This is a genomic window from Jeongeupia sp. HS-3, assembly GCF_015140455.1.
In the GTDB taxonomy this organism is placed as follows: Bacteria; Pseudomonadota; Gammaproteobacteria; order Burkholderiales; family Chitinibacteraceae; genus Jeongeupia.
Window position 1 is genome coordinate 2,272,108 of sequence record NZ_AP024094.1, and the last position, 57,671, is coordinate 2,329,778.

At 62.1% G+C, this 57,671-nt stretch carries 47 protein-coding genes (1 of these 47 running past the window's edge); 26 read left to right on the plus strand and 21 right to left on the minus strand.

Annotated elements, in window-relative coordinates; all coding sequences use genetic code 11:
- Positions 1 to 4: 4 nt before the first annotated feature.
- Together lptG and lptF are read right to left on the minus strand one after the other, a co-directional pair.
- Positions 5 to 1,087 (minus strand): LPS export ABC transporter permease LptG, encoded by a 1,083-nt coding sequence (gene lptG / locus JLC71_RS10895; protein WP_200915440.1) that lies wholly within the window; start codon positions 1,085 to 1,087, stop codon positions 5 to 7.
- Entirely contained in the window at positions 1,084 to 2,145 is a 1,062-nt protein-coding gene (gene lptF, locus JLC71_RS10900; protein ID WP_374757597.1) for an LPS export ABC transporter permease LptF, read from the minus strand. The genes lptG and lptF overlap by 4 nt, the downstream gene beginning before the upstream one ends.
- 188 nt (positions 2,146 to 2,333) lie before the next feature.
- On the opposite strand from lptF, the gene JLC71_RS10905 reads away from it, so the two are divergent.
- Genes JLC71_RS10905 through JLC71_RS10915 form a run of 3 tightly spaced genes read left to right on the plus strand, consistent with a single transcriptional unit; the run spans position 2,334 to position 5,865 of the window.
- The gene (locus JLC71_RS10905; protein ID WP_200915442.1) at positions 2,334 to 3,827 is read left to right on the plus strand and encodes a leucyl aminopeptidase; all 1,494 of its coding nucleotides are present in this window, start codon (positions 2,334 to 2,336) and stop codon (positions 3,825 to 3,827) included.
- Between the two features lie 2 nt (positions 3,828 to 3,829).
- A complete protein-coding gene (locus JLC71_RS10910) occupies positions 3,830 to 4,273 on the plus strand; it encodes a DNA polymerase III subunit chi (RefSeq protein WP_200915443.1) in 444 nt (147 codons plus the stop codon).
- Positions 4,270 to 5,865, plus strand: coding sequence for a hypothetical protein (locus tag JLC71_RS10915; RefSeq protein WP_200915444.1), 1,596 nt, complete (start codon positions 4,270 to 4,272; stop codon positions 5,863 to 5,865). Before JLC71_RS10910 ends, JLC71_RS10915 begins: the two co-directional genes overlap by 4 nt.
- Before the next feature lie 6 nt (positions 5,866 to 5,871).
- Here the strand turns inward: JLC71_RS10915 and JLC71_RS10920 are convergent, their stop codons facing one another.
- The 5 genes from JLC71_RS10920 to tkt all read right to left on the minus strand — a co-directional run bounded on the left by JLC71_RS10920 (position 5,872) and on the right by tkt (position 12,949).
- The gene (locus JLC71_RS10920; protein ID WP_236250870.1) at positions 5,872 to 6,576 is read right to left on the minus strand and encodes an energy transducer TonB; all 705 of its coding nucleotides are present in this window, start codon (positions 6,574 to 6,576) and stop codon (positions 5,872 to 5,874) included.
- A 2-nt stretch (positions 6,577 to 6,578) separates the two neighbouring features.
- Positions 6,579 to 8,087, minus strand: coding sequence for a PepSY domain-containing protein (locus tag JLC71_RS16490; protein WP_236250871.1), 1,509 nt, complete (start codon positions 8,085 to 8,087; stop codon positions 6,579 to 6,581).
- A complete protein-coding gene (locus JLC71_RS10925; protein WP_200915446.1) occupies positions 8,084 to 10,171 on the minus strand; it encodes a TonB-dependent receptor in 2,088 nt (695 codons plus the stop codon). The genes JLC71_RS16490 and JLC71_RS10925 overlap by 4 nt, the downstream gene beginning before the upstream one ends.
- Positions 10,172 to 10,261: 90 nt before the next feature.
- Positions 10,262 to 10,693 carry a DUF2946 family protein gene (locus JLC71_RS10930; protein ID WP_200915447.1) on the minus strand — a complete coding sequence of 144 codons (432 nt, stop codon included), beginning with the start codon at positions 10,691 to 10,693 and terminating at the stop codon, positions 10,262 to 10,264.
- Positions 10,694 to 10,948: 255 nt separating this feature from the next.
- Entirely contained in the window at positions 10,949 to 12,949 is a 2,001-nt protein-coding gene (gene tkt / locus JLC71_RS10935; RefSeq protein WP_200915448.1) for a transketolase, read from the minus strand.
- Between the two features lie 248 nt (positions 12,950 to 13,197).
- On the opposite strand from tkt, the gene JLC71_RS10940 reads away from it, so the two are divergent.
- On the plus strand, positions 13,198 to 13,350 hold the full coding sequence (locus tag JLC71_RS10940; RefSeq protein ID WP_200915449.1) for a hypothetical protein: 153 nt from the start codon (positions 13,198 to 13,200) through the stop codon (positions 13,348 to 13,350).
- Between the two features lie 17 nt (positions 13,351 to 13,367).
- Complete coding sequence (gpmA, locus tag JLC71_RS10945) at positions 13,368 to 14,054, plus strand: 2,3-diphosphoglycerate-dependent phosphoglycerate mutase (protein WP_200915450.1); 687 nt, start codon at positions 13,368 to 13,370, stop codon at positions 14,052 to 14,054.
- Between the two features lie 2 nt (positions 14,055 to 14,056).
- On the opposite strand, the gene JLC71_RS10950 is transcribed toward gpmA, so the two are convergent.
- From JLC71_RS10950 to JLC71_RS10960, 3 genes are all read right to left on the minus strand, one after another.
- Positions 14,057 to 15,769, minus strand: a complete 1,713-nt coding sequence (locus JLC71_RS10950; RefSeq protein WP_200915451.1) for a PHA/PHB synthase family protein — start codon at positions 15,767 to 15,769, stop codon at positions 14,057 to 14,059.
- Positions 15,770 to 15,839: 70 nt separating this feature from the next.
- Positions 15,840 to 16,544, minus strand: coding sequence for an N-acetylmuramate alpha-1-phosphate uridylyltransferase MurU (gene murU, locus JLC71_RS10955; protein WP_200915452.1), 705 nt, complete (start codon positions 16,542 to 16,544; stop codon positions 15,840 to 15,842).
- A gap of 12 nt (positions 16,545 to 16,556) precedes the next feature.
- Positions 16,557 to 17,552, minus strand: coding sequence for an aminoglycoside phosphotransferase family protein (locus JLC71_RS10960; protein ID WP_200915453.1), 996 nt, complete (start codon positions 17,550 to 17,552; stop codon positions 16,557 to 16,559).
- Positions 17,553 to 17,611: 59 nt separating this feature from the next.
- Between JLC71_RS10960 and JLC71_RS10965 the strand changes: the two genes are divergently transcribed.
- The 10 genes from JLC71_RS10965 (at position 17,612) to JLC71_RS11010 (ending at position 27,418) form a co-directional block, all read left to right on the plus strand.
- Positions 17,612 to 19,822, plus strand: a complete 2,211-nt coding sequence (locus JLC71_RS10965; RefSeq protein WP_200915454.1) for an LPS-assembly protein LptD — start codon at positions 17,612 to 17,614, stop codon at positions 19,820 to 19,822.
- A gap of 8 nt (positions 19,823 to 19,830) precedes the next feature.
- Positions 19,831 to 21,123 carry a peptidylprolyl isomerase gene (locus tag JLC71_RS10970; RefSeq protein WP_200915455.1) on the plus strand — a complete coding sequence of 431 codons (1,293 nt, stop codon included), beginning with the start codon at positions 19,831 to 19,833 and terminating at the stop codon, positions 21,121 to 21,123.
- Positions 21,123 to 22,103: a 4-hydroxythreonine-4-phosphate dehydrogenase PdxA gene (pdxA, locus tag JLC71_RS10975; protein WP_200915456.1), complete on the plus strand. Its 981-nt coding sequence runs from the start codon at positions 21,123 to 21,125 to the stop codon at positions 22,101 to 22,103. Before JLC71_RS10970 ends, pdxA begins: the two co-directional genes overlap by 1 nt.
- A 24-nt stretch (positions 22,104 to 22,127) precedes the next feature.
- Positions 22,128 to 22,916, plus strand: a complete 789-nt coding sequence (gene rsmA / locus JLC71_RS10980; protein ID WP_200915457.1) for a 16S rRNA (adenine(1518)-N(6)/adenine(1519)-N(6))-dimethyltransferase RsmA — start codon at positions 22,128 to 22,130, stop codon at positions 22,914 to 22,916.
- 86 nt (positions 22,917 to 23,002) lie between these two features.
- Positions 23,003 to 23,743: an amino acid ABC transporter ATP-binding protein gene (locus JLC71_RS10985; protein WP_200918340.1), complete on the plus strand. Its 741-nt coding sequence runs from the start codon at positions 23,003 to 23,005 to the stop codon at positions 23,741 to 23,743.
- Positions 23,744 to 23,895: 152 nt separating this feature from the next.
- Positions 23,896 to 24,795, plus strand: coding sequence for a glutamate/aspartate ABC transporter substrate-binding protein (locus tag JLC71_RS10990; protein ID WP_200915458.1), 900 nt, complete (start codon positions 23,896 to 23,898; stop codon positions 24,793 to 24,795).
- A 109-nt stretch (positions 24,796 to 24,904) separates the two neighbouring features.
- Positions 24,905 to 25,651 carry an amino acid ABC transporter permease gene (locus JLC71_RS10995; protein WP_200915459.1) on the plus strand — a complete coding sequence of 249 codons (747 nt, stop codon included), beginning with the start codon at positions 24,905 to 24,907 and terminating at the stop codon, positions 25,649 to 25,651.
- A 1-nt stretch (position 25,652) separates the two neighbouring features.
- Positions 25,653 to 26,318, plus strand: a complete 666-nt coding sequence (locus JLC71_RS11000; RefSeq protein ID WP_200915460.1) for an amino acid ABC transporter permease — start codon at positions 25,653 to 25,655, stop codon at positions 26,316 to 26,318.
- On the plus strand, positions 26,315 to 27,043 hold the full coding sequence (locus JLC71_RS11005) for an amino acid ABC transporter ATP-binding protein (protein WP_200915461.1): 729 nt from the start codon (positions 26,315 to 26,317) through the stop codon (positions 27,041 to 27,043). Before JLC71_RS11000 ends, JLC71_RS11005 begins: the two co-directional genes overlap by 4 nt.
- Before the next feature lie 162 nt (positions 27,044 to 27,205).
- The gene (locus tag JLC71_RS11010) at positions 27,206 to 27,418 is read left to right on the plus strand and encodes a hypothetical protein (RefSeq protein ID WP_200915462.1); all 213 of its coding nucleotides are present in this window, start codon (positions 27,206 to 27,208) and stop codon (positions 27,416 to 27,418) included.
- A 41-nt stretch (positions 27,419 to 27,459) separates the two neighbouring features.
- Here JLC71_RS11010 and JLC71_RS11015 read toward each other — a convergent pair whose 3' ends face one another.
- The 5 genes from JLC71_RS11015 to JLC71_RS11035 form a co-directional block, all read right to left on the minus strand.
- Positions 27,460 to 30,045: an EAL domain-containing protein gene (locus tag JLC71_RS11015; RefSeq protein ID WP_200915463.1), complete on the minus strand. Its 2,586-nt coding sequence runs from the start codon at positions 30,043 to 30,045 to the stop codon at positions 27,460 to 27,462.
- A gap of 54 nt (positions 30,046 to 30,099) precedes the next feature.
- Positions 30,100 to 32,385, minus strand: a complete 2,286-nt coding sequence (gene topA / locus JLC71_RS11020) for a type I DNA topoisomerase (protein WP_200915464.1) — start codon at positions 32,383 to 32,385, stop codon at positions 30,100 to 30,102.
- A 62-nt stretch (positions 32,386 to 32,447) separates the two neighbouring features.
- Positions 32,448 to 32,900, minus strand: coding sequence for a Smg family protein (locus tag JLC71_RS11025; RefSeq protein WP_200915465.1), 453 nt, complete (start codon positions 32,898 to 32,900; stop codon positions 32,448 to 32,450).
- Positions 32,901 to 32,930: 30 nt separating this feature from the next.
- Positions 32,931 to 34,031, minus strand: a complete 1,101-nt coding sequence (dprA, locus tag JLC71_RS11030; RefSeq protein ID WP_200915466.1) for a DNA-processing protein DprA — start codon at positions 34,029 to 34,031, stop codon at positions 32,931 to 32,933.
- A gap of 61 nt (positions 34,032 to 34,092) precedes the next feature.
- Positions 34,093 to 35,151: a LysM peptidoglycan-binding domain-containing protein gene (locus tag JLC71_RS11035; RefSeq protein ID WP_200915467.1), complete on the minus strand. Its 1,059-nt coding sequence runs from the start codon at positions 35,149 to 35,151 to the stop codon at positions 34,093 to 34,095.
- Positions 35,152 to 35,289: 138 nt separating this feature from the next.
- On the opposite strand from JLC71_RS11035, the gene def reads away from it, so the two are divergent.
- The 9 genes from def to JLC71_RS11080 all read left to right on the plus strand — a co-directional run bounded on the left by def (position 35,290) and on the right by JLC71_RS11080 (position 45,954).
- Positions 35,290 to 35,793 (plus strand): peptide deformylase, encoded by a 504-nt coding sequence (gene def / locus JLC71_RS11040; protein ID WP_200915468.1) that lies wholly within the window; start codon positions 35,290 to 35,292, stop codon positions 35,791 to 35,793.
- Positions 35,794 to 35,803: 10 nt separating this feature from the next.
- On the plus strand, positions 35,804 to 36,730 hold the full coding sequence (gene fmt, locus JLC71_RS11045) for a methionyl-tRNA formyltransferase (protein WP_200915469.1): 927 nt from the start codon (positions 35,804 to 35,806) through the stop codon (positions 36,728 to 36,730).
- Between the two features lie 98 nt (positions 36,731 to 36,828).
- Positions 36,829 to 37,686: a zinc metalloprotease HtpX gene (gene htpX, locus JLC71_RS11050; RefSeq protein WP_200915470.1), complete on the plus strand. Its 858-nt coding sequence runs from the start codon at positions 36,829 to 36,831 to the stop codon at positions 37,684 to 37,686.
- A gap of 28 nt (positions 37,687 to 37,714) precedes the next feature.
- Positions 37,715 to 38,989, plus strand: a complete 1,275-nt coding sequence (gene rsmB / locus JLC71_RS11055) for a 16S rRNA (cytosine(967)-C(5))-methyltransferase RsmB (protein ID WP_200915471.1) — start codon at positions 37,715 to 37,717, stop codon at positions 38,987 to 38,989.
- Positions 38,952 to 39,563, plus strand: a complete 612-nt coding sequence (locus tag JLC71_RS11060) for a DUF4390 domain-containing protein (RefSeq protein WP_200915472.1) — start codon at positions 38,952 to 38,954, stop codon at positions 39,561 to 39,563. The genes rsmB and JLC71_RS11060 overlap by 38 nt, the downstream gene beginning before the upstream one ends.
- Positions 39,560 to 41,677 carry a sensor histidine kinase gene (locus tag JLC71_RS11065; RefSeq protein WP_200915473.1) on the plus strand — a complete coding sequence of 706 codons (2,118 nt, stop codon included), beginning with the start codon at positions 39,560 to 39,562 and terminating at the stop codon, positions 41,675 to 41,677. Before JLC71_RS11060 ends, JLC71_RS11065 begins: the two co-directional genes overlap by 4 nt.
- Complete coding sequence (locus JLC71_RS11070) at positions 41,670 to 42,971, plus strand: sigma-54-dependent transcriptional regulator (RefSeq protein ID WP_200915474.1); 1,302 nt, start codon at positions 41,670 to 41,672, stop codon at positions 42,969 to 42,971. Before JLC71_RS11065 ends, JLC71_RS11070 begins: the two co-directional genes overlap by 8 nt.
- 89 nt (positions 42,972 to 43,060) lie before the next feature.
- Complete coding sequence (gene trkA, locus JLC71_RS11075) at positions 43,061 to 44,437, plus strand: Trk system potassium transporter TrkA (RefSeq protein ID WP_200915475.1); 1,377 nt, start codon at positions 43,061 to 43,063, stop codon at positions 44,435 to 44,437.
- A 29-nt stretch (positions 44,438 to 44,466) separates the two neighbouring features.
- Positions 44,467 to 45,954 carry a TrkH family potassium uptake protein gene (locus JLC71_RS11080; RefSeq protein ID WP_200918341.1) on the plus strand — a complete coding sequence of 496 codons (1,488 nt, stop codon included), beginning with the start codon at positions 44,467 to 44,469 and terminating at the stop codon, positions 45,952 to 45,954.
- Positions 45,955 to 46,139: 185 nt separating this feature from the next.
- Here the strand turns inward: JLC71_RS11080 and JLC71_RS11085 are convergent, their stop codons facing one another.
- Positions 46,140 to 47,114, minus strand: a complete 975-nt coding sequence (locus JLC71_RS11085; RefSeq protein WP_200915476.1) for a GGDEF domain-containing protein — start codon at positions 47,112 to 47,114, stop codon at positions 46,140 to 46,142.
- Between the two features lie 93 nt (positions 47,115 to 47,207).
- Here JLC71_RS11085 and mpl point away from each other — a divergent pair, with 93 nt between their 5' ends.
- On the plus strand, positions 47,208 to 48,584 hold the full coding sequence (mpl, locus tag JLC71_RS11090) for a UDP-N-acetylmuramate:L-alanyl-gamma-D-glutamyl-meso-diaminopimelate ligase (protein WP_200915477.1): 1,377 nt from the start codon (positions 47,208 to 47,210) through the stop codon (positions 48,582 to 48,584).
- 70 nt (positions 48,585 to 48,654) lie between these two features.
- Positions 48,655 to 49,362: a hypothetical protein gene (locus tag JLC71_RS11095; protein ID WP_200915478.1), complete on the plus strand. Its 708-nt coding sequence runs from the start codon at positions 48,655 to 48,657 to the stop codon at positions 49,360 to 49,362.
- A gap of 115 nt (positions 49,363 to 49,477) precedes the next feature.
- On the opposite strand, the gene murB is transcribed toward JLC71_RS11095, so the two are convergent.
- From murB to ppc, 5 genes are all read right to left on the minus strand, one after another.
- Complete coding sequence (gene murB / locus JLC71_RS11100; RefSeq protein ID WP_200915479.1) at positions 49,478 to 50,488, minus strand: UDP-N-acetylmuramate dehydrogenase; 1,011 nt, start codon at positions 50,486 to 50,488, stop codon at positions 49,478 to 49,480.
- 129 nt (positions 50,489 to 50,617) lie between these two features.
- Positions 50,618 to 52,303, minus strand: a complete 1,686-nt coding sequence (locus JLC71_RS11105; protein WP_200915480.1) for a chitinase — start codon at positions 52,301 to 52,303, stop codon at positions 50,618 to 50,620.
- Between the two features lie 124 nt (positions 52,304 to 52,427).
- A complete protein-coding gene (locus JLC71_RS11110) occupies positions 52,428 to 54,368 on the minus strand; it encodes a glycosyl hydrolase family 18 protein (RefSeq protein ID WP_200915481.1) in 1,941 nt (646 codons plus the stop codon).
- A 640-nt stretch (positions 54,369 to 55,008) separates the two neighbouring features.
- On the minus strand, positions 55,009 to 55,497 hold the full coding sequence (locus tag JLC71_RS11115) for a hypothetical protein (protein WP_200915482.1): 489 nt from the start codon (positions 55,495 to 55,497) through the stop codon (positions 55,009 to 55,011).
- Positions 55,498 to 55,523: 26 nt separating this feature from the next.
- On the minus strand, positions 55,524 to 57,671 hold the 3' portion of the coding sequence (gene ppc, locus JLC71_RS11120; RefSeq protein ID WP_200915483.1) for a phosphoenolpyruvate carboxylase. Its footprint extends 615 nt past the window's final position; the window shows 2,148 of its 2,763 coding nt (coding positions 616-2,763); its start codon lies off the right edge, out of view — the gene reads right to left on this strand; it ends in the stop codon at positions 55,524 to 55,526.

The window sequence follows — 57,671 nt, forward strand, 5'->3', positions numbered from 1 at the left end:
GGGCTTAACGTTTTTCCTGGCGCCACAGCAACCACAGCGCCGCGCCCATAAAGGTCAGCGTGGGAATGGATACCACGGCCGGCGCCGGCCAGTTCTGCAGCTCGCCCAGATACACCACGAGGCGGTTGAAGAAGTGGAAAGTGACGCCGGTGAGAATACCGATGAAAAGTTTCACGCCGACATTGGCGCTACGCCGCTGCGTTTGCGAGAACGGCAAGGCAATCACCACCATCGACAGACAGGCGAGCGGATAGAAGAGCTTGCCCCACAACGCCAACTGGTAACGCTGGGTTTTCTGGCCGTTGACTTCAAGGTGATCGATATAACGCATCAGCGCGCGCGCCGACATCTGCGCGGGTTCAACCAGCAGCACCGCAAGCATCTCGGGGGTGATCTGCGTAGCCCAGTCGAAGAGCGCCTCGTTCTTGAGTACAACTCCGCCCGATGCCGGCAGAAAGCTTGTTTGCAGCGCAGGCGCCAGCGTCCATACGCCATTGCCTTTGTAGCGCCCCTGCACGCCATCGACGATGCGGTCCAGCGTGCGCTGCTCGCTGAACTCGTAGATGCGCACGCGCTGCACCGAGAGATCCGGCAGCATTTCGGCGATATTGACGATCTGCCGGCCATCCTTGACCCAGACACCCGAGTGAAAATCCCCGGCGATCATCTGTTTGGTCGCCGCCAGCCGGTATTGGCTGGCCATGCGCATGGTCACCGGCGCAACGTACTCACCGAGCACCACGGTAAACGCGCTATACGCCACACCAATACCGACCAGCCACAGCAGCAATCGCTGCACCGATACACCGGCGGCGCGCATCACCGTCAGCTCGGAATTGCCGTTGAGATTGGAGAGCGCAAAGATGCTGCCGATCAGCACCGCGATCGGCATCAATTCATACGCATTGCCGGGAATTTGCAGCGCGACGTAAATCAGCGCATCGATCACCCGGTAACCGCCCTTGCCAAGCTGCGAGAACTGCGCGATCACGTCGAAAAACATGTACAGCGCCAGCAGACCGACCAGCGTGAACAGCACGAACAGCGTCAGTTCTTTCAGCAGGTAACGCGACAGCAACTTCATCATCGCGCATGCCCTCGCCAACGATAGAGCAGAAACATCATCGCCAGCGCCGCGCCATGAATCGGCCACATGCCGACCATGACGGGAATCTTGCCGTCGGCAATCCATGCCTGACCGATATTGATGAAGTTGTAATACAGGAAATACACGAACACCGCCCCGAGCAGGTTCAGCGCCCGGCCGCCGCGCGGATTGAAAAACGCGAACGGAATCGCGCACATCGCCATGATCAGCGCCGAGATCGGCAGCGCAATCCGCCAGGCCAGTTCGCCCTGCTCCTCGGGACTACTGCTGCCAAGAAGCTCCATGGTGCTTTTGGCCTGCGTGCTCGGGCTGGATACCGGTTTATCGTGCGTTTCGACCTTGAGCTGCGCACGCTCGAACTCGGTGGTTTCGTACGCAGCCGTTCCCGGCACGCCGGTATAGGCATGGCCCTTGCCGAGCCACAGCCAACGCTCGCCGTGCTGATCGAGAAACAGCCCGCCCTCGTTGGCAACAACAACCGTGAGCTTGCCGTTCTTGCCGCGCAGCTGCGCGAACACGTTCTTGCCCCGCCCGGTGTCGGCAACGAAATGTTCGACGAAATAGATCCGGTCCGCCGCGGCCGATTCACGGAATACCCCGGGTGCAACTTGCGAGACTTCCTGGCGCTGGGCCGATTTCTCGCGAAAATCACGGCTTTCGCGCTGTGCCCACGGCCAGGCAAACAACGACAGCGCGGCAATCAGCAACACGATGGGGATGGCGAACTCGAGTACCGGCCGGATGAAACTCTTGATCGAGCGACCGCTGGCGAACCAGATCACCATCTCGTTGTCTTTCCATAGTCGTGTCATGGTCGAGAGAATGGCGATGAACAACATCAGCGACATCAACATCGGCAGATAACGCAACGAGGTAAAGCCCATCAGCACCCAGACCGCGCCGCTACCGAGCACGCCAAGCGTCGCCTGGCCGAGCAGCTTGACGACCTGCGTGGTCATGACGACAAGCAGCAACACCGAAAAAACGGCGATCGCTACCCAGGACATTTCGTGAATCAGGCTTCGTCTGAACAGCATCCGCGTTTTTGACTTATAAGGGGGGCTGGGAAATAATCGGGCGATCTTGCCGGCGCCGCTAGTGTTTTAGTTCACTTGCGCGCCGCCCACTTGGTCCGATGCTGTTCGAGCGGGCAAGCTACCTTGCCCCGACACGCTCAGACTGCCACTGCGGCAGCCCCATACCGCGACACCAATGGAGATCTGCCATGGAGTTTAGCATCAATCTTACCGCCCCCGAAAAAGCCGCCGCCGACTGCCTGGTGCTGCCGCTTTCCGGGATCAAACTCCCAGCAGCCCTTGCCAAGCTCGATGAGCGCGCCAGTGGCTGGCTGTCCACGCTCATCGCGGGCGCAGACTTCAGCGACAAGGCTGGCACGGTACTGAGCGGCTATCTGCCGATCGATGGCGCACCACAAAAGGTGGTGTTGCTACAGCTTGGCAAGGACGTGAGCCCGGCATCGCTGCGCAAGGCATTTGACGCACTCGCGCGCACGCTGATCGCCGGCAAATCGGCCAGCGTCACGATCGCGCTGCCGCCGCTGAAAGGGATTGATGCAGAGGACGCCGTCGCCGCGATCACGCAGGCGATCATCCTGGAATCCTATCGCTTCACCCAGTTCAAGTCCGAGCCGGAACCCGCGCCAGCGCTGATCAGCATCACGCTGCTGCTGACGAAAAAAGGCGAACTGAAGGCCGCCGAGGAAGGCCTGGCCCGCGGCCTCGCCGTCGGCCATGGCATGAATCTGACCCGTGATCTGGGCAACCTGCCCGGCAATATCTGCACACCGACGCGGCTGGCCGAAGAGGCCGCGCATCTGGCCGAGCGTTTCGCGCTGAAGCTGACCGTGCTGGAAGAGGCCGATATGGCCGCGCTCGGCATGGGCTCGCTGCTGTCGGTCGCCAAGGGCTCGACCCAGCCGCCGAAGCTGATCGTGCTCGAATACCACGGCGCTGGCGACGGCAAGAAAGCCGCCAAGCCGGCGGTGCTGGTCGGCAAGGGCATCACCTTCGATTCGGGCGGCATTTCGCTCAAGCCCGGCGAGGGCATGGATGAAATGAAGTACGACATGTGCGGCGCCGCCACCGTGCTCGGCACGCTGCGCGCGGTGTGCGAGCTGGCGCTGCCGGTCAACGTGATCGGGGTGATCCCGACCTGCGAAAACATGCCGGCCGGCAACGCGGTCAAGCCTGGCGACATCGTCCGTTCGATGTCGGGCCAGACGATCGAAGTACTGAACACCGACGCCGAAGGCCGGCTGATCCTGTGCGACGCGCTGTCCTACGTCGCCAAGTTCGACCCGGATGTCGTCGTCGACATCGCCACGCTGACCGGTGCCTGCATCATCGCGCTCGGCCACGTCACCACCGGGCTGTTTGCCAATGACGACGACCTCGCCGACGCGCTGTACGCCGCTGGCCAGCAGACCGGCGACAAGGCCTGGCGCCTGCCGGTGTGGGATGAATACCAGGATCAGCTGAAGTCCAATTTTGCCGACATGGCCAATATCGGCGGTCGCCCGGCCGGCTCGATCACCGCCGCAGCCTTTCTGTCGCGCTTTACCAAGGACTACCGCTGGGCTCACCTCGATATCGCCGGCACGGCATGGAAATCCGGCGCAGCCAAGGGTGCAACCGGACGACCGGTGCCGCTGCTGGTCGAGTTCCTGCGCCAACGCGTCGAGAAAAAAGGTAAGAACTAAGCATGGCGCCCGTGGCGCAGGTCACGTTCTACTTCAATGTCAAAAGCCGCGAGCAGGCGCTGTGCCAGCTCGTCGGCAAGGCGATGACGCAAAAACTGACGATCAATGTGCTCGCGGAGAGTGAATCGGCCGCGTATGCGCTCGACCGGCTGTTGTGGGAGCTGCCGCAAACCGGCTTCATACCGCATTGCGCCGCCGACCATCCCGATGCCGCACGCACCCCGGTGATCGTCGATTACCGCGTCGAGAAAATGCCGGTGCGCGACGCGCTGTTCAACTGGACCGACGGCGTGCCCGCCGGGCTCGACCGCTATGCCCGGGTGATCGAGATCGTCGATCAGTCCGACGAAGCCCGTGCCGCGGCGCGCACGCGCTGGCGTGCTTATCAGGCACACGGCATCACGCCCGACTCCATCGACCTTCTCGAATTGGCCGCCCGCCCATGAGCAATCCCGATAGCATCAGCCCGCTGCTCGACAAGATGGATGCACTGCTGGCCCGTCACCGCGGCGAACCGCTGCGCGGCGATGATATTCCGGTACTGACCACCGAGATCGACGATATTCCGGTGCTCACCGACGAAGCCACTGATCCGGCGCTGATGTTTCATCCGGATGAGTTCCTGATGCCGCCGCCGACACCCAGCGCGCCGCCGGCAGTGGCCCCTTTACCCAGCCCGGCCAGCCCGGCGCCGGGTGAATTCCTCGATCTGCCGCTGCTTGATCTGGATGCGCTGATCTCGCCTTATCCGGAAACGGTGGACGAGAACTGGTTGCCGCCGCTCCCCGAAGGCAGTGACGACCCCATCAACATCACCACCCCGATCACGCTCGACTGGGACATTGCCGAAGCAAGCCACGAAGTCGCTGAAGTCGCTGAAGTCGCTGAAGTCGCTGAAGTCGCTGAAGTCGCTGAAGTCGCTGAAGTCGCTGAAGTCGCTGAAGTCGCTGAAGTCGCTGAAGTCGCTGAAGTCGCTGAAGTCGCTGAAGTCGCTGAAGTCGCTGAAGTCGCTGAAGTCGCTGAAGTCGCTGAAGTCGCTGAAGTCGCTGAAGTCGCTGAAGTCGCTGAAGTCGCTGAAGTCGCTGAAGTCGCTGAAGTCGCTGAAGTCGCTGAAGTCGCTGAAGTCGCTGAAGTCGCTGAAGTCGCTGAAGTCGCTGAAGTCGCTGAAGTCGCTGAAGTCGCTGAAGTCGCTGAAGTCGCTGAAGTCGCTGAAGTCGCTGAAGTCGCTGAAGTCGCTGAAGTCGCTGAAGTCGCTGAAGTCGCTGAAGTCGCTGAAGTCGCTGAAGTCGCCAAGTCTGATGCGATCGAAGTGGCCGAAGCAATCGAATTTGATGCGGCAACGATGGATGTGTTTGCTGATGCCGATCCACTCAAGATCGAACAGGAAGCCGAAGCCGGGGTTGTCGCGGGTGATGCTGCTGCAAATACAAGCACCGGCATACAGTCCCCGGCACGACACACCCTGGTCTGGCACGGCAGTGATGAAGCGCTCGATGCCCAGCCGGATGAGGTGCCGGCCGAGATCGTCGAGGCAAGCGCAATCACGCCAGTGCTTGCCGCCATCACCACGCCGCCCGATGAGATCGGTGTCGCACCGCTGACCGCGATCAGCCATGCAAGCTGGCGCCCCAACACGCTGTCCAGCCCGGCTGACGAGGTCGACGACATCTGGATTATCGATCTGGATGCGCTCGACGCTGGCGACGTATCCGCCGTCGAAATGCCGAAGCTCGAATCGGCGGCGGCGCCAGCTGCGGAAGCATTCGTTGATGCCCCGCAGCCATCAGCGCCCCTGCAGATCGACGCCGGCGCCATCTCCGAAATCACCGCCGCCGTCGGTGCCCATCTGGCGATCGATATCGCACTGGAAGTCGAACAGCGGGTCAAGCAGCAGATGGCGACGGTGATGAACACCGTCTACACCGACCTGCTGCACAAACTCGGCAGCGACATCGCGAACGAACTGGAAGCACAGCTGGCGCCGCGGATCAGCGAGCTCGTCAACGACGAGCTGCGCCGTAAGCGCCTGCTCGACTGAATCCGGCTAGTCTTTCAGCCGGAACACGATCGGCACATGCACGTCGGCCTCGACCGGCGTATCGCCGCGCCTGGCGGCGATGAAATGCCAGCGCTCGGCCACGGTCTTGCGTGCGGCCTCGTCGAGCCGGCCAAAGCCGCTGCTGCGCTGCACCTCGACCGCCAGCGGCTTGCCATCGCGCCCGACCCTGACCTTGAGCACGACCTTGCCCACTTCGCCGCGCTGGCGCGACGCCAGCGGCATTTCCGGCTCGGGATTGGCCAGATAGCCGGGCCAGCTTGGCGGTGCACTCGGCGCCTCGCCGCCGCCCTCCGCAACGTGTGCGCGTGCGCCGTCTGGCTTGACCACTGCCGGCGGTGCGGTATCCGCGACCACAGGCTCGACCGGCTTGGTTTCAGCCGGAACAGTCGGTGCGGGCCGCGATACTGACGGTGCCAGCGCCAAGACCGGCTGGCGCTGCGGCGCTGGCAAGCTGGCCTTCGGTGCCGCCGCCGGCTTGCCCTGTTTCGGAGCCGCGCTAAGCCGCACCGCCACTGCTGCGGCCGGTGCCTCCAGTGCAGGCACCGCCGCCGGCGCAGCGAGCAGCACCACTGTCAGCGGCATTGCCGGCGAAGGCTGCGGCGGTACCGAATGCGCCAGCCAGCCGGAACCGAACGCCACGACACCGGCGTGCGCGGCGAACGAAACCAGCATGGCATAGCGCAGTTGCACGGCTAGCGCCTGCGGGCGTCGCGGCGGCGCCACCACAGCGTCAGCCCGAGTGCCGCGGCGGCGACATTGGCGGCGGCAAAGCCGGCCAGGATGAGATCCCGCGCGGTCTTGCCCAGCCCGTCGAGCCAGTGCCATTTATGCAAGTAGGCGAACACGTATCCTTCCAGTCGGTCGCGGTTGTCGATGCGAACCGAGAACGCACCGGTCGCCGGCTCAAGGTAATAGGCCGGCTTCCCCGGCACGGCATAGTCGACGCGGTAAACCGGCAGGCGCTTCTGGAAAAAACCGTACTCGCCGCCGAACTGCGTCACCAGGGAGATGGTAGCCGCCGCATCGCTCGGCGCGCCAGCCCGCTGTGCCAGTTCCCGCGCATGCCGCTGCGCTACGTCAACATCGGTCCAGTTCGCACCGTCCCAGTAGCGTGGCAGCGTGCTCGCGGCATCGGCCTGATGGTGCTGATGCTCGGCCGTCGGCCTTGCGCCCCCCGCCGGCGCGGCCAACCACAGGCCCCGGCCGCCGACATTGACGGCGCTCAATCTCGCCACGCCGTCGGGCACCTCGGCCAATGGCGGCATTACCCCCGGCACCGGTGCCGCCGGGGTTGGTGATGGGGCACGGGCGAAGTACAGATGTACCAGCCCGCTGACTATCAGCATCACCCCGGCGATGCCCACGGCAACACCGAGGCCACGGTGCCAGCGCCGCAGCCGCTGCTGTCCGGGTTTCAGCGTCCCGGCGCGTCGACGGCTCAGCCACAGCGCCAGCCCGCCGAGCACGGTCAGCAGGCCACAACCGAGCAAGGTGGTGATGCCGGCTAGACGCAGCGGCTCGCTCGCCCACGCCCAGCTGTGCAACAGCACGAAAGCGCCCATCAGCACCCGCTTGCTGTCATTGGTCAAGGTCGACAGCCGCGCCTCACCGGTATCGACAAACGCCGTCAGGCCATCACCCCGGTCGAACTCGACCCGCCACACCGGCAGGATCTTGTTCATCGCCGGGTAATCGCCGCCGAAGGCGGTGATCGGCGTGATCCGCGTGATGGGGCTGGACGAATCGCCGGCAAAGGCGCGCGCCAGCCGCTCGGCTTCGATCCGGTCGGCATCGACGATCTCGCGGCCGGTTTGTGCATCGGCCCAATGTCGCTGCGCCCCGTCGAGCGCGAGCCACTGCCACGCGGGGCGGCCGGCAAATGTCGTCAGTCGCAGCTCGCGCGCCGGGCCAGTCAAGGCTGGCACCACCGGTTTGAGCCCGGCCGGCAGCGGCGCGGCCGGCGTCGGCCGCTGCGCTTGCGGCGACAAGGCCGACATGATCGGATGCATCACCCCGGTCAGCCCCCACAGCAGCACCGCGACACCGGCCGGCAGCGCCAGCAGCCGGTGCCAGCGCGTCAGCACCGCGACGAGCCGCCCGGTCTTGAGTACCGGCAGCGCGACGAAGCCCGTTTGCCGGTACGGTGGCGTCACCGGTTTCGGCCGGCGCCGGCGCAGGTAGCGGAAGAAGCCGCCGCTCATTTCGCCACCTCGCCGCCGAAGGCGTAGCGCACCCCGATGAGCGCGGTGCGCGGTGCGCCCGGCGTGTAGGTGTCCTGCGCGTTCGGGCTGTACACGCCGACGCCGCTGTACGTCGACGACGCCGATTCGGCGTAACGCTTGTCGCCCAGGTTGATCACGCTCGCCCACGCCTCCCAGCCGCGATGAAAACCCCAGTTGGCGCGCAGATTCAGCAGCGTGTGACCGTCGTAACGCACCGTATTGGCGTCGTTCATCCAGTACGGGCCGACATACTGGACTTCGAGCGCGAGCCGCGCCTTTTCAAACGGCAGCCATGCCAGCGCGGCATTGCCGAACCAGTTCGGCGCCTGCGCCATGGTCTTGCCGGCGAAGTTCAACGCCGGCGTCGCCTGATAATCGCGGTACTCGTGCTGGGCGTAGCTGCCCGACAGCCGCCATTGCCACGCCTCGGCCACAGCGCCCGACAAGCCAAGCTCGATGCCGCGATGCCGCGTGCTGCCGGCATTGCGCGGCTCGGAGCGGCCCGGCTGGCTGCTGAAATTGACGATCTCGTCCTCGCCGTCGAGCTGGTACAGCGCCAGCTCGAGCGCGGTCTTGTACGGTAGCTGCGCGCGCACGCCGATCTCGACGTTGTCGTACGTCGCCGGCTTCAGGTCGGGCACCGCCAGCGACGAGAACAACTGGCCGACCTCGGGCGGCGTGAAGCCCTGGCTGTAGCTGGCGTAGCTGCTGAGCGCCTCGCTCATCTGCCACGTCAGCCCGAGCTTGGGCGAGGCATGAGAAAAATCCTGCGCCTGGCTGGCCGCGCCGGTGGTCGCGCTCGGCGTCAGGTTGTTGCGATAATCGTAGCCGACGCGGTCCCAGCGCAGCCCGGCGGTTGCGCGCCACGCGGTATTGATCGCCCACTGCGCCTCGCCATAGAGCGCGGCGTTGCGCAGGTCGACGTGGTAATCGCGCCGCCGCGTTGTCTGCTGGTAGCCCAGATAGCGGCCGCTGGCCGGATCGCGCTGCACCGCCAGATTCCACTCGCCCTGATCATTGGGGCTTTCTTCCAAGGTGACGCCGCCGATCAGCCGCAACGGCCCCCAATCCTGCCGGTGCCGCGCATCGACGCCAACCGAGCTGAAGAAGTTCTCGGTGGTTCGCCCCGACGCGGTGCTTGGGCCGGTGTTGAAGATCAGATAGCTCGGCAATTGATCGGTGTTGTTGTGGCGCCAGTAGACGCTGGCTGTGGTTTCGCCACCGTCGTTCCAGTTGCCAATCAGCTGCGCATAGGCGCGCATCGCCTCGACGTTGCGGTAGGTGAAGGTCTGGTAACTGTAGCCGGGGCGGTTGTTGTAATCGGACGGATTCAGGCTGCCCGGCATGTCGGTATCGAGCTTGTTGTAACTGAACAGCGTTTTCAGATACGCCGTATCCGACAGCGTCAGGTCGCTGCGCAGCGTCGCCGAGGTTTTGTCGGCGTCGCTGTAGTCCTGCCAGCCGTCGCGCTGCCAGCTGCGGTACGCGGTCAGCCGGCTGGCGAGCACGTCGTTGCCGCCGGTAATGCCGGCGTCGATGCGGCTGTAACCCTGGTTCGAGCCGCGCAAGGCGATGTCGCCACCAGGCGTACTGCTGGGCGCGCGACTGATGAAATTGACCGCGCCGCCGACGGCGTTGCTGCCGTACAGGCTGGACGCCGGGCCGCGCATCACCTCGACGCTGTCCTCGCCGTCCAGGTTGATTTCGTAGGTGGCGTTGTGGTTGAACACGCCCACCGGGCGGATCGGGATGCCGTCTTCGAGATATTGATACAAGGGCCGGGTCGAAATCGGCTGGCGGATCGCCATGCTGTGCTGCTCGTTACCGAGATCGGGCATCAGCACGCCGGGTACGGTGTCGAGCAGCTGGCTGATCGACGTCGGCTTGGTGTCGGCGATGGTTTTGGCGTCGACCTTGCCGATCGCGGCGGCGGTTTCTTTTAGCGGCGCCGCTTCGCGCGAGCCGGAGACGACGACTTCGTCGAGCAGCGGCGTTTCATTGGCGTACGAGCACGCGGCAGCGATCGCGAAGGCGAGCGCCACCGGTTGGATGGGCTGGTTCATGCAGGCTCCTGCGCCGCGCGCACGCGCGGCAACCGGCGGCGCCACGAGGGCGCGCCGATGATTCGTGTTATCGGATTTGAGGGAGACGAATCAGAGCAGGATGGGTGGCGCGCGCGGCGCGTGCGCCCAGACGCGCCGCGCCGGTGCCGGCCATAACGCGGCGACGAGCGCCGGTGTCACCGCGATCAGCGCGACCAGCGGCAGCGTGAATGTCGGTACCGGTGGCGGCAGTGCCTGCGCCGCCATGACCGCGCAAACCGGGCAGGCGATGGCCGACTTGACCGGCTGGTCCTTGCCGGCGATCACGACCTGGCGGATCTCGCCGCCCGGTGCGCACAGCGCCACGGTGACCGCGCCGCTCGCCATCGCCTGCGCGTGCACGAACGGCAGCGCGAGCTGCAGCACCAGCGCGATCAGCGCCGGCACACGGCCAAGACGGAGGAAACGGGCGAGCGAGATGCGCACGGGCAAACCGGAGAGGATGACGAGCAGGAGTCTAGGCAGCCGTCGCAGCGACAGCAAGCGCCACCGGGCGCGCACGAACGGCAGGCAACAAAAAACGGGCCCCGTAGGGCCCGTTGTTCAGTGGCTGCTGATCACTTCGAAACCTGGCCGAGCTGGCGAGCGAGCCAAAGCAGTTTGCTCGCGCCCGAAGCGCAGGAACCGGAATGGACATGCAGGTCCATGAGGACGACCCGATAGGTAGTCCCCTTGCGAGGTTCCGAGCATCGGACGAGGGCAAAATGCGCAGGCGCAGCCGCCAGATGGGTCAGATTTTTACTTCAGCAGCGCCTTGGCACGTGCCACGACGTTGTCGACGGTGAAGCCGAACAGCTTGAACAGCTCGCCGGCCGGTGCCGATTCACCGAAGTGATCCAGACCGATCACGTCGCCTTCGAGGCCGACATACTTGCGCCAGCCGTCGGTCACGCCAGCCTCGACCGCCAGACGCGGCACGCCGGCCGGCAGTACCGATGCCTGGTAGGCCTTGTCCTGCTTGTCGAAGACGTTGGTCGACGGCATCGACACCACGCGAGCGGCAATGCCTTCAGCGGCCAGCACTTCGGCGGCCTTGACGATCAGGTCCAGCTCGGAGCCGGTTGCGATCAGCACCACCTTGGCATCCGCCGCATCGCGCAGCACATAACCGCCCTTCTTGATGTCGGCGATTTGCGCGTCGGTCCGCGACTGGAACTGCAGGTTCTGGCGGGTGAAGATCAGCGTCGACGGCGTGGCCTTCTGCTCGATCGCATCGGCCCAGGCCACCAGCGTTTCGACGGTATCGGCCGGACGCCAGACGTTCATGTTCGGGATCAGCCGCAGCGTTGCGGTCTGTTCGACGGCCTGGTGGGTCGGGCCGTCTTCACCGAGACCGATCGAGTCGTGGGTGAACACGAACAGGGTCGGAATCTTCATCAGCGCGGCCATGCGCAGCGCGTTGCGGGCGTATTCGCTGAACATCAGGAAGGTCGCGCCGTACGGACGCCAGCCGCCATGCAGCTGCGTGCCGTTCATGATCGCGGCCATGCCGAATTCACGCACGCCGTAGCTGATATGGTCGCCAACGAGTTCGTTGCCAACGCGCTTCAGTGGCGTACTGCCCTTCCAGTTGGTCAGGTTCGAGCCGGTCAGATCGGCCGAGCCGCCGAGCATTTCCGGCAGGTGTGGCACATAGGCCGACAGCGCGTTCTGGCTGGCCTTGCGGGTGGCGATGGTTTCGGCCTTGGCATTGGCCTCGGCGATTGCATCGGCGACGACCTTGCTCCACGTCGCCGGCAATTCGCCTGCGTTGCGGCGCTTGAACTCGGCAGCCAGATCCGGATGAACCTCGGCGTATTCCTTGAACAGCCGATTCCACTCGGCTTCCCACTTCTCGCCGGCTTCTTTCTTGTCCCAGGCGGCGTAGACCTGCGCCGGGACTTCGAACGGTTCGTACAACCAGCCGATGCTGTCGCGGGTCGCGCGGATTTCAGCATCACCCAGCGGCGCGCCGTGCGAATCGTGGCTATTGGCCTTGTTCGGGCTGCCCTTGCCGATGATGGTCTTGCAGCAGATCAGCGTCGGCTTGTCGGTGACGGCCTTGGCTTCTTCGATCGCCTTCTTCACCGCGTCGACATCGTGGCCGTCGATCGGGCGGATCACATGCCAGCCATAGGCTTCAAAACGGCCCGGCGTATTGTCGGTGAACCAGCCTTCAACATGGCCGTCGATCGAGATGCCATTGTCGTCCCAGAACGCCACCAGCTTGCCCAAGCCCCAAGTGCCGGCGAGCGCGGCGGCTTCGTGGCTGATGCCTTCCATCAGGCAGCCGTCGCCGAGGAAGCAGTAGGTATGGTGATTGACGATGTCAAAGCCCGGCTTGTTGAACTCGCGCGCCAGCAGCTTTTCAGCGAGCGCGAAGCCGACGGCGTTGGTGATGCCCTGACCCAGCGGGCCGGTGGTGGTTTCGACACCGACGGTGTAGCCGTACTCCGGGTGACCCGGGGTCTTGCTATGCAACTGACGGAAATTCTTCAGATCGTCGATCGACACGTCGTAGCCGGTCAGGTGCAACAGCGCGTATTGCAGCATCGAACCGTGACCGTTGGAGAGGATGAAACGGTCGCGGTTGGCCCAGTGCGGGTTTTGCGGGTTGAAGCGCATTTCGCCTTCGCCCCACAGTGCCAACGCGATTTCGGCCATGCCCATTGGCATGCCAGGGTGACCAGAGTTGGCTTTTTGCACTGCGTCCATCGCGAGAGCGCGAATGGCATTGGCAAGTTCGGCGCGGTTGGCCATGGGGAACATCCTCCGCAAACAGGGTTCGATTCAAAGGGAAACTGCGTAACAAGCGGTTCACGGCATTATCCCCGACGCATATACGCAGGGACAACCGGAATCAGATCAGGTTTTACCGCAACGGCACTGTCATGGCGTTGCGCCAGCGCAAAGCAGACCGGAGCTCGACCGCTACGATATCGCCATAGCAGCGGGCTATGGTGAAAGAAGGAAAAATTTACTTCATTAAATAATAACGATTATCAATAATGAAGTGGACGAAACTGCTGTTCGATGCCAAGGAGAACGCCATGAGCGCCGTCTACATGCATCACCACCATCACAGCCCCCTGCGCCGCCGCGTGCGCTACGGCCTGGGCGGTCTTGTCTGGCTGGGCGCGCTATTGGCGCTGATCTTCTGATCTCACCTGGAGTAGCCATGTCCACCCTCATCCTCTTGCGTCACGGCGAATCAACCTGGAACCGCGAAAACCGCTTTACCGGTTGGCATGACGTCGATCTGACCGAGCTCGGCGCCGAACAGGCGCGCGATGCCGGCCGCAAACTCAAGGCCGCCGGCATCCACCCGGACCTCGCCTTCACCTCGGTACTCAAACGCGCCATCCGCACGCTGTGGCTGGCGCTGGATGAAATGGACCGGATGTGGCTGCCGACCGAGAAGGACTGGCGCTTGAACGAGCGTCACTACGGCGGGCTCACCGGCCTGAACAAGGCCGAGACCGCCGCCCGGCACGGCGATGCACAGGTGCTGATCTGGCGCCGCAGCTTCGACGTGCCGCCACCGGCGCTTGCCGCCGACGACCCGCGCGTCGGGCACGGTGATCCGAAATTCGCCGCCATCCCCGATGCCGAGCTGCCGCTGACCGAATCGCTGCAGGACACCATCGCCCGAGTCATGCCGTACTGGCATGCGGCGATCGCACCGCAGCTCAAGGCCGGCAAGACGGTGCTGATCTCGGCGCACGGCAATTCCCTGCGCGGGCTGATCAAGCACCTGGAGGGGATTTCCGACCAGGCCATCGTCGGCGTCGAAATTCCCAATGGCGAACCCATCGTTTACACGCTCGACGACGGGCTCAAGGTCGTCGCCAAAACCACGCTGTAGCGCTACCCCAGCACGTAGGCGCCTGGCGCGGCGGCGATTTCCGGATAGGCCGCGTTCGCCAGCTTCGGCGTGACCTGCTTGCCCGAGCGCGGTGCCAGCCAGGCCACCCAGCTCGGCCACCACGAGCCAGCGGTCTGCTGCTGCCGTGCGAGCCAGGCATCGGCGCCCTCGCCACGCACCGCGTCGCCCTGCCAGTAGCTGCGTTTCGAGTCGGGCCGCGGCGGGTTGACGATGCCGAGGATGTGACCCGAACTCGACAGGGTATACGTCACCGGCCCGCTGGCGCGGCCGGTCAGCGCCCATGTCTGCTGCCATGGGGCGATATGGTCTTCCTGGGTGCCGACCATGAACAACGGCGTTGCAACCCGGCCCAGGTCGATGGTCTCACCGGCCATGGTCAGCGCATCTGGCACGATTAGCTTGTTGTTGACGTAGAACTCACGCAGGTAATAGCTGTGCATCTTCTGCGGCATCCGCGTCGTGTCCATATTCCAGTAGAGCACGTCGAAGGCGGTCGGTGCCTCGCCCAGCAGATAGCTGCTGACCCAATAATTCCAGATCAGGCTGTTGGGCCGCAGCATCCGGAAGCTCGCAGCCATTTCCTTGCCATCCAGATAGCCCTTTTTCGCGATGACCCGTTCGACAAATGCCAGCCCGTCATCGTCGAGGAACACGTCGATGTCGCCGGGACGGGAAAAATCGGTCAGCGAGGTCAGCAAGGTGGCGCTGGCGACCTGGGCCGCTTCGCCACGCTTGGCGAGCCAGGCGAGGTAGATCGCCGTCAGCGTTCCGCCGATGCAGTAGCCGGCCAGATGGACTTGCTTGCTGCCGGAGATCGATTGCGCCACCTCGACGATGCGGGCAATGCCGTCATCGAGGTAATCGTCGAAGCTCAACTGCCGATCCGCGGTGCCGGGGTTTTTCCAGCTGGTCATGAACACCGAAAAACCCTGGTCGACCAGATGCTTGACCATGCTCTTCTTCGCATCGAGGTCGAGCACGTAATACTTGTTGATCCACGGCGCGACCATGACGATAGGCACCGCATGCACCTTGGGGGTCGTCGGCGCGTAATGGATCACCTCGAGCAGGCGACCTCGGTAAACCACCGCGCCCGGCGTCGTCGCCAGGTTCTCGCCGACCTTGAACGCCTCCATATCGGTCATCGGAATATCGCCACGGCCAAGATCGCGGGCAAAATTCTTGTAGCCCTGCCAGACGCTGTCGCCACCGGTGAGCGCGGCCTTGGCCAAGGCACCAGGATTGAGCAGCAAGGCATTGGTCGGCGCAAGCGCATTCAGCCATTGCCGCAGCCAGAAGGCACTACGGTTGCGCTCGGCCTCGGTCAACCCTGGCGTCGCATAGAGCACGTCCTGCAGCCAGCGGGTATTGAACAGATACCATTCCTTGATTGCATCCCACTGCGGCGCATCGGACCAGATCGGATCGGCGAAGCGGGTATCGTCCGGGTGCGACGGAAACAGGTCGATATCGGGTGCGCCGAACAGACGGCTGGCCGCGTGCTGTTGCCAGTGCCACGCATCCGAACCCCAAGCCGTCAGGGTATTGGCCAGTTCGGCCGGATGCTGCAGCCACGCCATTTGCGCCTTGAACGCCGTGGTGAAAAGGCCGAACGGATCAAAGCCCTGCCGCAGGGTGTGCTGCAAGGCGGCGAAGCGATCCGCCTGTTCATGGAAGAAACGTTTGTCGGCCATTTCGGCCTCCCTATCGGCCATCGGATGGCTTCAGCTTACGTTGCAGCGCAGCAAAACTCAATCCGCCACATCAAACGCCGGAGGTGTGATTGCGGGCAATTTCTCCTGCATATTCAAGCCTGTCCATCGTTCCAACGTCGAGCCACAAGCCGCCAAAGCATTCCGCGCTGACTTGCTGCTCGGCCATTGCAGTCAGGAAATGCGGCAAGAGGGGCGATGCCTGCCCCGGCACCACGTCGGCGAAGAAATCCGGGCGATAGACGGCGATGCCACAAAACGTCATCGGGGCATCCTCCTCGGCGCAGACCATGGCCAGACCATTGCCGATCGCCAGATCACGGCCGGTCGGGTAGCCCGCCTTGGGTGTCAGCACCAGATGGGCCCGAACCGCGTCGCTGGCACGCATCCGCTCGGCCACGGCAACGAGCGCGGCAAAATCGTAATCGGTGAAGATATCGCCATTGATAACGGCAAACGGTGCATCGCCGAGCAAAGGCAGCGCCTGGGCGATACCGCCGGCGGTTTCCAGCGCTGTGTTCTCGGCCGAGTAGGCGATGCGCACGCCGTAGGCCGAACCGTCGCCAAGCGCGTTTTCGATCATCGCGCCTAGCCAGGCGTGGTTGATCACTACCTCGGTAATGCCGGCGGCGGCCAGCCGTTTCAGGTGCCAGCCGATCAGCGGCGTGCCGGCGACATCCAGCAGTGGCTTGGGGCAAGTGTCGGTGAGCGGGCGCATACGCTCGCCACGCCCGGCGGCCAGAATCATCGCTTTCATCGCCCGCCCGCTTTAAAAGGTGAAACCGACGTCGACGCGATCGCCGTGCGCCTTGAGCAGCAAGCGCTTGAGGCTACCGAGTTCGACATAGCGTTCGCACACCTTGTTGACGTAGTGCAGCACCCTCGGCAGATCGGCCAGATAGCGGCTCTTGCCGTCGCGGTGATGCAAACGGGCGAACAGGCCAAGCACCTTCAGATGACGCTGCAAACCCAGCCACTCGAACGCTTTATAGAATTCGCCGAAATCGGCCTGCACCGGCAGTCCGGCGGCGCGGGCTTTTTCCCAGTAGCGGATGGCCAGATCAAGCACGAAGGCTTCTTCCCAATCGACATAGGCATCGCGCAGCAGCGATACCACGTCGTAAGCGAGCGGGCCACGCACGGCATCCTGGAAGTCGATCACCACCAGCTCGTCGTCCTTCACCATCAGATTGCGTGAATGGTAATCGCGGTGCATGAAGCCGACCGGTTGACTGGCATTGAAGGCGCTGATCAGCGCACAACTGCGCTCCCAGCTCGCCAGCGGCTCGCCCTCAAGCACGAAACCAAGGTGCTTTTCGAGATACCACTCACGGCCGATATTCATTTCGCGCTGCATGAAGGCGGTATCGAAAGCCGGCAGGTGCTCGCTGGCGAGCCGGGCCTGCATCGTCACCAGCAGATCAATCGACCGCACATACCATTCGCGCGCGCGGGGCTCGTCGCCCAAGCGGGATGCCAGCAGTTCTTCGCCCAGATCTTCGAGCAAGACCAGCCCGGCATCGGGGTGTTGCGCCAGCACCTCGGGCACGCGAATACCGGCGGCGGCCAACTCGGATTGCCGGGCGAGGAAGGGGCGCGAATCGAACTGGGCGGGATCGGCCTGCATCACCACGAGGCTGCGTTCGGGCCAACTGGCGCGCCAGTAGTGGCGCACGCTGGCGTCGGAGCCGCCGGAGGCAAGTGAAGTGGGCGGCGTACCGGTCTCGGTGACGAGCCAGGCGGAAACGGAATCGGAAACGTTCATGAAGTCACTGAAAAACCGGGTAGAATTCAGCGATTCTATCAAGAGCTACTCCCGGCCGCATGACCCGTATCCCGGCGCCGCCTTTCCGCTATTCCGCCCTGCTGCTCGCGCTGTCGTCGGCGCTTGCCTGCGCGGCCGAGACGACCAGCAGCGATGTGCCGATGTACGTCGAGGCCGATCGTGTCGACGCACTGAATCAGCCGGATGGCACCAAGACCCTCAAAGCCGAGGGCAATGTCATCATCCAGCAAGAGAGCACCACGCTGCACTCGGACTGGGCCACCTACGACGATACCCGCAAGCACCTGCGTGCCGGTGAAGACGTCCGGATGGAGAAAGAAGGCGACGTGCTCACCGGCAAGGGGCTTGATTACTACCTCGACTCATCGACCGGCGAGCTTTCCGACCCCGATTACGTGGTCGGCCAAGGCCTGGGCCGCGCTGACGGCGTGAAGATGCTGTTCGAGGGCGAAAAGCTCTACCGGATCGACTCGGGCCGGTTCACCTCGTGCCCGGTCGGCAATGACGACTGGTATATCAATGCCTCGCAGCTCGACCTCGACTACATCGACAATATGGGCGTCGCCCGTAATGGCTGGATCCAGTTCAAGGGCGTACCGGTGATGTATTCGCCGTGGATGAACTTCCCGCTCACCGGTAGCCGCCAGACCGGGATGTTGACGCCAACGGTGAGTTTCGACAGCCGCAGCGGCATCGACCTGCTGACGCCGTTCTACTGGAACATCGCGCCCAACTATGATGCGACGCTCTACCCGCACTACATGACCGAGCGCGGCCTGATGACGGGCGGCGAGTTCCGCTATCTGCAGCCAAGTTACTCGGGCGTGATCAGCGGCTCGTACATCAACGACAAGGAAACCGAGACCAACCGTTCGTCCTTCTCCTGGTTGCACAACCAGCAGTTCACCGATCGCTTGTCCGGGCACATCAATATCCAGAAGGTGTCGGACGACGACTACTTCAACGACTTCGGTAGCCGCGATGCCATCGCCCAGCAGAACAATCTGCCGCGCGAAGCCGGACTCAATTACGCTGGCGACGGCTGGAACGCGTCCTTTCTGTGGCAGCGCTACCAAACGCTGCAAAGTGACACCAATTCGGTCGACATCCCCTATGACCGGATGCCGGTCATCAACTTCAATGCCTCACCAAGCTGGATCAAGGGCGTACAAACGTCGGTTGCGGCCGAGGCTGGTGATTTCTATCACCCGACCAAGGTCAACGGCACCCGCAGCTGGATCACCCCGACGGCAAGCATGCCGTTCAACACGGCCTACAGTTTCATCGTTCCCAAGATTTCGCTCGATGCAACCTACTACCAGCTCAAAGACGCTGATGGCACGAACGCCCGCACCGAAAGCCGGGTACTGCCGATCGCCAGCATTGATTCAGGTTTGTACTTCGAGCGCGATACCAATTGGGGCAGCAGCGATTACATCCAGACGCTGGAACCACGGCTGTTCTACGTTTATGTTCCGTACAAGGATCAGTCGAAGCTACCCAATTTCGACTCGAGCCTGACCGACCTGTCGATCACCCAGCTCTTTTCCGAGAACAAGTTCGTTGGCCACGACCGCATCAACGATGCCAATGAAATCACTGCCGCGCTGACGAGCCGTTTTCTCAGCGCCGACGACGGCTCGGAACTGTTCCGCGCCACCATCGGTCAGCGTTACTACTTCGAAACACCGCAAGTGACGCTCGACAACACGCCACCATCCGACAGCAAGAAAACCGACTTGCTACTTTCGGTCGGCGGGCAGTTGTGGAAGCAGTTCAAGTATGACTACACGCTGCAATATGACGGCGTCAACGGCAAGACCAGCCGCGCCGACATGTCGCTGCAATGGGCGCCCGATACCGCCCGCGTCATCAACCTGCGCTACACCCGCAATACCAACGCCCCCATTTCGACCGACGCCGCCGGCTCGTACACCACCGACGGCATCATCGAACAGGTCGATTTGTCCGGCCAATGGCCGCTCGGCCGCGGCTGGTATGGTGTAGGTCGCTACACTTACTCGATCCACGACGACCAGACCTTCGAAGCCCTCGCCGGCGTCGAATACAACGCCGGCTGCTGGGCATTGCGGCTGGCGGCACAACGCTATATCGCCGGTGATGGCCAGTACAACACCACTTACTTTGCCGTTCTCGAGCTGGGCGGCCTTGGCCTTGGCAGCAACCCTATCGGGACGCTGCGCGACTCGATCCCGGGTTATTCCAGTACTTTCGATACTTTGAAGTGAACTCCAATATGAAGCTCCGCACTCTAACCGTCATGACCGTGATGCTTTCGGCGCTGCTGGCTCCGTTTGCGCACGCGGCAATCGAAACCGTAGACCGCGTCATCGCCGTCGTGAACCGAGGCGTCATCACCCAGGACGAGCTCAGCGACCGGATCGTCTCGATCAAGCAGAACCTGGCGAACCAGAAGATCCAGCCGCCACCTGCCGATGTGCTCAAGCAGCAGGTGCTGGAACGGATGATCATTGACCTGATTCAGCAGCAGTACGCCAGCGCCATGGGCATGAAGGCCGATGACGCAATGCTCGATCGCGCCATGAACCGCATCGCCGAACAGAACAAGATGAGCCTGCCGCAGTTTCGCGCCACGCTGGAAAAACAGGGCGTCACCTGGAAAAACTTCCGCGAGGACATCCGTCGCGAGATGGTGATCAGCCGGCTGAAAGAGCGCGAGATCGACGCCAAGGTCATCGTCACCGACAGCGAGGTGGATGATTACATCAAGCTCAACGCCGGCAAGACCAAGGTCGAATACCAGTTGCAGCACATTCTGATCTCGATACCGGAAAACGCCACGCCGGATCAGATCCAGCAACGCCGGCTGCGCGCACAGAGCGCCAAGCAGGAAATCTCGTCCGGCGCCGATTTCTCGGCGGTTGCCGCCAAGTTCTCGACCGCGCCCGATGCCACCAGCGGCGGCCAGCTTGGCTGGCGCCCGGCCGGCAGCCTGCCGCAGGCTTTTATCGATCTGCTCGATAAAATGCCGCCTGGCAACACCACCGACATCATCCGCAGCCCGGCCGGCTTTCACCTGATGAAGCTACTGGACAAGCGCGAGCAGAACGCCAAGGAAGTCGTCACCCAGACGCATGCACGCCACATCCTGATCAAGACCAACGAGCTCGTTTCCGACAACGATGCACGCCAGAAACTGGTGCAGTTGCGCGACCGTATCGTCAATGGCGATGGCAAGTTTGAAGACATCGCCCGCGCCTATTCGGACGATACCAGCGCCAGCAGAGGCGGCGACCTGGGCTGGGTCAACCCGGGCGAAACCGTGCCCGAGTTCGAGCAGGCAATGGCCGCATTGCAGCCGAATCAAGTCAGCCAGCCCGTCCGCAGCCAGTTCGGCTATCACCTGATTCAGGTGCTCGAGCGGCGCCAGCAGGATGTCACGCAGGAGCGCGAGCGCTTTCGCGTTCGCATGGAACTGAAGCAGCGCAAGGCCGAAGAGCAGTATGAAGACTGGTTGCGCCAGCAACGCGATCGCGCTTACGTCGACATCCGTCTCAAGGACGAATGATGTTGTCGCGCCCCCCGGTACTGGCGCTGACGACCGGCGAGCCCGCCGGCATCGGCCCGGAACTTGCTGCGGCAATCACCGGGCAGGCGGGCGAGCATCAACTGGTACTACTGGGCGACCGGCAATTGCTGACCGAGCGCGCAGCAGCCATCGGCATTGATGCAGATTGGCCCGATTACGCGCCGGGACTGGATGCGCCGGTGTCACTGCTGCACCTGCCGCTCGCAACACCGTGCAGCGCTGGCGCCCTGAATCCGGCCAACGCCCGCTATGTGCTTGATTTGCTTGATACCGCCATCGACGGCGCACTTGGCGGCGAATTCGACGCCATTGTCACCGCGCCCTTGCACAAGGGCGTGATCAACGACGGCATTGGCGGCAAGTTCTTTTACGGTCATACCGAATATCTGGCCGAACGTACCGGTACCGAACAGGTGGTGATGATGCTGGCCGGCGGCGGGCTGCGCGTGGCGCTGGCAACCACGCACTTGCCGCTCAGCGAAGTCGCCGCGGCAATCACCGCCGAGTCACTGAGCCGGACGATCCGGATTCTGCACACCAACCTCAAAAGCAAGTTCGGTCTTGCCAACCCGCGCATTCTCGTCGCCGGACTCAACCCGCACGCTGGCGAATCGGGTCACCTCGGCCGTGAGGAGCTGGATATCATCATCCCGGCGCTCGACGCATTACGCCTCGAGGGCATGGCGCTGATCGGCCCCCTGCCGGCCGACACGCTATTCAATCGCAAGCAGCTCGAACAGGGCGATGCGGTGTTGGCGATGTACCACGATCAAGGCTTGCCGGTGCTCAAATACGCCAGCTTTGGCGAAGGCATCAATATCACCCTCGGCCTGCCCATCATTCGCACCTCGGTCGACCACGGCACCGCGCTCGACCTCGCCGGTACCGGCCGCGCCGATCCGGGCAGCCTTCGCGCGGCGATCGACCTCGCGGCCGAGCTCGCACGCAACCGCGGCTAAATCAGTCGCGCACAAGGTTTTTTCATGTCACACATTCCCCGCAAGCGCTTCGGCCAAAACTTCCTGCAAGATCAGGGCGTCATTCAGGGCATCATCGCCGCGATCAATCCGCGCCCCGGCGATGTGCTGGTCGAGATCGGCCCCGGCCTCGCCGCGCTGACCGAGCCGCTGATGCAGCGTGCCGGCAAACTGCATGTGGTCGAAATCGACCGCGATATCGTCAGCCATCTCGCCGGGCGTTTCTCGCCCGAGCAACTGGTTATCCATAACGCCGATGCGCTGAAATTCGATTTCGCCGCGCTCGCCGCCGAGATCAATCCGACCGGCCAGATCCGCCTCGCCGGCAACCTGCCCTACAACATCTCGACACCACTGCTGTTCCATCTGGCCAGCTTTGGCGATGCGATCAGCGATATGCACTTCATGCTGCAAAAGGAAGTGGTCGACCGCATGGTGGCCGAGCCGAGCACGACCGACTACGGCCGGCTCTCGGTGATGCTGCAAGTGCGCTTCAACATGGACAAGGTACTCGATGTACCGCCAACCGCCTTCTATCCGCCGCCCAAGGTCGATTCAAGCGTGGTGCGGATGATGCCCTGGGCGGTCAACCCCTGGCCGGCGGTTGATCTCGCGGCGCTGGAGACATTGGTCGCGACCGCCTTTGGCCAACGCCGCAAGACCATCCGCAACAACCTCAAGGGCATTGCCGACGATGCCACGCTCGCCGCAGTGGGGATCGATGCCGGCTGGCGACCAGAGAACATCAGTGTTGGCCAGTACATCGACCTCACCAATGCACTCGCCGCCCGCTGATCGGCGTACTACCGGCATTTCCCTTGATCGTCGTTGCTCACCGCATTCACAATTGACCGCTTGAAACCATGACAGACAGTCTTCCCATGATCCGCTTCTCCAGCGTCAACAAGTGGTACGGTCGCGACCACCACGTGCTCAAGAACATCAACCTCGAGGTCAAACAAGGCGAGGTTGTGGTCGTTTGCGGGCCATCGGGCTCGGGCAAATCGACGCTGATCCGCACCATCAACCAGCTCGAACCGATCGACGACGGTGAAATCAATGTCGCCGGCGTCGTCGTCAACGACCCGAAAACCAATATCAACACGCTGCGTGCCGAAGTTGGTTTTGTGTTCCAGCACTTCAACCTCTATCCGCATCTCTCGGTCCTCGACAACATCACGCTCGCGCCGATGCAGGTCAAGAAAATGAGCCGAGAGGCCGCTGAAAAGCTGGCCATGGAGTTGCTGATCCGGGTCGGACTCGACAACAAGAAAGACGCTTACCCGGCCAATTTGTCCGGCGGCCAGCAACAGCGCGTCGCGATTGCCCGCGGCCTGGCGATGCAGCCCAAGGTGATGCTGTTCGATGAGCCGACCTCGGCACTCGATCCGGAAATGATCGGCGAAGTACTCAACGTCATGCAGAAGCTGGCCGAGTCGGGCATGACGATGATGGTTGTCACTCACGAAATGGGCTTTGCCCGCGAAGTGGCCGATCGGGTGGTTTTCCTCGCCGAAGGCGAAATTGTTGAAGACACCACACCCGAAGCCTTCTTCACCGCGCCCAAGACCGACCGGGCCAAACAGTTCCTCAGACAGGTACTTTCGCCGATGCACGGCTAAGCGCCACGAAAAGCCGCCTACGGGCGGTTTTTCCATGGTGTTGCGTTTATGCCGACACCAGCTTGTAAGCTAGGGTTTTCACCAAGCGCAGCATTCCGGCGTGGCACCTATACTCGAATGGTGTGAAAAAACACGCTATGGAGATTGCCCACATGAAGAAACTGCTGCCGTTGTGTATGGCCGTATCCGCCCTCTTCACCGTTACCGCCCAAGCCGAAGAGCTGAGTGGCACGATGAAGAAGATCAAGGAAAGCGGCACCATCGTGATCGGTCATCGCGACTCGTCGATCCCGTTCTCCTATCTTGATGCCAGCCAGAAGCCGGTCGGCTACTCGATGGACCTCTCGGCGAAGATTGTCGAGGCGGTGAAAAAAGAGCTGAAGATGCCGAGCCTCGTGGTTCGTTACAATCTCGTCACCTCGCAGACCCGAATTCCGCTGGTGCAAAACGGCACGGTTGATGTCGAGTGCGGCTCGACCACCAACAATCTCGAGCGCCAAAAGCAGGCTGCTTTCTCGCTGGGCATCTTTGAAATCGGCACACGTTTGCTGGTGAAGAAGACCTCGGGCATCAAAGAGTTCGCCGACCTTGCCGGCAAGAACGTCGTCACGACCGCCGGCACCACGTCCGAGCGGCTCATCAAGAAGATGAACGACGAGAAAAAACTGAACATGAACATCATCAGCGCCAAGGATCATGGTGAATCCTTCCTGATGCTGGAATCGGGTCGTGCGGTTGCCTTCATGATGGACGACGCCCTCCTGGCCGGTGAAATGGCCAAGGCCAAGGCGCCGAACGACTGGAGCATCGTCGGCAAGCCGCAGTCGTACGAAATCTACGGCTGCATGTTGCGCAAGGATGATCCGCAATTCAAGAAGGTGGTCGATGGCGCACTGGCCAGCACGTTCAAGTCGGGCGAAATCAACACGATCTACAAGCGCTGGTTCCAGAGCCCGGTCCCACCCAAGGGTCTGAACCTGAACTTCCCGATGAGCGACGAATTGAAAGAGCTGATCGCCAAGCCGACCGACAAGTCCGCCGAGCAAATGTAATCAGTCGTAAAGAAACGAAGCCGGTCGTAGCCTTGCAGCACCTGCCCGACGCAATCGGGCAGGCCGCCGGATTGCGGCCGGCTTCTTGTTTAACAGGGGGAAGCCCAAGATGAATTACAACTGGGACTGGGGCGTATTTTTCCACTCTACCGGCATCGGCAGCGAGATCTATCTGGACTGGTTCATCACCGGTCTGGGCTGGACGATCGCGCTGGCACTGGCCGGCTGGGCGATTGCGCTACTGCTTGGTACCGTACTCGGCGTGATGCGCACGCTGCCGGGCAAGTTACTACCGACCATCGCGACGGTTTACGTCGAAGTTTTCCGTAATGTGCCACTGCTGGTACAGCTGTTTATCTGGTATTTCATCGTTCCCGATTTATTGCCCGAAGGCCTGGAGAACTGGTTCAAACAGGATTTGAATCCGGCCACCAGCGCCTTTATCAGCGTTGTTCTCTGTCTCGGGCTCTTCACCGCCGCCCGCGTTTGCGAGCAGGTGCGTACCGGTATTCAGGCGCTGCCAAAAGGCCAGATCAATGCCGCGATGGCGCTTGGCCTGCGTACCCCGCAAATCTACAAGCAAGTGCTGTTGCCGCAAGCATTCCGGATCATCATTCCGCCATTGACCAGCGAATTCCTGAACATTTTCAAGAACTCGTCGGTGGCATCCTTGATCGGCCTGATGGAGCTGCTCGCGCAGACCAAGCAAACGGCTGAATTTACGGCCAATTTGTTTGAGGCATTCACACTGGCGACCATCATCTACTTCGTGCTCAATATGGGCCTGATGCTGTTCATGCGCTGGGTTGAAAAGCGCGTGCGCGTGCCGGGACTGATCGCGCTGGGAGGCAAGTAAGATGGATTTCACTTCACTTATCACCGCGATGCCCGGCTTGGTCTCGGGCATGATGCTGACGCTGAAGTTGCTGGTGCTCGCCATTATCGGTGGCGTTGCGCTCGGCACGCTGCTGGCACTGGCCCGCTTGTCGCACAACAGGCTGCTATCCAGCCTCGCCGGTTTCTACGTCAATTATTTCCGCTCGATTCCGCTGCTGCTGGTCATCACCTGGTTCTACTTCGTGGTGCCCTTCATCATTGGCTGGCTGACCGGCACCAATAAACCGATCGGTGCGTTCTACTCGTGTCTGGTCGCCTTCATGATGTTCGAAGCGGCGTATTACTGCGAAATCGTCCGTGCCGGGATTCAGTCCATTCCGCGTGGCCAGGTTAACGCCTCCTATGCGCTCGGCATGACTTATAGCCAGACCATGCGCTTGGTCATCCTGCCGCAGGCCTTCCGTAAGATGACCCCGCTACTGCTGCAGCAATCGATCATCCTGTTCCAGGATACCTCGCTGGTTTACGCCGTCGGCCTGATGGATTTCCTGAACAGCTCCCGCTCCGCCGGTGATATCGTCGGCGAATTACCCCAGTTCCTGGTTTTTGCCGGTCTGGTCTATTTCATTATCAGTTTTGGCGCCTCTACACTGGTGAAGCGTCTGCAAAAAAGGTTGACCGTATGATCTCGCTCAAGAATGTCAGCAAGTGGTATGGCGACTTCCAGGTTCTGACCGATTGCACTACCGAAGTCAGCAAGGGTGAAGTTGTTGTCGTCTGCGGGCCGTCCGGCTCGGGCAAGTCCACGCTGATCAAATGCGTGAACGGCCTTGAGCCCTTTCAGTCCGGCGACATCATCGTCGACGGCATCTCCATCGGCTCGCCCAAGACCGACCTGCCAAAGCTGCGCTCGCGCATTGGCATGGTGTTTCAGAACTTCGAGCTGTTTCCACACTTGTCGATCACCGACAATCTGGTACTGGCGCAGATCAAGGTGCTCGGTCGTACGGAAGCCGAGGCCAAGAAGAAGGGGCTGGCGCTGCTCGATCGCGTCGGCCTGTCGGCGCAGGCGACCAAGTTCCCCGGTCAGCTCTCCGGTGGTCAGCAGCAGCGCGTGGCGATTGCCCGAGCGCTGGCGATGGATCCGATCGCCATGTTGTTCGACGAGCCAACCTCGGCGCTTGATCCGGAAATGATCAACGAAGTGCTCGACGTAATGGTGCAGCTCGCCCACGAAGGCATGACCATGATGTGCGTCACCCACGAAATGGGCTTCGCACGCAAAGTGGCCAATCGGGTCATTTTCATGGATCAAGGCCTCATCGTCGAAGATGCCAACAAGGACGATTTCTTCGGCAGCCCACGCAGCGAGCGTGCGCAAACCTTCCTGTCGAAAATTCTGCAGCACTGAGACGACACCGCATCGACAAGGCCGCGTTTCGCGGCCTTTTTTGTTGCCCCAGCCAATTGATACATTTGTTAATTATTGCATTAACAAACAAAATTGATCGTCATATGATGAACTCACTGACTCAGCGATCGTTACGACCGGGGTCCCACAGGAGTATTCATCATGCAAAAGTCGTTCAAATTCGCCTTTGTTGGCAGCCTGCTTGCCCTTGCCCAATTCGCCAGTGCCGAGGCAATGCCGATGCATCAGAACATCCAGCTGCATCCGGCCTGGGGTTCTCATACCAGTGCGCCGGCACAGCGGCAGGCGGTCAATGGCCAAGCCCAGATCCAGCGGCTGCACCAAGAGGCCGGCCCAGGCTCGATGGCCGGCTAAACCGATGCAACATAAAAAAACCGGGCATCGCCCGGTTTTTTTCAGACCTTGTTGGCCAGCCCCAGCCGCATCCATAGTTCGGCGACCCCCGCTGGCACCGGCGCGCTGAAATGAAAGCCCTGTAGATAATCGACGCCCAGCCCTTGCAGGTAGCGCGCCGCCTCGAGGTTTTCAACGCCTTCGACCACGATATCAAGCCCCAGACCGCGGCCAAACTGGACGATGGCTTGCATCACCCGCCGGCCCGCTTCGGTATGCAGCCGCTTGGTAAACGACACGTCGACCTTCAACAATTGCGCCTGCATTTCGTGCAATTGCGCCAGTGATGAATAGCCCGTGCCGAAATCGTCGATCGCAATCTGGAAACCGGCACTATTCAACTGCCGCAGGTGCTTAAGTTGGCGCGCGTAATCGTTCAGCGCCGCCGATTCGGTAATTTCGATGATCACGTCACTGGGGCGCAAGCGGTTTGCCATCAAGCGCTCGACCAGCAGCGATACGAATACCGGCGAGAACAACTGGCTGCGCGAGATATTCAACATCAGTTTCTGCGTCAGCCCGGCATCGCGCCAGGCCCGCAACTGCGGAAATGCCTGCTGCATCACCAGTTCGGACAACTCCTGGATCAGCCCGACCTTTTCGGCCATCGGTACGAACAGCTCGGGGCTGATCCAGCCGTTCGTGTCATCGTGCCAGCGTGCCAGCGCTTCAACCGCGATGATTTCCCCGTGCTGCGCCGACACCACCGGCTGATAAAACACGCTCAATCGTGCGTGCCGGATCGCCGCCGACAGCCGCGACTGCAGCGCCACATGCTCCCGCCCCAGCGCCTTCAAATGCAGGATGTCGCTGTAGAAACACACATTGTTCCGACCCGCATGCTTGGCGTGGTACATGGTGTGATCGGCCGCCGACAGCAATTCTTCGCCCGATTCGGCGTTATCGGGAAACACAGCAAAGCCGACACTCACCGACGGATGCGCTTCGAGGCCATCCAGCAGCACCGCCTCTCGGGCCGCCTCGAGCAAACGCTCGGCCATGGTACGAATTTGTGATGGATCGCGCAGATCCGGCATCAGCACGACAAATTCATCGCCGCCCCAGCGTGCGAGCACGTCCTGCTCGCGCAGCACTGCCGAGAGCCGGCTGGCGAGACTGCTGAGTAACTGATCACCGACGCGGTGGCCGAATGCATCGTTGATCTGCTTGAAATGGTCGAGATCAATAAAGCCCAGCGCCACCTTGCTGTGTTCGCGGCGCGCCCGCTCAATCGCCTGCGCCAGCGCATGGTCGAGCATCAGCCGGTTCGGCAAGCGGGTAAGGTCGTCAAACAGCGCCATCTGGCTGATGTGCTGCTCGTTCAGGCGCACTTCAGTCACGTCACGCAGCACGCCACGTATCGTCGCGGTGCGATCGGCGGCGGGAGGTAGTAGCAAAAAGCGCACCTCCACCCAGATCAGCTCACCGCTTTCCTGATACAGACGAAAACGCTGCGTTACCGAGCCAGAGGGCAGGCGCGCCAGCGCCGTTTGCACCAGGCTCATATCGTGATCATGCACCCAGTGCATTAAGGCGCTGCCCAGATCGCCATCCAGGTCGCGTAGCGCCAAACCACGCAAGCGTGCCCATGCGGCGCTGGCACGAACCAGCCGCCCATCGGCGGACAAATCGATCACCGCCTCGTCGAGCAACTGCAAGGTGTCCCCTAGCGCTTGCTGTTGCAATGCACTGCGCTTGCTCGCGCTGACATCGCGCAACAGCACCACCATACCGCCCTGCCCCACCGGGCGCATGCTGCCCTCAAGCCAGATCAGTCCATGGCTGCCTTCAAGCCGGCATTCCACCGTCGCCGTTTCACCTGCCTGCACCGCCGGCAGCTTGGCCGCGAGCGCCCCGGCCAGCGGCGGCGGCAAAGCCTGCGCCAGACTGCGCCCTTCCAGCGCAGCCGCATGCAGCAGCACCGGATGGCTGGACCACGCCCTCACGATCCGGCCCTGTGCCGACAGCTCGAATACCATATCGTCGGTCGCACCGACCAGCGCCGCAAGCCGGTCGCGCTCGGAACGCAAAGCCGCATCGACCTCGAATCGCACCAAGCCTTGCGCCAGTTGCCTGCCCAGCATCGTCAGCAAACGTAGCTCGTCAGCACTGCGGACATTGCCATCGTGCTCATCGAAAAAAGCCAGCAAGCCAAAGGGCTCGCCACGGTCGAGCAGCGGCAAGGTGACGATTCTGCGCGCACCGATGCCGGCGAGCAGCATTTGCTCCGCGAGCGGCAGCTCAAGCAGCGAGCGCTGCAGCAACATCCCGACAGCCAAGGTATCGGCCAGCAAGGGGTAATCGGCCAGCGACAGGTGGCGCAAGTTTGTAGCGCTGAGGCGGGACTCTGGCATCACCCAGGCGGCATCAAGTTTGGCGCTCAGCTCTTCACAGCGAAACAGGCAGACGAGATCGGCATGACTGGCATCGGCCAGTACTTCAGCCAGTACCGCGGGATCGGGCGCTTCAAAGCCGGAAAATTGGGCAACCACGCGATCAAACGCGTCGAAATAAGCCTGCTGGCGAACGAAGGCACCGGATGCCGGCGCGCTGGGCTCAGCGACGGACGGCCATTCTGAATGGGGCATGAGGACTGTTCCACGCGCACAAAATACCCGGCCTTGGCCGGGTATTTTTGTACGTCATTCCTTCGGTGCTGGTGGCTCGATCACTTCGGACCACCCGCATTCCTTCTGCGGACACTTTTTCTCGACCCCGCGACGCTTGGTCGTCTTGATCGTCAGCACCGGCCACTGGCACTGCGGGCAGGCCTCGGCAATCGGTGGGTCCCACGTTGCATAGGTGCAATCCGGGTAGGTGCTGCACGAGTAGAACAGCTTGCCATAGCGGCTCTTCTTCTCTTTCAGCGTGCCCTTGTGGCACTGCGGACACTCGACCCCGGTATCCCTCGGCGGCTCGAGCGGCTCGATATGCTTGCACTTCGGGTAGGCGGAACAGCCGATGAACTTGCCGTAACGACCGACCTTGATATGCAGCGGACTATCGCACTTCGGGCAGGTACGATCGGGAACCACCTCGGGTTCGACTGGCGCCGCATCGGCGTCATCGTTCAGATTGCGGGTGTAATCGCACTCCGGATACGTGGTGCAGCCGATGAAGCGACCGCGCTTGCCCAAGCGAATCGCCAGCTTGTTGCCGCACTTGGGACAATCTTCTTCCAGCTCTTCCTGGGTGACTTCCTTGCGCGACAGGCTTTGCTTTTCTTCAACCTGGCTGTGGAAGCGCGTCCAGAATTCGTCGAGCACCGGCACCCACTCGCGCGAACCGTTGGAAATTTCATCCAGCTGGTCTTCGAGTTTGGCGGTGAAGTTGTAATCGACGTACTGGGTGAAGTGATCGGTCAGGAACTTGTTGACCACCTCGCCGGTGTCGGTCGGGATAAAGCGTTTTTTATCCAGATCGACATATTCGCGATCTTTCAGCGTCTTGATGATCGAGGCGTAGGTCGACGGACGGCCGATGCCGAATTCTTCCAGCGCTTTCACCAGCGATGCTTCGGAATAACGCGGCGGCGGCTGGGTGAAATGCTGCTCGCCGGACAATTTGTCGACCGGCAGGGCTTCGCCCTCTTCCAGCGCCGGCAAACGCGCTTCGTCCTCGTCCTCAACGTCGTCCTGGTCTTCCTGGTAAACGGCGATGAAGCCCGGAAATACCAGCGTCTGGCCGGAAGCACGGAACACCGCCTGCGGACCGACTTCGATGTCGATGCCAACGGTATCGAACTTGGCCGGCGTCATCTGGCACGCCAGCGTACGCTTCCAGATCATCTGGTACAGCTTGAACTGGTCGGCGCTCAGGAAGGCCTTGACCGAATCGGGCGAACGCTCGATCGACGTCGGGCGCACCGCTTCGTGCGCCTCTTGGGCATTCTTGGATTTGTTCTTGTAGACTACCGGCGCGCCCGGCAGGTAGTCCTTGTCGAAATGGGTGCCGATATAGTCGCGAATCTCGGTCAGTGCATCGTTCGACAGCGCCACCGCATCGGTACGCATATAGGTAATCAGACCGACGGTTTCGCCGCCCAGATTGATACCTTCGTACAGCTGCTGCGCGGTCCGCATGACGCGGTCGGTGGTCATGCCAAGCTTGCGCACACCTTCCTGTTGCAGCGTCGATGTGGTGAACGGCGCGGCCGGGCTGCGGGATTTCTTTTTCTTCTCGACCTTGGCGACGCGCGCCTCGGCACCATCAAGCGCCTTGAGGATGTCGGCCTGCGTCGTTTCGTCGGGAATATCGAACTGTTCAAGCTTCTTGCCCTGCCACTGCGACAAACGGGCGCCGAACTTGCTGCGACCCTTGTGGCTGTCCAGATGAACGGTCCAGTATTCCTGCGAGGTAAACGCACGGATTTCGATCTCGCGCTCGCAAATCAGCCGCAGTGCCGGGCTCTGTACCCGACCGGCGGAAAGGCCCGAACGCACCTTGCGCCACAACAGTGGCGACAGGTTGAAACCGACAAGGTAATCGAGCGCGCTGCGCGCCTGCTGGGCATTGACGAGGTTGCTGTCGATGTCGCGCGGATGCTCGATCGCCTGCAACACCGCCGATTCGGTGATTTCGTGAAAGACCACGCGCTTGAACGTCTTGGCGGGATCATCGAGCTTTTTGCTCTTGATGATCTCCATGATGTGCCAGGAGATTGCTTCGCCTTCGCGGTCCGGGTCGGATGCGAGGTAGACGTTATCCGCCTCTTTCACCGCCGCACAGATCGCGTCGACATGCTTCTTGTTTTTGTCGATCACCTGATACTTCATTTTGAAGTCGTGTTCGGTGTCGACCGAGCCATCCTTGCGCACCAGACCGCGCACGTGACCGTAGGAGGCGAGGATCTGGAAATCCTTGCCGAGATACTTTTGCAGCGTCTTCGCCTTCGAAGGCGATTCGACGATCAACAGATTGGCAGGCATGGCAACCGATGCTCAAAAAAGTGGCGGATATTAGACCCGGTACGACAGGGACGCAAGCAAGCTTAGTGCAGCGTGGCGCCGTCGCGACCGAAGAGTATCTCCTCGATCAGGAGATTAGACAGCTCATCACGTTTGCGCCAGACGACCATCAGGACGATCAGTTTGAGCCGATCGGCCTCGACTTCGCCAGCCTCATCGCGCAACACGCGATCAAGCACCAGCTCGCGCTCTTCCGGTGACAATACCCGGGATGCTTCAAGCGAGTGCCAATAAATAATCGCTTCTTCGGCCAGCTTGTTGCTTTCAGTCGGGTGCAACATGCGCGGGCCATCAATGGATAAGGCAGCATAGGCGAATGCATCGACTTGCGGCAGTTCCGCCAGCCAGACAAGCGCCTCGCGAATTTCGTCGTCGCCAAAGCCGGCGCCGGACAATCGCCGCGCGAGCTGGGGCATGTCCGGCTCGCCATCGGCGTCATAGTATTGTTGAAACAGGTAAGCGAGAACGTCGAGCATGCAATCCATCTGGGGCCAACGTCGCCGTATTCAAGCCAGCCGCTGGTAGCGGCCACCCGGCAACGGCGCGACGTGGCCGGCTAATTCCAAGCCGAGCAGAATCGCGCACAGCTGCTCGACCGTCAAGCCGCTTCGTACCACCAGCGTATCAATATCGGTCGGGTCGTGCCCCAGTGCGAGCATAACGGCAGCATCTTCGGCCTGCTCCGCAACAGCCGGCTGCACCCGCTTTGCAGGTGCAGCGAGGCGAGTCTGCCAATCAAGTTCATCAAGCACGTCATCGGCCGATTCGACCAGTTTGGCACCGTCCTTGATCAAGCGGTGGCAACCGCGCGCTTGCGGCGAATGAATCGAACCGGGGATGGCGAACACTTCGCGACCGAGTTCGACCGCCTGCTTGGCGGTAATCAGCGAGCCGCTCCCCATCGCCGCTTCAACCACGAGAATGCCTTGCGACAGTGCCGCAATCAGCCGGTTACGACGCGGAAAGTGCTCTGCCTTCGGCGGGGAACCGAGCGCAAACTCGGAAATGATCAGCCCCTCCTCGGCAATCCGGTGCGCGAGGGCGCGATTGCCCGCCGGGTAGACGCGGTCCAGCCCTGTGCCAACGATTGCAACCGTACTACCGGGCCCGCTCAACCCGCCACGATGCGCCGCCGCATCGATGCCGGCGGCCAGGCCGCTGACGATGGTCAAACCGGCGCCGGCCATCGTTTCGGCAAAGGCCTCGGCATTGACGAGCCCTTGCGGCGTGGCGCCGCGACTGCCGACGATACCGAGCATCGACCGGCTCAACAGCTCGGCTTTGCCCTTCAGATAAAGCAGTACCGGCGGATCGGGCAAATCGAGCAGCCGCTGGGGATAATCGGCATCCCCCAGCACCAGCACGCGGCTACCGGGCTGCGCCAGCCATGTCAGCGTGGCCTCGACCATCACCGGCATCGGTTCGGCCGTCGCGGCCTGCCACGCCAGCAGCGCACTGGCGGGCAGATGCTCGCTCAATCGGGCTTCATCTGCCGCGAGCACTGCCGCCGGCGAACCAAAGGCCCGCAACAAGCCAAGCTGCCGGCGCGGACCGACGCCGGGCACCGTGGCAAAGCGTAACCAGTCGACAAGGTCTGAATCGGCCACAACGATCTCCGGCAAAGCAAACGGCCGCGCATTGCGCGGCCGTCACATCGATTAAAACAGCTCAGTTCGGCGATTTGACGTCGTCACCGACGTTCACCGGCAGCGTGCTGTCCAGCAGCAGACCGTAACTGAACTGCGGGAACACGCGGTACACGAACACATTGCTGCTTTTTTCCGGTGGCGTGACGCGGCTGGGCTCGGCCTGTTGTTCTTTCACAATCGCACGACCGCGCTTATAGGTACTCAGTACGGTACCAATATCCACCCCCGCATCGCTGCCGCGATTAATCACGACGGTGGTGTACTGCCCTGCTTCGACGATACCGCCGTAGGCCGAAACCACGCGGCCTTCTAAGGCTTGCTGTGGCGCATGCGGTACGTAATTGATGAACGGCGCATCAGCGGCACGGATCAGCCGGCTGCCAACCCCGATCTCTTCCTTGGCGCTGACCACGCGCAAGGTTGCGACATCCCCTTCCTTTTCCATGCGGACATCGCCCAGATAATCTACCTGATAGCCGATCACGCGCTTGCCATCCGGATCATCCGGATCGGTCAACGGCTTGCCCGGACGATAGGCTTGCCAGGTGTCGCCGGGCTCGCCCTGCAGATCGACCGCGTAAATGCGGTCGCCAGTGGCAAACATCACTCGCGAATCCGGGCCGGCAGCGATACGCGGCGAGGCCTTGAAGCTGTCCGGATCGATCACCAGCGGCTTGTTGAGGAAGGGCTCGATCGCCGCGTACGGAATGCTCGGTGCTGCGGCACCGTCTTCAAAGCCGCTCGAACGCACGCGCGGCGCCAGTTTGACGACCCCACGGTTGCTGACCTTGTTGCTCTTGAGCAGCTTCAATCGCGGCGTATCACCCGAACGATCCAGCACAACCACATCACCCGGATAGATCCAGTGCGGGTTCTTGATCTCGTCCTTGTTCATCTGCCAGATCTCGGGCCAACGCCACGGCTGCTTGAGGAAATGCCCGGAGATGCCCCACAAGGTATCGCCCTTGACCACGACATAACGCTCCGGCGCGTTGCTCTGCAGGGCAAGGGTATCGGCCTGAACGGAACCAACACCGACGCCCAAGGCCAAAAGAAGCGATATAATCGTTTTACGCATGGTGGCGTTCATCTCTTTTCAGATTTGACCCCAATTCGGGATCTTATTAATTAAGCGATTTGTAATGCCGGGCGAGATAGCCCTGAAAGCCAAACCCATTTTGATTTTGCATACAAACTTTTTCAGCTGCAAGCAATCATGGCCATTCTGAATATTCTGCACTACCCGGATGAACGCCTGCATACCGTTGCAAAGCCGGTGACGGTTTTTGACGAACATTTGCAACAGTTTGTCGCCGACATGGCTGAAACGATGTACCAGGCACCGGGTATCGGCCTCGCCGCGACCCAGGTGAACGTACATCAGCGCGTCGTCGTGATTGATCTGTCCGAATCCAAAGATGAACTTCTGGTGTTGATTAACCCGGAAATCATCGAGATGGATGGCCAGATCACCTACGAAGAAGGCTGCCTGTCGGTGCCGGGCATTTACGAGGAAGTCGATCGTGCCGAGCGAATCAAGGTGCGCGCCCAGCGCGTCAATGGCGAGACATTCGAATTCGCCGCCGATGAGCTGCTCGCGGTATGCATCCAACACGAACTCGACCACTTGAACGGCAAGGTTTTCATCGAAAAGCTCTCCCGACTCAAGTTCAACCGCATTTTGCAAAAACTGAAAAAAAACCAGCGCAAAACGCTGTAAACGGCCTCGAATGAAACTTGTATTTGCCGGAACACCCGACTTCGCCGCCGATGCGCTCAAAGCGCTACTCACGGCCGGGCACGACATCGCGCTGGTGCTGACCCAGCCCGACCGCCCCGCCGGGCGCGGCATGAAGCTGACGCCATCGCCGGTAAAACAGGTCGCGCTTGAACACGGTCTGCCCGTTTACCAGCCCGAGAAACTGCGCACACCCGAGCAGCAAGCGCCGCTGGCCGAGATCGATTGCGACGTGATGATCGTCGCCGCCTACGGCTTGATCCTGCCGCAAGTGGTGCTCGACTTGCCAAGCCTGGGCTGCCTCAATATCCACGCTTCCTTGCTGCCACGCTGGCGCGGCGCGGCGCCGATCCAGCGCGCCATCCTCGCCGGCGATGCACAAACGGGCATCACCATCATGCAGATGGATGCGGGTCTCGATACCGGCGACATGCTCAGTGTGCATGTCACGCCAATCAGCGCCAGCGACAATGCCCATACCCTGCACGACAAGCTCGCGCAGCAAGGCGCCAATGCCATTGTCGCCGCACTCGCCGATCTGCCCGCCCTGCAGGCGGCACGGCAAGCGCAGCCCGTCGATGGCGTCACCTACGCCGAGAAGCTCAAGAAGGAAGAGTCGCAGATCGACTGGCAACGGCCGGCGGTCGAACTCGACCGGATGATCCGCGCCTTCAACCCCTTTCCATCGGCACAAACGACGCTCGACGGCGCCGCGCTGAAAATCTGGGCAGCGCATTCCGTCGATGGTCACGGTGAACCGGGCACGCTACTGGCGCTTGATCGTCACGGTATTGTCGTTGCCTGCGGCCAGGGCGCATTGATGCTGACAACCTTGCAGATGGCCGGCGGCAAACGGCTCGACGCGACGGCTTTCCTCGCCGGCCGCTCGCTGATGGCAGGAATTCGCCTCGGCGATTGAATTTTCCTGCTTCGCCGCAATCACATTGCTGCCCGGACTGTACGGCCATCGCCGTGCGATCCTTCATCACGCCCCTTACCTTTGCGAGATTCGACAACATGAACAACTGGCTCAAGACGACCATCCTGATGGCTGCCTTTATGGCGCTGTTTGTGTTTATTGGCGGCCTCATCGGCGGCCAGAGCGGCATGCTGATCGCGCTACTGCTCGGCGGCGGGATGAATGTGTTTGCCTACTGGAATTCCGACAAGATGGTGCTGCGCATGTACAACGCACACCAAGTCGACGCCCGCACCGCGCCAGAGCTGTACGGCATGGTGCAGGAGCTCGCGCAGCGTGCCGGCCTGCCGATGCCCAAGGTCTACGTGATTGACGAAGACCAGCCCAATGCCTTCGCCACCGGCCGCAACCCGGAGAACGCGGCCGTCGCCGCCACCACCGGGATCATGCGGGTACTGTCTTATCGCGAGTTGCGCGGCGTGATGGCGCACGAACTGGCGCACGTGCAGCACCGAGACATCCTGATCTCGACGATTTCGGCGACCATGGCCGGGGCAATTTCGGCGCTGGCGAACTTCGCAATGTTCTTCGGCGGTCGGGACGAAAACGGCCGCTCGATGAATCCCATCGTCGGCATCCTGCTGGCCATTCTCGCCCCGCTGGCCGCCAGCGTGATCCAGATGGCGATCTCGCGCTCGCGCGAATTCGCCGCCGATGCCGGTGGCGCGCGCATTTCCGGCGACCCGCAAGCGCTGGCGGACGCGCTACAGAAAATCGAGGCCTACGCCCGCGGCATTCCGATGCACACCGCCGAAGCGCATCCGGAAACCGCGCAGATGATGATCATGAATCCGCTCACCGGCGGCGGCATCGACAATTTGTTCCGCACCCACCCGCAAACAGCCGATCGCGTCGCCCGCCTCACGGCCATGGCGCGCGGCCAGCTCCCCTATTGATTCAGATTCAGGATTCAGCGGAACCCTTATGTTTGCTACCCAGAAATACGCCACCCGTGCGATTGCCGCGGTGCTTGGCGGCAAAACGCTGACCGAGGCACTGAACGAAGTCTGGCGCGCCGATCCTGAGCTGCGACCACAGCAACGCGGTGCGATTCAGGACGTCTGTTACGGCTCGCTACGCCAGCTCGGCCTGCTCAATGCCATGCTCGATTCACTCCTGAGCAAGCCGGTGCACGAAACCGAATTGCGTGCGCTGATGCTCGTCGGCATCTACCAGCTGCACTTCACCCGCGCCGCGCCGTACACGGTGGTTGATCACGCGGTCAAAGTCGCCTCGCACACCGGCACCGGCCAGGGCAAGGGGCTGGTCAACGCGATCCTGCGCAACTTCCTGCGTCGTCGGGACGAGCTGGCCAACGACGCCAAACGCCACGAACAAGGGCTGTGGTCGCACCCGCGCTGGTGGATCGCCGCGATGCGCAAGGCGTATCCGGATCGCTGGCAAAGCGTGCTCGACAATGCCAACCGCCATCCGCCGCTGACCTTGCGGGTGAATCGCCGCCTCGGCGATGTCGCCGCCTATCTGGCCGAACTCGCCGCGGCCGGCATCGAAGCCAAAGCGCTCGATGACACCGCCATCCTGATCCACCACCCGGTCGGCATCGATAAACTGCCCGGCTTCTTCGACGGCCGCGTCTCGGTACAGGACTGGGGCGCGCAACATGCCGCTCGGCTGCTGGACGTGCACGACGGCATGCGCGTGCTCGATGCCTGCGCTGCCCCCGGCGGCAAAACCGGCCACCTGCTCGAACTCGCCGACCTGCAACTGACCGCGATCGACGTCGACGGCCAGCGACTCTCGCGTGTCGACGACAACCTCAAGCGCCTGGGCCTGAAAGCCACGCTCAAGGCCGGCGATGCCGCCGTACCCAAGATCTGGTGGGACGGTCAGCCCTTCGACCGCATCCTTGCCGACGTGCCGTGCTCGGCCACCGGCGTCGCCCGGCGCCACCCGGACATCAAGTGGCTGCGTCGCGAAACCGACTTTGTTACTTTTTCGCAACAGCAGCAACAGATGCTCGATGCGCTCTGGCCGCTCGTGGCCGCTGGCGGCAAACTGCTCTATGCTACTTGCTCGATTTTCCCGGCCGAGAACAGCGTACAGGCCGATGCCTTCGCAGCTCGTCATCCGGACGCCGAGCGACTGCCACTGAGCGATGGCCTCCCTGCTGATGGCCAATTGTTGCCAACTCCCGAACACGATGGCTTCTTCTACGCGATTTTCCGCAAACGTCCTTAATGTCATTCTCGCGCTGCTGCTGTGGCTCACCGTGGGCGCCGCCCTCGGCGAGAACAGCGGCATCCGCCTGCAATCGGCGGGAGCGAGTTATGGCAGCAACCGCGTCGAAGTCTCGGCGCGGTTTACGGTATCGCTGAATCCAACGCTGGAAAACGCGCTCGCCAACGGCGCTTCATTACCCTTTGTTTACGAATTCCAGCTGACCCGGCCACGCGGTTACGCCTTCTATCGGCAGATGGCCGACTGGTTTTCACCAACGGCCGAACTCGGCTATCGCCTTTCCTATCACGCCATATCGCGCCAGTACCGACTGCATCTGGGCAGTTTCTACCGCAGCTTCCAGACGCTCGACGAAGCCCTCAAGGCACTGGGCGTCGTCCGCGACTGGGGCGTACTGGTCGGCACATCCATCGCCGAAGACAAGAGCGACTTTGCCGGCAAGGTCCGGCTGCGACTGGATATGTCGCAAATGCCCAAGCCCTTCCAGCTCTCGACGCTCGGCCAGGATGACTGGAAGTTCGAATCGGCCTGGGTCGATATTTCCCCGAGCCGCAACGAGGCCGCGCACGAATGAAAGGGCCGCTGCTGATCCTCGCCTCGATCGCGACGATCCTGATCTTCCTGCTCGCGACCGCCTCGGGAAACACCTCGGCATTCTCCCAGTACTACACCGAACTGCTGACGCTGAACGGCCTGCTTCTGGGCGGACTGCTCATCGTCGTTGGCGCGCGGCTATGGCAACTGATCAAGCGCGTACGCGCCAAGGTTTTCGGCTCCCGGCTGACGATGCGGCTGGTGCTGTCGTTCTCGCTGGTCGCCATTCTGCCGGGCACGCTGGTGTACACGCTGTCGGTGCAATTCCTCAACCGATCGGTTGAAAACTGGTTCAACGTCCGCGTCGACAATGCCCTCGATCGTGGACTCAATCTCGGCCATAACGCCATCGACTATCAACTGACCGACCTGGTGCGCAAGGCGCGGGTGATCTCGCTGGACATCCATGACGAGACCGGATCGGAACTGCTCTCCAGGCTGACCCGCTTGCGCGAGCAGGTCGGTACCCAGGAAATCTCGCTGTTTGACGAGCAGGGCAATACGCTCGCCCATATCGGCAACGAAAACGCCGGCATCTTCCCCAATTTGCCCGAACGCTCGCTACTCAAACGCGCCTTGCGCGAACCGGTCAGGCAGATCGAATCGACCGCCGATCAGGGCTTGATGATGCGCACGCTGGTGGCCATGCACGGCGCCGGCTTTGGCGAGCGAACGCGCATCCTGCAGTTGATGCAACCGGTGCCCAAACAGCTGGCCGACGATGCCGAGCTGGTGGAAACGGTGCGCGCCGACTACAAGCAGCTCTCGCAAGCCCGGCAGGGGCTAAAGCTGATTTTCAGCCTGACCCTGACGCTGGCGCTGTTGATGGCGCTGCTCGGCGCGCTGGCGCTGGCGATGTACCTGTCCGACAAACTCTCGGCGCCGCTGTCGGTACTGGCCGAGGCAACGCGCGCGGTCGCCTCGGGCGACCTGAGCCGGCGACAACCGGTGATCAGTCGCGACGAACTGGGCATCCTCACCCATTCGTTCAACCGGATGACGCGCCAGCTGGCCGAGGCGCGCACCTCGCTGGAACGGCAGGAGGCCGCTCAAGCCACCGGCAAGGTCTATCTGGAAGGCATTCTCGGCTCGCTCTCGGCCGGCGTGCTGTCGTTTGATCGCGATTGGCAACTGGCCTCGAACAACCAGAGCGCGCTGCGCATTCTGGGTCTTGATTTACAGCAGCTTGGCCGTGCACCGCTACCAAGCTGGCCCGACTGCTACCCTGCACTGGCGGTATTTTGCGATGAAGTCGCCCGTGGTTTTGCCAGCGACGAGGAACACTGGCAACGCCAGGTCGAGATCGCCGAGCAAAAGCGGGTACTGAACGTGCGCGGCACCCATCTGATGCTGGGTGACGAGGATAGCGGCTATCTGGTGGTGTTCGATGACGTTACCGAGCTTTTGTCGGCGCAACGCGATGCAGCCTGGGGCGAAGTCGCCCGCCGGCTGGCGCATGAGATCAAGAACCCGCTGACACCGATCCAGCTCGCTGCCGAACGGATGGAATTCAAGCTTACTGACAAGCTGGATCAGGCCGGATCAGAGTTTCTGTCAAAGAACACTCAGACCATCGTCAAGCAGGTTGCGGCACTTAAACAGATGGTCGACGCCTTCCGCGACTACGCCCGCAAACCGACCGGCAAGAAAAAAACGCTGGATTTGCAACAGCTCCTGACCGAAGTACTGGTACTGTACGAGGCTGCACCGGTGACGCGCATCGATAATGCGCACGAACCAATGATCGTCATGGGCGATGCAACGCAATTGCGCCAAGTCATCCACAATCTGCTGCAAAACGCGCAGGATGCGATCGAAGCCAGTGAAACCCGACAGATTTGCGTCAAAACGGAAAAAGCCGATAAATTTGTTCGGCTAATAGTAGAAGACAGCGGTTCAGGCTTTCCCGGCGATTTGTTGCCGCGAATTTTCGAGCCCTACGTGACCACCAAGCAAAAGGGCACGGGACTCGGATTGGCCATCGTTAAGAAGCTCATCGAAGAGCATCATGGCCGGATCACGGCCGGAAACCGCGACAGCGGCGGCGCGTTCGTAAAGATCGAACTGCCGCTCACGGAGGAAACAAGTGGGTAGTCAGGATATTTTGGTCGTCGACGACGAAGTCGGCATTCGCGAACTCTTGTCCGAGATTTTGCAGGACGAAGGTTATAGCGTTGCCGTGGCGGAAAACGCCGAGGCCGCGCGCAAGCTCCGCAACCAGGCGCAACCGCGTTTGGTGCTGCTCGATATCTGGATGCCGGATACCGATGGCGTCACGCTGTTGAAGGAATGGGCACGTAACGGCCAGCTCACCATGCCGGTCGTGATGATGTCAGGCCATGCCACCATCGATACCGCGGTTGAAGCGACCCGGATCGGTGCGCTCGATTTCCTTGAAAAGCCCATCGGTTTGGCCAAGCTGCTCGCCACGGTCAAGCGCGCACTGTCGCAACCCGTTGAAGCCATCAAGCCCTTGCCGACATTGAGCAGGCTCGGTGAAGCCGAAGTGGTGCGCGAGCTCAATCGCGTGCTGGATACCGCGCGTGGCCAAGCATCGCCGGTCCTGCTCGTTGGCGCCCCCGGTGTTGGTTTCGAGATCTGTGCCCGCTACCTCGCGACGCCCAATCAGCCTTTCATCGCACCGCTGTCGAACGAAGACATTGCGGTCGCGCCACTTGAGCTGATCAACAAGGCCGCAGCCGGGACCTTGTTCCTGCGTGATATCGCCTACCTGGATCGTCGTGCCCAAACCGGTTTGCGCACGCTGCTGAGCAAACTCGATAAGCAGAAAGTGCGTCTGGTATCGGCATCGAGCAAGCCACTTGACCAGCTCGCCGGCCAGCTCGACCCCGAACTGCTGAATGCATTATCACAATTGATCGTACCGGTACCGCGCCTCAAGGATCACCGCGAGGACATCGCCAAGCTGGCCGAAACGCTACTGGCCGAAGCCGTGGTGACCAACAAGCTCGGCCCACGCCGCTTCAGCCAGGCCGCATTGCAGTTGCTGGCGCAGCAGGAATGGCCCGGCAACCTGGATGAGCTCGCCAACGTGGTCAAGAGCCTGGCGCTCACCAGCCGCGACGGTGAAATCGACCTGACCCCGGTGTCGCGCATCCTGTCGCAGTTCGCGCCCGGCGGCGAAAGCATTGTCGCCCTGCCGCAAGCCGCGCCACCGCCACTGCCGATGCTCGACTTGGCCTTGCCGCTGCGCGAGGCACGCGATCAGTTCGAGAAATACTATCTCGAACGCCACATCGAGCTCTCCGGCGGCAATATGAGCCGCGTCGCCGAGAAGATCGGTCTGGAGCGCACGCACCTGTATCGCAAGCTCAAGTCGCTGGGCATCCAGATGCCGAAAAAGAACCGTCCCGCCAGCGAAAGCTGAGCACGGTGATCGGGCAGTACGCGCACTAAACTGAACGCAGCCGGCCAACGGCTGCGTTCAGCATTTCAGGTCCAGATCCAGGAAGAACCGTGTCGAACATCCTCATTCTTGGCGCCGGCCGTGTCGGTGCATCGGTCGCCGAACAGCTGGTGCAGGAGCACTACCATGTCACCTTGGTCGACGACAACGCCGCCAGCCTGAAAGCGCTGCAAGACCGGCTCGACCTGCGCGCGGTGGTCGGTAATGCGGCCAGCCCCGCGGTGCTCGAGGCCGCCGGCGCCCGCGATGCCGACCTCTTGCTGGCGGTGACGCCGAGCGATGAAGTCAACATGGTTGCGTGCAAGATCGCCCACGAACTCTTCAACGTTCCCACCCGGCTGGGCCGGGTACGCAACCCCGACATCCTTTCGCGCCCCGAACTGTTCGATGCCAGCAATTTCGCCATTGATCACGTCATCACGCCGGCACAGATCGTTACCGACTATCTTGTCAGTCTCGTGGAAACCCCCGAGGCGCTGCAGGTGCTCGATTTTGCCGACGGCAAGGCGCAAATGGTTGTCGTCCGGGTCGAAGCCGATGCCCACATGAACGGCAAGGCGCTTTCGACGCTGTGCAAGCTGCTACCGAATGTCGACAGTCGCGTCGTCGGCATCTACCGCCGCAATCGCTACATCCGGCCCGATGGCGACAGCGTGCTCGAAGTCGGCGACGAGGTGTTCGTGCTCGCCGCCAGCAAGCACATGCGCGCGGTGATTCGCGAACTGCATGGCGAAGAGCGCAAGATCCGCCGCATCATGATCGCTGGCGGCGGCAATGTCGGCTTCCGGCTCGCACAGGCGCTGCAGGACAACTACCAGGTCAAGTTGATCGAATCGAACCGCGATCGCGCCCACTGGCTGGCCGAAGCGCTGCCGAACACGCTGGTGCTGGCCGGCGACGCCACCGATGAAACGCTGTTCGACGCCGAACAGATCGACCGGACCGACCTGTATCTGGCACTGACCAGCGACGATGAAGACAACATCATGTCGGGCCTGCTGGCCAAGCAGATGGGCGCGCGCAAGGTCATCGCCATCATCAACCGCTCGCGCTATGTCGGCCTGCTGCAAGGCAGCCGCATCGACGTGGCGCTGTCACCGGCACAGGCGACGATCGGCTCGCTGCTGGCACGGGTGCGTCGTGGCGACATCGCCGCGGTGCACAGCCTGCGGCGCGGCGCGGCCGAGGCGCTGGAAATCATTGCCCACGGCAAGCGCGCGACGTCGCGCGTCGTCGGCCGGCGCATCGAAGAGCTGAACCTGCCCGCCGGCCTCTATATCGCCGCACTGATCCGCGGTGACGAGGTCATGATGGCGCACCACGATACCGTGATCGAAGCCGAAGACCATGTGATCGTTTTCGTCGACAAGAAACGCGGCATAGGCGAAGTCGAGAAACTGTTTGCCGTGAAGCTGGGATTCTTCTGATGCGCCATAACTCACGCGGCCCGGCCCTGATGGCGCTGCCGGCCGGCGTTTCCGCCGCACTGCGCATCCTGCCGGTCGTCAGCGTTCTGGCGCGGGTGGCACTGATTTTCTCGTTCACCATGCTGGTGCCGATCGGCGTCTCGCTCTACTACGGCGATTCGGCGCTGTGGCATTTCATCAATGCGCTGGCCGGGCTGTCGACACTGAGCGTGATCACCATCGTGCTGACCCGACGTTTTCGCCGCGAACTCAAGGTGCGCGACGGTTTCGTCCTTGTCGTCGGCCTATGGACGCTGCTGCCGGCGGTCGCGACCGTGCCGCTACTGTTCCACATGCCGGACATCCGCTTTTCGGCCGCCTATTTCGAGACGCTGTCGGCGCTGACGACGACCGGCGCCACTGCGCTCTCCGGGCTCGATCACCTGCCCGAATCGATCAATCTGTGGCGCCACCTGCTCAACTGGCTCGGCGGCATGGGCATCATCGTGCTGGCGGTGGCAATTCTGCCCATGCTCGGCGTTGGCGGCATGCAGCTGTTCAAGGCCGAAACCCCCGGGCCGATCAAGGACGCCAAACTGACGCCGCGCATCCGCGAAACCGCGCGCAACCTGTGGCTGATCTACGCCGGCCTCACGCTGGCCTGTGCGCTGATGCTGCGCTACATCGGCGGGATGTCATGGCTTGATGCCGTCTGCCACGCCTTTGCCGCACTGTGCCTCGGTGGCTTTTCGACTCACGACGCCAGCGTCGGCTACTTCAATTCGCCAGTGATCGAGGCCATCCTGATCGTCTTCATGCTGCTGGCGGCAACCAATTTCGCCACCCACTACATCGCGCTCACCGGGCGCAGCCTCAAAGGCTATTGGCGCGATTCCGAATTCAAGGCAATGCTGCTGCTGATTGTCGGCAGCATCGTGCTTCTGGCCGGCTATCTGGTTTGGCAAAACACCTATGGCGACTATCTGACCAGCTTCCGGCATGTGGCCTTCAACCTGGTGTCGATCGCGACCGACAGCGGTTTTGCCAGCACCGATTTCGGCCAGTGGCCGATTTTCGTTCCGCTGTGGATGTTGCTGTTGTCGTGCATCGCCGCGTCGTCGGGATCGACCGGTGGCGGGATTAAGATGATCCGCACCATCGTGCTGGTGCGTGAGGCCGGGCGGCAATTCACCACGCTGCTGCATCCGAACGCGGTACGGCCGCTCCGGGTCAACCGGATGGCGATTCCGGGTCATGTCATTTTCGCCGTGCTCGGCTTTATATTTCTGTATTTCATGAGCATCGTCGTACTCACCTTCGCGCTGCTGGCGACCGGCCTCGATTTCGTCTCCAGTTTCTCGGCCATCCTCGCCTGCATCAACAACGCCGGACCCGGCCTAGGCGTCGTTGGCCCGGCGTCGAACTACGGCGTGCTCGGCGATGCCCAGTTGTGGATCTGCTCACTGGCGATGCTGCTTGGCCGGCTGGAGGTATTTTCAGTACTGGTGCTGTTCACGCCGGCATTCTGGCGCAATTGATGCAGTCCGGCGCGGCACCCCCGCCACATCGCCAGACGGGAAAACAAGGCGACACAGCCGGCCTAGCCATATTCCGGGGATGAGGCCACTCGCCGCATGGCCGTTCTCATCGCCGGTTTTTCGCCTTCTGTTTCGCGACGTCGCAACATCCACAGCATCCACGGCGCACGGGATCTTGCCGTCGCTCAGGCCGGCGCAAGCTCGGTACGGCTTTTTCCGCCGGTCTTCGCGCGGTATAGCGCCTCGTCGGCGCGAAGCAGCAAGGCCCGGCCGTTTTCATCGGCCCGCAGCTGGGCGATCCCGGTCGAGAAGCTCACATCGACGCGCTGACCTTTATGCACGAATGGCGTACGGTTGGCGACCGTGCGCAGCCGGTCAATCACATAGCTCGCGCCGTTGACGTCGGTATCGACCAACAGCAGCAGAAACTCCTCGCCGCCGTAACGAACCAGCAGATCACTTTCGCGCAGCACCACCCGGGTCAGATTGGCCATGTGCACCAGCACTTGGTCGCCAATCAGATGGCCGTGCACATCGTTGATCTGCTTGAAGTCGTCGAGATCGAAAATCACCGCGGTCAGCTTGCCGCCCTGCCGCTGCGCCAGCTTGACCTCGCGCGCGAGGTGGTGATCGAGCCCCTGCCGATTGAATGTACCGGTCAGCGCATCCTGTTCGAGCATGCGCCGGTTGAATGCCAGATCCTGCTCGATATGCCGCACCGATTCGCGAATGGTCTGCAGATCGCTGTGCGACGCCGAGACGGTCGAGTGGATCGAGTGCGTGGAGGTAATCACGCTGTCGAGCAGATGCGTCAGCGTCGTATGTGTTTCCTCGACACTGGCGCGCTGCTCGGCATGAGCTTCACGCACATGCCGCAGCCGGCCCAGACTGGCGATCATCGCCCCCTGTTCATCGCCCAGTGTATCGATCAGCTGTTGCATGGCCTCGCTGGCTTCGCCCACCACCTCGTCGACCTGGCACAGCACCTGCCAGGCCTGCTGCAAATCTTCCGGCGCCTTGGCATCCGGCGACTTGATCGTGACGATGGCGTTGTAGAATTGCGCATAGTTGTCCGGTGTCGGCGGCAAGCCGCGTTCGGACAGACGTTTCAGCGCAATTCGGGCGACTTCGACCGGGCTTTCCGGCGAGGTTATGCTCATGTTCTTTTTAGCTTTTTTTGTTAAGTTAGGCGTATGGAATTGTACGCGATCTAAGGCAATGCGCGCCATCCGTCAAGGGCCATAAGGGGTTTTATGCATATTCATATTCTGGGCATTTGCGGCACTTTCATGGGTGGCGTCGCCGCACTGGCACGCGCGGCCGGCCATACCGTCACCGGCTGCGATGCCGGCGTCTATCCGCCGATGTCCGATCAACTTTCCGCGCTCGGCATCGAGCTGATCGAAGGCTGGGACGCAGAACAACTCAAACTCGGCGCCGATCTTTACGTGGTCGGTAACGTCGTCAAACGCGGCAATCCGCTGATGGAAGCCATCCTCGACACCGGCCTCCCCTACACCAGCGGCCCCGAATGGCTGCGCGATCACATCCTTGCGGACAAATGGGTACTCGCCGTTGCCGGCACCCACGGCAAAACCACCACCAGCGGCATGCTGGCGTGGATTCTCGAAGACGCAGGCCTCGCCCCCGGCTTCCTCGTCGGCGGCGTGCCGGAAAACTTCGGCATCTCGGCGCGACTGCCCGGCAAGCCGGCGCAGGACGCGGCGAGTACCTCACCGTTTTTCGTTATTGAAGCAGATGAATATGACACTGCGTTTTTCGACAAGCGCAGCAAGTTCGTCCATTACCGGCCGCGCACGGCCATCCTCAACAACCTCGAGTTCGATCATGCGGACATCTTCGCCGATCTGGCGGCGATCGAAACGCAATTCCATCATCTGGTGCGTACCGTCCCCGGCAACGGCCGGCTGATCGTCAACGGTCGAGAAGCCAGCCTTGATCGCGTGCTCGAGCGCGGCTGCTGGACGCCGGTCGAGCGTTTCGGTGTCGAATCCGGCTGGGCCATCGGCGCGGTTTACGACGATGGCTTCGACGTCTTGCTGAACGGCGAATCACAGGGTCGACTGGTCTGGACGTTGATGGGCGAGCACAACGCATTGAACGCGCTGGCGGCCATCGCTGCGGCCCGCCACGTCGGCGTGACACCGGCGATGGCGATCGCCGCGCTCGGGCGCTTTGCCAATGTCAAACGCCGGATGGAAGTCAAAGGCCAAGCCGGTGGCGTCACCGTCTATGATGACTTCGCCCATCATCCGACCGCGATCACGACCACGCTGGCCGGGCTGCGCCACAAGGTGGGCGATGCCCGGATTCTGGCGGTGCTGGAGCCACGCTCGAACACGATGAAGCTCGGCACCATGAAGGCCGCGCTACCGGTCTCCCTGGCCAAGGCCGATGCAGTGTTTTGCTACAACGCCAACCTTGGCTGGGATCCGGCCGAGGCACTGGCGCCGCTGGGCAGCAAGGCGCAGACCTTCACCGATCTGGATGCGCTGGTGGCTGCGGTCACGACAATGGCCAAGCCGGGCGATCAAGTCCTGGTGATGAGCAACGGCGGCTTTGGTGGCGTACACGGCAAGCTGCTCGCGGCGCTCGCCTCGCCGCTGTGAGCATGCTCTCTTGTCGTGCCGCGATGCCCGCCCTAAGCTGCTGCAAAGCAAACGAAGAAAGGATCGCCCCATGACAAGATGGCTTATGCCTGTCGCGCTGGCCGGGCTCTTCGCCAGTCAGCTTGCTGCCGCCGAGAGTGAAAGCAGCACCCGCATCTGGAGCAGCGGCGGCCATGGCGGTGGCGAGGGCTACTGCGAAATCCGCCAGCGCGTCGATGATCGCGTCCTACTGGAAATGCGCGGCAACGACATCCGGGTTCGCACGCTCAACGGCCGTCACCATCCGCTCGGCCCGGTGCGCTGCTCCGGGCCGCTCCCGGACAATCCACGTGATTTCCGCGTCGACCTGCGCAATGGTCGCGGCGAGATCGTTCGCACCACGGCGCCGCGTGGCCATCGTCCGGCGCAGATAGAAATCTACGACTCACGCGCTGGCGACGCGTCGTACACCATCGTCGTCCGCTGGCGTGATGAGCGCGGCTCGGGAAATGACGGGCAATACGGCCAGGGCGACGCCGTCCGCCGTTGCCAGGATGCCGTGCAGAACGAATTCGCTCGCCGCAACTACGGCGACGGCAAGTTGCGCTTTCGCGGCCAGCCGCAGCTGGAGCGTCAAGGCAACGAGCTGCGCGTATTCGGTAGCGGTGAAGCGCGCAATCGCAACGACGAGCGCGATTTGCGCTATCAATGCACGCTGGATTCGCGCTCGGCCCGCGTTCGCTCGGCCGAATACTGGTATGACAGCGGTGCGCTGCGCTCGGTCACGCCACCGCGCTGATCGCTTGGAGCGGTTATCAGAATTCAGTGAAGCGGTGCTGACGTGCGAAACGCAGACGGTACGAGTAGTACGGCAAGTGAGCACAACGCAGCCAGCAGGATTTTGTTAGCCGCGCTTACCACCAGACCGGTTCGGGCTCGATCTGCACGCCGAACCGGGCCATCACGTCGGCCTGCACCGCGGCGGTCAGCGCGGCAACATCGGCACGCTGCGCGCCACCGTGGTTGACCAGCACCAGCGCCTGCTTCTCGTACATGCCCACCGGGCCGAGCCGCCGCCCTTTCCAGCCGGCCTGCTCGATCAGCCAGCCAGCGGCGAGCTTGTAATGCTCACCGGGCATCAGGTAGGACACCAGCTGCGGATGCTGCGCCACCAGCGCGTCGCGCTGTGCGGCCGGCACGACCGGATTCTTGAAGAAGCTGCCGGCGTTGCCGATCACCGCCGGATCGGGCAACTTGCGCTGGCGCACGTTGATCACCGCCTGCGCCACGCCGGCAGGGGTGCGCGGCAAACCGGCGTTGACCAGTTCGGCGTCGATGTCGCCGTAGTTGGTATGCAGATCGGGACGCTTGGGCAAGCGGAACACCACTTCGGCGATCAACCAGCGCCCCGCCTCCTCCTGCTTGAAAACGCTATCGCGGTAGGCGAAGCGACAGTCGGCGCTGCTGAAGACGCGCTTGGCACCGCCATCGAGCCGATACGCGCTCAGCTCGAACAGCGTGTCCTTGACCTCGACGCCATAGGCACCGATGTTCTGCACCGGCGCTGCGCCAACACAACCGGGGATCAGCGCCAGGTTTTCCAGCCCGCCCCAGCCCTGCGCCAGCGTCCACATGACGAAATCGTGCCAGGGCTCGCCACCACCGGCGGCGACGTAGACCGCGTGTTCGTCCTCGCCGACCAGCCGCCTGCCCTTGATCTCGACCTGCAGCGTCAAACCGTCGACCACGTCGGGCAGCACCAGATTGCTACCGCCACCCAGCACATGCCACGGCAACGCCGCCAGTTCGGGATCGGCGCACAGCCCGGACAGTTCGGCTGGATCGTGCACGGCCACGTAGCGGCTGGCACGGGCGGTGAGTCTGAGCGTGTTGCGGGCACTGAGGTCGACGTCGGATTCGATCATGGCGGCAGAATCGTGCGGTAAAGCGGCAATTATCGGCGATCACGCCAATGTGCGGGCGACGCAGGTCAATAAAAAACCGGGACGGCGAACCGTCCCGGCTGGATGCAGCCATCAACGCCTTAGGCGTGATTACGGCAGCGTCTTCAGGTGCGCTTTGACCGGCGCCGAGAAGTTGTAGCCGTCGTGCTTGTCCCAGTTGATCGACCAGGTCATCACGCCACGCGCGGTCGGATAAGCCTGCTTGGGCTTCACCGTGCCGCAATCGACCAGCTTGGTCAGGCAGTTCATGGTCTTGTTGATGACGTCGACGGTGACGAAACCGGTGTTGGCCGAGCTACGGCCGCTCGGTACGCCGAAGGCGACCTGATCCGGACGCAAGCCCTTGAATTCCCAGCCCGCGCCACCGACGGTCTTGAAGCCTTCGATCAGCATCAGCGAACCACCGACGAGACCGTCGACCGTGCCTTCATTGAGCTGACCATAAGGCGTCCACAGACCGCCGTTGTTGTAGTACTGGACGTGGATCATGTTCAGATCGTCACGCAGGCCATCGATGATCGGCAGGTAGGCGCCCCAGATGCCCGAATAGGCAACGTAACCGCCCTGCACGTACGGATGCTCCGGTGCCATCGACAGGTAGAAGGTCGGGCCGACCTTGGCCTTCAGTTCCTTCATCGCGGTGATCAGGTTGTTGATGATCGGTGTGCCGAGCACGACGCCGGCACCGCTTTCGAGGTCGAGGTCGATACCGTCGAGACCGTACTTGGTGATGATGCCGTGCAGGCTGTTGACGAAGTTGGTCACGTTCTCGCGCGTGTTCAGCGTCATCCGGCCTTCCTGGCCGCCGAGCGACAGCACGACCTTCTTGCCCTTGGCGCGCTTGGCGGCGATGTCGGCGATGAACTCGGCCTCGGTGCCGGCGTTCGGGTCGAGGTTGAACGCCACCGCGCCGTTACCGGCATCGTCGCCGAACGACAGCATGATCACGTCCCAGTCGTCCGTCACATCCTTGATCCGGATCGTCGGGCCGCTCGGATTGGTGAAGTTGTGCCAATAGCCGATCAGCGCATGCTTGGGCAGATCACCCGACGGAGTCGGGGTTGGCGCCGGGGTTGGCGCCGGGGTTGGCGCTGGGGTCGGCGCTGGGGTCGGCGCTGGGGTCGGCGCTGGGGTCGGCGCTGGGGTCGGAGCTGGGGTCGGAGCTGGGGTCGGAGCTGGGGTCGGCGCTGGGGTCGGCGCTGGGGTCGGCGCTGGGGTCGGAGCTGGGGTCGGAGCTGGCGTCGGAGCCGGGGTTGGAGCTGGGGTCGGCGCCGGAGTCGGGGCTGGCGTCGGCGCCACCGGGCCACACACGCCCAGATCATTCCACGGCTTGCCGTCACCCACGCTGCTCGACGGCACGTCGCCCTGCGTCCACCACTTGGCCGAATAGGTGCGACCGTTGTAGCTGACGGTTGCCCCGCCGTTGTACGCGGTCGTCGACGACCATGCGGCCGCGGTGCAGCCTGCTGGCGTCGGCGCGGGGGTCGGTGCGGGAGTCGGTGCTGGCGTCGGAGCCGGCGTGGGGGCTGGCGTGGGGGCTGGCGTCGGCGTACCGGCGCTGACCAGTTTCCACAGCGTCGGGCTCGCCGCCGGGTTCCAGTTGGCGCCAACGTAGGCGGTATGTGTCACCAGCGACTGGTAATCGCTGCCGCTATACGACACAACGGTACCAACGGCATAGGTCTGGCCTTCTTGCCATGCCGGAGCGGCATAAGCATGAGCGGCAATCAGCGCCGCCGGGATGGCAGCCAAGGCAAAACGGTTGAAATAAGACATCGACAGTCTCCATCCATACTTGGTTTTCTAGCGGGCCGCCGAGCGGCGCCCGTAAAAAGGCCCCCCCATAAACCGGGAGGGCCCAGGGATCACGCACTCATTCGAGCCGGATCATGTTTGCCGCTTAGTTGCGGATCTTGGCCATGGCCGAGACCAGCTCGCCGTCGGTGGTGTCACCGTCAACTTCCCAGCTGAAGATGCCGCCCATGCCCTTGGACTTGGCGTAGTCGATCTTGGTCTGGATATCGGCCGGGGTGTCGTACGACCAGAAGGTCTTGCCGTCGAACTTGTACGACTGCTTGGTCACCGGGTGGACATGCAAGGTGCCGGCGGCGTTCTTCAGCACCTTGTAGTCCTCGTAACCCGCTTCGTAAGTGCCCGCTGCCGCACCGGTTGCCGCCTGGTACAGACCGTTGTTGGCGTTGGTGACACCGGTCCAGCCGCGGCCGTAGAACGGAACGCCGATGTGCAGCTTGGCGGCCGGTGCGCCTGCAGCCAGCAACGCGGTAACGGCGCTGTCGGTGTTGTAGGTCGCGCCCAGGCCCGGCTTGCCGGTCTTCGGATCAATGTAATTCGGGCTGTTCGGATCTGCGTACAGGTGCGAATGGAAGTCGGTCGGACCCTTGGCAGCCCAAGCGCCGTTGTAGTCGTAGGTCATGATGTTGACCCAGTCGAGATACTTGGTGTATTCGCCCGGTTCGGTCGTCGCGATCTTGTCGGCACCACCGCCAATCGCCACGGTCAGCAGGTACTTCTTGCCGTTCGTTGCGCCGTAGGCATCAAGTTGCTCGCGGAACTCCTTCAGCAGCAAGTTGAAGTTCTTCGTATCGTCAGCGGACACGGTGTTATAACCGATGCCCTGCACGCCCGGGTATTCCCAGTCGATGTCGATACCATCGAACACACCGGCACCGGTGCCCGGACCACCCGCGTTCGAGCCCGAGTCGTACTTCAGGTTGCCCTTGATGTACTGGTCGATGCACGACGACACCAGTGCCTTGCGGCCGGCATCGGTGGCCGAAGCCGCCGAGAACCACTTGGACCAGCTCCAGCCGCCGAGCGAAATCAGCGCCTTCAGTTGCGGGTTCTTGGCCTTCAGCTTCTTCAACTGATTGAAGTTACCTTTCAGTGCGCCCACGCCATCGGCGCCCCAGGCATCGCCCACGCCGTCGACCGATTCGTTGGCGGCAAAGCCCTTGGTGTACGACGCCCACGCGTCGCCGCCGTCGCCGTTGCCATTCTCGGCGCGGGTGATGCTGGCATCGCACTTGTAGGTGCCGTCGCCTTGCTTGTAGACGTTGGCGAACGAGTAGTTCAGGAAGGTCAGCTTGGCTGCCTGGCCGCTGTCCTGAACGTTCTTCAGGAAGAATTTGCGACCGTAGATCGACCATTCAGCAAAGTAGGTACCCACTTGCTTGCCGGCGCTCGGGGTCGGAGCCGGGGTCGGAGCCGGGGTCGGAGCCGGCGTCGGAGCCGGGGTCGGAGCCGGGGTCGGAGCCGGGGTCGGAGCCGGGGTCGGAGCCGGGGTCGGAGCCGGGGTCGGAGCCGGGGTCGGAGCTGGGGTCGGAGCTGGGGTCGGAGCCGGGGTCGGTGCTGTTGTGCCTTGCAGTTCCCACGGGCCGTACTGTTCAGTACCCGGGACGTTGTTCTGCGTCCACCACTTGGCCTTGTAGGTCGCGCCGTTGTGGCTCACGCACTGGCCCGCGGTGTAGACGGCAGTGTTCGCCCAGGCGGTGCAGCCGCTCGGCGTAGGTGCAGGGGTCGGCGCTGGCGTAGGTGCGGGCGTCGGGGTGGCAGTCGGAGTCGGAGCTGGGGTAGGAGCTGGCGTCGGAGTAGGCGTACCGGTGCTGGTCAACGTCCACAGCGTCGGGCTCGCGGCCGGGTTCCAGTTGGCGCCCACGTAGGCGGTATGCGTCACCAACGCCTGGTAATCGCTGCCGCTGTACGACACGACAGTACCGGCGGTGTAGGTCTGGCCTTCCTGCCAAGCCGGAGCGGCGTAGGCGTGAGCGGCGATCAGCGCAGCCGGAATGGCGGCAAGGGCAAAACGATTGAATTGCGACATAAAGCGTCTCCATCCTCTTGTATTTTGGCGTTATTCACGCGCATCGACTGGTCATGCTGGCCAACGCTTAAGTGTCAGTTTAATGACAGCATCAACCCCACCACCAAGCTGCAAACGCTCACCTTAGGGCGTAGTCGTTTGCGACAGGGTTCATTAGCGGATAGCGCCCTTCCGATGTCAATACATCAGCCGGGGGCCGTTTATCGGGCGGATAGACGTCATTTCCGGGATGTAGTCGCCAACTACCAGTGCAACGTCATAAGCCAATGCTGCATAGCAGCATTACACGCAGCAATTGGCAATTAACGTCGATAATCGACACATAATCCGACAGTGCGGTGCAACATAATCAAATGATGATGTAAGTTTCTCACTAGCATCCACGTAGTCTTCTTTAACAAAACTACAAACACTGTTGCGCTTTACCGACCACCTACGTCACGCCAGCAACAGCACCCCTCACGCAATCATCGCCAACTGCTTTCTTGCTCCGTACATATAAAAACAAAGCGTGTAAGAATAAAAAAAGCGCGTACAAATCTCATGCAATACGAGCGGTGCTATCTGACGGATAAACGGTGGGAAGTGGTATTACAGATGAGTGATCAATGGTTATGACATCAAGCTGATCACTGCGGAATCAGGCGCGATTGCCCAAGTCCCAACGCGCGCAATACCACTTGGTTTGGCGATTGGCGACGCCGACCAGCACGCTGCCGGTAGCGGAGAGATAGCGGGGATATGGCCCGGGCAGCGACTGAAAACGCATGCCGAGACGCTCCTCCAGCCGGGCGCGCACCGCGTCGATCGGCTGGGCGATCAGCGCACCGACGATCAGCGTGCCGCTCTGCGGTGGATTGATGAAGACTTCCTGGGCCGCAACACCGGCAAGATCGGCATTGCGCGCGTCGAACCAGTCGGCACCACCCCAGTTGCGCAAGGGCTTGCCCAGATGCTTGCGCAAATAGCCTTGCCAGTAATCGGTCGACCACTCGCCCCGGCACGATAGCGCCGCTTCGAGCCGATCACCGAAATGCGACGGCAGGCTGCCGCCCTTGGCGGCGATCGCCGGCGGGCATGAAAAAACCGCCAGGCACAGCAATGCGGTGGAGAGCGCAAGCCGTGACATGGCGGTTTCGTCTGAGGCGACGGGAATCAGCCGCTGTTACGCAGGCCGGCGGCAATGCCGTTGATCGTCAGGTGCACCGCATGCTGCACCTCTTCGCTCTCGTCCCCGCCGCGCAAACGCTTGAGCAGCTCGACTTGCAGATGGTTGAGCGGATCAAGGTAAGGCAGACGGTTATCCAGACTGCGCGACAGCATCGGGTTATCGGCGAGCAGTTCTTCGTGCTCGGTAATCGCCTTCACCACGTCGACCGCGCGTTGCCACTCGGCCTTGATACGGCCAAAGATGCGGCGGGCCAGATCCTGATCGTTGACGAGCTCCGAATAGCGCGCGGCAATCGCGATATCCGATTTGGCCAACACCATTTCCATATTGGAAATCGTCGAGGTGAAGAACGGCCAGTCGCGATAGAGGCGGCGCAAGGTTTCAAGGCCATCGTCACCAGCAGCGTCGAGGTATTCGGTCACCGCGGTGCCGAAGCCATACCAGCCCGGCAGCATCAAGCGGCACTGCGACCACGAGAACACCCATGGAATCGCCCGCAGATCGCCAATCGAATTGGTGGCCTTGCGTGCAGCCGGACGCGAGCCGATGTTCAGGCTCGGGATTTCATTGATCGGCGTCGCTTCGCGGAAATAGGTGACGAAGTCCGGCGTCGCGAACACCAGGTCGCGGTAAGCGCGATAGGCGTGCGCCGACAGATCATCCATCAGCGCCAGCGAAGCCGGATCATCGGTCGGCTCGCCGTTGTGCTTGGGCAGGCTGGCTTCCAGCGTTGCGGCAACGAGGATCTCCAGGTTGCGGCGACCGACTTCACGGTCGGCGTACTTGGCGGCAATCACCTCGCCCTGCTCGGTGATGCGGATCTGGCCCGCAACCGAACCGGCCGGCTGCGCCAGAATGGCATCGTAGGCCGGGCCGCCACCGCGGCCAACCGTACCGCCACGGCCGTGGAACAGCCGCATCTTGAAGCCGGCGGCGTCGAACACCTTGACCAGCGTTTGTTCGGCCTTGTACAGCTCCCAATTCGACGTCAGATAGCCGCCGTCCTTGTTCGAATCCGAATAACCGAGCATCACTTCCTGCACGCCGCCACGGCAGCCGAGCATCTGGCGCCACTGCGGAATCGCGAACAGTTCGGTCATGATCTCGCCGCAGATACGCAGATCGGGGATCGTTTCGAACAGCGGGATGATGTTGATCTTGGCGACCGTGGTCGGCGCCAGTTGTACCAGACCGACTTCGTTCAGCAGCACCGCCACTTCGAGGATGTCCGACACCGATTCGCAATTGGAAATGATGTAGTTCGGCAGCACCGCTTCGCCATACAGCGACTGGATTTCCGCTGCGGCACGATAGATGTCGATTTCTTTCTGCGTATCGGCGGTGTAGTCGATATACGGGCAGATCAGCGGACGCGGGCTGGCGAGTTCGCGCAGCAGCACCACACGGCGGCTGGCTTCGTCGAGCTTGAGATAATCCTCAAGGCCGGATTTTTCAAACAGCTCGGCGATCACCTTGTCGTGGATCGCCGAGTTCTGGCGCATATCCACCGGAGCCAGGTGGAAACCGAACACGCTGATCGCGCGCTGCAGCCGGCGCAAACGGCCCTGGCCGAGCTTGGCGGCGCCGTGCGCCTTGAGCGAATTGGCGATCACCGCCAGATCGGCTGCGAGTTCTTGCGCACTCTTGTACGGCTCGGCGCGGGCAACATCGTGCAGCGTGTGATGGAAGGTGCCGATCTTGACCGCGGTGGCGAAAATCCGTGCACTGATATAGGCCACGGCCAGACGGTACGGCTCTTCACCCTTGTGCGCACGCTCTTCGGGGGTGGCCTTTTCCGCCAGCGTTTGCAGCGTCTGATCGACCTGCACCAGCCGGGTCGACATCGACAGCTCGCCTTCAAGCTTCTGGCACTGCTGATAGTAATAATCGAGCGCCACGCCGGATTGGCGCGACACCGCGTAACGCATCACTTCGGCGGTCACGAAAGGGTTGCCGTCGCGATCGCCGCCGATCCAGCTGCCGACCTGCAGGAAGTTCGGCAGTTCGACCTTCTTGCCGCACAAGGCGGCGAGCTTGTCTTCCAGATCAAGCATCAGCCGCGGCACTTCGTGCAGGAAGGAATTGCGGAAATAGGTGGTGCCGTTTTCGATTTCATCCTGTACGCGCAGTTT

Coding starts and splice junctions, on each gene's coding strand:
- JLC71_RS11005 (WP_200915461.1), top strand. CDS start 26,315: ATGATCTCGCTCAAGAATGTCAGCAAGTGGTATGGCGACTTCCAGGTT.
- JLC71_RS10995 (WP_200915459.1), top strand. CDS start 24,905: ATGAATTACAACTGGGACTGGGGCGTATTTTTCCACTCTACCGGCATC.
- topA (WP_200915464.1), bottom strand. CDS start 32,385: ATGCCTGCCAATCTGTTGATCGTCGAATCGCCTTCGAAGGCGAAGACG.
- JLC71_RS11085 (WP_200915476.1), bottom strand. CDS start 47,114: ATGAGCATAACCTCGCCGGAAAGCCCGGTCGAAGTCGCCCGAATTGCG.
- JLC71_RS10965 (WP_200915454.1), top strand. CDS start 17,612: ATGACCCGTATCCCGGCGCCGCCTTTCCGCTATTCCGCCCTGCTGCTC.
- htpX (WP_200915470.1), top strand. CDS start 36,829: ATGAACAACTGGCTCAAGACGACCATCCTGATGGCTGCCTTTATGGCG.
- JLC71_RS10990 (WP_200915458.1), top strand. CDS start 23,896: ATGAAGAAACTGCTGCCGTTGTGTATGGCCGTATCCGCCCTCTTCACC.
- JLC71_RS11060 (WP_200915472.1), top strand. CDS start 38,952: ATGGCTTCTTCTACGCGATTTTCCGCAAACGTCCTTAATGTCATTCTC.
- JLC71_RS10950 (WP_200915451.1), bottom strand. CDS start 15,769: ATGGCCGACAAACGTTTCTTCCATGAACAGGCGGATCGCTTCGCCGCC.
- JLC71_RS10905 (WP_200915442.1), top strand. CDS start 2,334: ATGGAGTTTAGCATCAATCTTACCGCCCCCGAAAAAGCCGCCGCCGAC.
- JLC71_RS10985 (WP_200918340.1), top strand. CDS start 23,003: ATGATCCGCTTCTCCAGCGTCAACAAGTGGTACGGTCGCGACCACCAC.
- JLC71_RS11110 (WP_200915481.1), bottom strand. CDS start 54,368: ATGTCGCAATTCAATCGTTTTGCCCTTGCCGCCATTCCGGCTGCGCTG.
- JLC71_RS10970 (WP_200915455.1), top strand. CDS start 19,831: ATGAAGCTCCGCACTCTAACCGTCATGACCGTGATGCTTTCGGCGCTG.
- JLC71_RS10925 (WP_200915446.1), bottom strand. CDS start 10,171: ATGAACCAGCCCATCCAACCGGTGGCGCTCGCCTTCGCGATCGCTGCC.
- murB (WP_200915479.1), bottom strand. CDS start 50,488: ATGATCGAATCCGACGTCGACCTCAGTGCCCGCAACACGCTCAGACTC.
- JLC71_RS11115 (WP_200915482.1), bottom strand. CDS start 55,497: ATGTCACGGCTTGCGCTCTCCACCGCATTGCTGTGCCTGGCGGTTTTT.
- rsmB (WP_200915471.1), top strand. CDS start 37,715: ATGTTTGCTACCCAGAAATACGCCACCCGTGCGATTGCCGCGGTGCTT.
- gpmA (WP_200915450.1), top strand. CDS start 13,368: ATGTCCACCCTCATCCTCTTGCGTCACGGCGAATCAACCTGGAACCGC.
- JLC71_RS11000 (WP_200915460.1), top strand. CDS start 25,653: ATGGATTTCACTTCACTTATCACCGCGATGCCCGGCTTGGTCTCGGGC.
- JLC71_RS11015 (WP_200915463.1), bottom strand. CDS start 30,045: ATGCCCCATTCAGAATGGCCGTCCGTCGCTGAGCCCAGCGCGCCGGCA.
- JLC71_RS11065 (WP_200915473.1), top strand. CDS start 39,560: ATGAAAGGGCCGCTGCTGATCCTCGCCTCGATCGCGACGATCCTGATC.
- lptG (WP_200915440.1), bottom strand. CDS start 1,087: ATGATGAAGTTGCTGTCGCGTTACCTGCTGAAAGAACTGACGCTGTTC.
- mpl (WP_200915477.1), top strand. CDS start 47,208: ATGCATATTCATATTCTGGGCATTTGCGGCACTTTCATGGGTGGCGTC.
- lptF (WP_374757597.1), bottom strand. CDS start 2,145: ATGCTGTTCAGACGAAGCCTGATTCACGAAATGTCCTGGGTAGCGATC.
- JLC71_RS16490 (WP_236250871.1), bottom strand. CDS start 8,087: ATGAGCGGCGGCTTCTTCCGCTACCTGCGCCGGCGCCGGCCGAAACCG.
- JLC71_RS11025 (WP_200915465.1), bottom strand. CDS start 32,900: ATGCTCGACGTTCTCGCTTACCTGTTTCAACAATACTATGACGCCGAT.
- JLC71_RS11105 (WP_200915480.1), bottom strand. CDS start 52,303: ATGTCTTATTTCAACCGTTTTGCCTTGGCTGCCATCCCGGCGGCGCTG.
- JLC71_RS11035 (WP_200915467.1), bottom strand. CDS start 35,151: ATGCGTAAAACGATTATATCGCTTCTTTTGGCCTTGGGCGTCGGTGTT.
- JLC71_RS11095 (WP_200915478.1), top strand. CDS start 48,655: ATGACAAGATGGCTTATGCCTGTCGCGCTGGCCGGGCTCTTCGCCAGT.
- fmt (WP_200915469.1), top strand. CDS start 35,804: ATGAAACTTGTATTTGCCGGAACACCCGACTTCGCCGCCGATGCGCTC.
- JLC71_RS10915 (WP_200915444.1), top strand. CDS start 4,270: ATGAGCAATCCCGATAGCATCAGCCCGCTGCTCGACAAGATGGATGCA.
- JLC71_RS10910 (WP_200915443.1), top strand. CDS start 3,830: ATGGCGCCCGTGGCGCAGGTCACGTTCTACTTCAATGTCAAAAGCCGC.
- JLC71_RS11080 (WP_200918341.1), top strand. CDS start 44,467: ATGGCGCTGCCGGCCGGCGTTTCCGCCGCACTGCGCATCCTGCCGGTC.
- murU (WP_200915452.1), bottom strand. CDS start 16,544: ATGAAAGCGATGATTCTGGCCGCCGGGCGTGGCGAGCGTATGCGCCCG.
- tkt (WP_200915448.1), bottom strand. CDS start 12,949: ATGGCCAACCGCGCCGAACTTGCCAATGCCATTCGCGCTCTCGCGATG.
- rsmA (WP_200915457.1), top strand. CDS start 22,128: ATGTCACACATTCCCCGCAAGCGCTTCGGCCAAAACTTCCTGCAAGAT.
- JLC71_RS10960 (WP_200915453.1), bottom strand. CDS start 17,552: ATGAACGTTTCCGATTCCGTTTCCGCCTGGCTCGTCACCGAGACCGGT.
- def (WP_200915468.1), top strand. CDS start 35,290: ATGGCCATTCTGAATATTCTGCACTACCCGGATGAACGCCTGCATACC.
- pdxA (WP_200915456.1), top strand. CDS start 21,123: ATGTTGTCGCGCCCCCCGGTACTGGCGCTGACGACCGGCGAGCCCGCC.
- JLC71_RS10940 (WP_200915449.1), top strand. CDS start 13,198: ATGAAGTGGACGAAACTGCTGTTCGATGCCAAGGAGAACGCCATGAGC.
- JLC71_RS11010 (WP_200915462.1), top strand. CDS start 27,206: ATGCAAAAGTCGTTCAAATTCGCCTTTGTTGGCAGCCTGCTTGCCCTT.